General features: G+C 60.9%; 50 protein-coding genes (1 of these 50 running past the window's edge). 31 read left to right on the plus strand and 19 right to left on the minus strand.

Features of this window, described 5'->3' with window-relative positions:
* Positions 1 to 172 precede the first annotated feature (172 nt).
* On the minus strand, positions 173 to 1,900 hold the full coding sequence (locus FKG95_RS20800; protein WP_142898352.1) for a hypothetical protein: 1,728 nt from the start codon (positions 1,898 to 1,900) through the stop codon (positions 173 to 175).
* Positions 1,901 to 2,237: 337 nt separating this feature from the next.
* Here FKG95_RS20800 and FKG95_RS20805 point away from each other — a divergent pair, with 337 nt between their 5' ends.
* A complete protein-coding gene (locus FKG95_RS20805) occupies positions 2,238 to 3,635 on the plus strand; it encodes a tannase/feruloyl esterase family alpha/beta hydrolase (RefSeq protein WP_142898353.1) in 1,398 nt (465 codons plus the stop codon).
* A 47-nt stretch (positions 3,636 to 3,682) separates the two neighbouring features.
* Here the strand turns inward: FKG95_RS20805 and FKG95_RS20810 are convergent, their stop codons facing one another.
* The 4 genes from FKG95_RS20810 to FKG95_RS20825 all read right to left on the minus strand — a co-directional run bounded on the left by FKG95_RS20810 (position 3,683) and on the right by FKG95_RS20825 (position 8,362).
* The gene (locus FKG95_RS20810; protein WP_142898354.1) at positions 3,683 to 4,435 is read right to left on the minus strand and encodes a YopT-type cysteine protease domain-containing protein; all 753 of its coding nucleotides are present in this window, start codon (positions 4,433 to 4,435) and stop codon (positions 3,683 to 3,685) included.
* Between the two features lie 124 nt (positions 4,436 to 4,559).
* Positions 4,560 to 4,841 carry a hypothetical protein gene (locus tag FKG95_RS20815; RefSeq protein ID WP_142898355.1) on the minus strand — a complete coding sequence of 94 codons (282 nt, stop codon included), beginning with the start codon at positions 4,839 to 4,841 and terminating at the stop codon, positions 4,560 to 4,562.
* Between the two features lie 438 nt (positions 4,842 to 5,279).
* Positions 5,280 to 6,854, minus strand: coding sequence for a methyl-accepting chemotaxis protein (locus FKG95_RS20820; protein ID WP_179954199.1), 1,575 nt, complete (start codon positions 6,852 to 6,854; stop codon positions 5,280 to 5,282).
* A 326-nt stretch (positions 6,855 to 7,180) separates the two neighbouring features.
* Positions 7,181 to 8,362 (minus strand): MFS transporter, encoded by a 1,182-nt coding sequence (locus FKG95_RS20825; protein WP_142898357.1) that lies wholly within the window; start codon positions 8,360 to 8,362, stop codon positions 7,181 to 7,183.
* 167 nt (positions 8,363 to 8,529) lie between these two features.
* Here FKG95_RS20825 and FKG95_RS20830 point away from each other — a divergent pair, with 167 nt between their 5' ends.
* Complete coding sequence (locus FKG95_RS20830; RefSeq protein WP_142898358.1) at positions 8,530 to 9,306, plus strand: AraC family transcriptional regulator; 777 nt, start codon at positions 8,530 to 8,532, stop codon at positions 9,304 to 9,306.
* Positions 9,307 to 9,396: 90 nt separating this feature from the next.
* Here the strand turns inward: FKG95_RS20830 and FKG95_RS20835 are convergent, their stop codons facing one another.
* Together FKG95_RS20835 and FKG95_RS20840 are read right to left on the minus strand one after the other, a co-directional pair.
* Complete coding sequence (locus FKG95_RS20835; protein WP_142898359.1) at positions 9,397 to 10,419, minus strand: class I SAM-dependent methyltransferase; 1,023 nt, start codon at positions 10,417 to 10,419, stop codon at positions 9,397 to 9,399.
* A 168-nt stretch (positions 10,420 to 10,587) separates the two neighbouring features.
* On the minus strand, positions 10,588 to 11,532 hold the full coding sequence (locus FKG95_RS20840; protein WP_142898360.1) for an AraC family transcriptional regulator: 945 nt from the start codon (positions 11,530 to 11,532) through the stop codon (positions 10,588 to 10,590).
* A 101-nt stretch (positions 11,533 to 11,633) separates the two neighbouring features.
* On the opposite strand from FKG95_RS20840, the gene FKG95_RS20845 reads away from it, so the two are divergent.
* From FKG95_RS20845 to FKG95_RS20855, 3 genes are all read left to right on the plus strand, one after another.
* On the plus strand, positions 11,634 to 12,158 hold the full coding sequence (locus tag FKG95_RS20845; RefSeq protein ID WP_142898361.1) for a YHS domain-containing (seleno)protein: 525 nt from the start codon (positions 11,634 to 11,636) through the stop codon (positions 12,156 to 12,158).
* A 245-nt stretch (positions 12,159 to 12,403) separates the two neighbouring features.
* Positions 12,404 to 12,778: a hypothetical protein gene (locus FKG95_RS20850; protein WP_142898362.1), complete on the plus strand. Its 375-nt coding sequence runs from the start codon at positions 12,404 to 12,406 to the stop codon at positions 12,776 to 12,778.
* Positions 12,779 to 13,060: 282 nt separating this feature from the next.
* Positions 13,061 to 13,471 carry a RidA family protein gene (locus tag FKG95_RS20855; protein WP_179954200.1) on the plus strand — a complete coding sequence of 137 codons (411 nt, stop codon included), beginning with the start codon at positions 13,061 to 13,063 and terminating at the stop codon, positions 13,469 to 13,471.
* Between the two features lie 80 nt (positions 13,472 to 13,551).
* Here the strand turns inward: FKG95_RS20855 and FKG95_RS20860 are convergent, their stop codons facing one another.
* Both FKG95_RS20860 and FKG95_RS20865 read right to left on the minus strand, forming a co-directional pair.
* A complete protein-coding gene (locus FKG95_RS20860) occupies positions 13,552 to 14,022 on the minus strand; it encodes a PAS domain-containing protein (RefSeq protein ID WP_142898364.1) in 471 nt (156 codons plus the stop codon).
* A gap of 691 nt (positions 14,023 to 14,713) precedes the next feature.
* Positions 14,714 to 15,499, minus strand: coding sequence for a YopT-type cysteine protease domain-containing protein (locus tag FKG95_RS20865; RefSeq protein ID WP_142898365.1), 786 nt, complete (start codon positions 15,497 to 15,499; stop codon positions 14,714 to 14,716).
* Positions 15,500 to 16,128: 629 nt separating this feature from the next.
* Here FKG95_RS20865 and FKG95_RS20870 point away from each other — a divergent pair.
* The 3 genes from FKG95_RS20870 to FKG95_RS20880 all read left to right on the plus strand — a co-directional run bounded on the left by FKG95_RS20870 (position 16,129) and on the right by FKG95_RS20880 (position 18,091).
* Positions 16,129 to 16,614 (plus strand): YHS domain-containing (seleno)protein, encoded by a 486-nt coding sequence (locus tag FKG95_RS20870; protein WP_218940305.1) that lies wholly within the window; start codon positions 16,129 to 16,131, stop codon positions 16,612 to 16,614.
* 238 nt (positions 16,615 to 16,852) lie between these two features.
* The gene (locus FKG95_RS20875) at positions 16,853 to 17,344 is read left to right on the plus strand and encodes a hypothetical protein (protein ID WP_142898366.1); all 492 of its coding nucleotides are present in this window, start codon (positions 16,853 to 16,855) and stop codon (positions 17,342 to 17,344) included.
* Between the two features lie 219 nt (positions 17,345 to 17,563).
* Positions 17,564 to 18,091: a DUF2478 domain-containing protein gene (locus FKG95_RS20880; protein WP_142898367.1), complete on the plus strand. Its 528-nt coding sequence runs from the start codon at positions 17,564 to 17,566 to the stop codon at positions 18,089 to 18,091.
* A gap of 69 nt (positions 18,092 to 18,160) precedes the next feature.
* On the opposite strand, the gene FKG95_RS20885 is transcribed toward FKG95_RS20880, so the two are convergent.
* On the minus strand, positions 18,161 to 18,679 hold the full coding sequence (locus FKG95_RS20885) for a hypothetical protein (RefSeq protein ID WP_142898368.1): 519 nt from the start codon (positions 18,677 to 18,679) through the stop codon (positions 18,161 to 18,163).
* 328 nt (positions 18,680 to 19,007) lie between these two features.
* Between FKG95_RS20885 and FKG95_RS20890 the strand changes: the two genes are divergently transcribed.
* The 4 genes from FKG95_RS20890 (at position 19,008) to FKG95_RS20905 (ending at position 22,673) form a co-directional block, all read left to right on the plus strand.
* The gene (locus FKG95_RS20890) at positions 19,008 to 19,595 is read left to right on the plus strand and encodes a hypothetical protein (RefSeq protein WP_142898369.1); all 588 of its coding nucleotides are present in this window, start codon (positions 19,008 to 19,010) and stop codon (positions 19,593 to 19,595) included.
* 259 nt (positions 19,596 to 19,854) lie between these two features.
* Positions 19,855 to 20,433 (plus strand): hypothetical protein, encoded by a 579-nt coding sequence (locus tag FKG95_RS20895; RefSeq protein WP_142898370.1) that lies wholly within the window; start codon positions 19,855 to 19,857, stop codon positions 20,431 to 20,433.
* Between the two features lie 549 nt (positions 20,434 to 20,982).
* Positions 20,983 to 21,522 carry a PAS domain-containing protein gene (locus tag FKG95_RS20900; RefSeq protein WP_246116843.1) on the plus strand — a complete coding sequence of 180 codons (540 nt, stop codon included), beginning with the start codon at positions 20,983 to 20,985 and terminating at the stop codon, positions 21,520 to 21,522.
* Positions 21,522 to 22,673 (plus strand): methyl-accepting chemotaxis protein, encoded by a 1,152-nt coding sequence (locus tag FKG95_RS20905; protein WP_179954201.1) that lies wholly within the window; start codon positions 21,522 to 21,524, stop codon positions 22,671 to 22,673. Before FKG95_RS20900 ends, FKG95_RS20905 begins: the two co-directional genes overlap by 1 nt.
* A gap of 190 nt (positions 22,674 to 22,863) precedes the next feature.
* On the opposite strand, the gene FKG95_RS20910 is transcribed toward FKG95_RS20905, so the two are convergent.
* The gene (locus tag FKG95_RS20910; RefSeq protein WP_142898373.1) at positions 22,864 to 23,916 is read right to left on the minus strand and encodes a cytochrome-c peroxidase; all 1,053 of its coding nucleotides are present in this window, start codon (positions 23,914 to 23,916) and stop codon (positions 22,864 to 22,866) included.
* 367 nt (positions 23,917 to 24,283) lie between these two features.
* Here FKG95_RS20910 and FKG95_RS20915 point away from each other — a divergent pair, with 367 nt between their 5' ends.
* Positions 24,284 to 26,152 carry a glycoside hydrolase family 15 protein gene (locus FKG95_RS20915; protein ID WP_142898374.1) on the plus strand — a complete coding sequence of 623 codons (1,869 nt, stop codon included), beginning with the start codon at positions 24,284 to 24,286 and terminating at the stop codon, positions 26,150 to 26,152.
* Entirely contained in the window at positions 26,149 to 27,525 is a 1,377-nt protein-coding gene (gene otsA, locus FKG95_RS20920) for an alpha,alpha-trehalose-phosphate synthase (UDP-forming) (RefSeq protein WP_142898375.1), read from the plus strand. The genes FKG95_RS20915 and otsA overlap by 4 nt, the downstream gene beginning before the upstream one ends.
* Positions 27,526 to 27,637: 112 nt before the next feature.
* Here the strand turns inward: otsA and otsB are convergent, their stop codons facing one another.
* The 4 genes from otsB to FKG95_RS20940 all read right to left on the minus strand — a co-directional run bounded on the left by otsB (position 27,638) and on the right by FKG95_RS20940 (position 33,372).
* Complete coding sequence (gene otsB / locus FKG95_RS20925) at positions 27,638 to 28,402, minus strand: trehalose-phosphatase (RefSeq protein ID WP_142898376.1); 765 nt, start codon at positions 28,400 to 28,402, stop codon at positions 27,638 to 27,640.
* 169 nt (positions 28,403 to 28,571) lie between these two features.
* The gene (locus FKG95_RS20930) at positions 28,572 to 30,287 is read right to left on the minus strand and encodes a cation:proton antiporter (protein ID WP_142898377.1); all 1,716 of its coding nucleotides are present in this window, start codon (positions 30,285 to 30,287) and stop codon (positions 28,572 to 28,574) included.
* Complete coding sequence (locus tag FKG95_RS20935; RefSeq protein ID WP_218940306.1) at positions 30,287 to 33,103, minus strand: cation-transporting P-type ATPase; 2,817 nt, start codon at positions 33,101 to 33,103, stop codon at positions 30,287 to 30,289. Before FKG95_RS20935 ends, FKG95_RS20930 begins: the two co-directional genes overlap by 1 nt.
* A 71-nt stretch (positions 33,104 to 33,174) precedes the next feature.
* Entirely contained in the window at positions 33,175 to 33,372 is a 198-nt protein-coding gene (locus tag FKG95_RS20940; protein WP_142898378.1) for a helix-turn-helix domain-containing protein, read from the minus strand.
* 141 nt (positions 33,373 to 33,513) lie between these two features.
* Between FKG95_RS20940 and FKG95_RS20945 the strand changes: the two genes are divergently transcribed.
* The 7 genes from FKG95_RS20945 (at position 33,514) to FKG95_RS20975 (ending at position 39,325) form a co-directional block, all read left to right on the plus strand.
* A complete protein-coding gene (locus FKG95_RS20945; RefSeq protein ID WP_142898379.1) occupies positions 33,514 to 34,590 on the plus strand; it encodes an NAD(P)-dependent alcohol dehydrogenase in 1,077 nt (358 codons plus the stop codon).
* A gap of 69 nt (positions 34,591 to 34,659) precedes the next feature.
* Positions 34,660 to 35,508 carry a universal stress protein gene (locus FKG95_RS20950; RefSeq protein WP_142898380.1) on the plus strand — a complete coding sequence of 283 codons (849 nt, stop codon included), beginning with the start codon at positions 34,660 to 34,662 and terminating at the stop codon, positions 35,506 to 35,508.
* Positions 35,509 to 35,601: 93 nt separating this feature from the next.
* Positions 35,602 to 36,435, plus strand: coding sequence for a universal stress protein (locus FKG95_RS20955; RefSeq protein ID WP_142898381.1), 834 nt, complete (start codon positions 35,602 to 35,604; stop codon positions 36,433 to 36,435).
* Positions 36,436 to 36,852: 417 nt separating this feature from the next.
* Positions 36,853 to 37,890 carry a sulfotransferase gene (locus tag FKG95_RS20960; RefSeq protein WP_142898382.1) on the plus strand — a complete coding sequence of 346 codons (1,038 nt, stop codon included), beginning with the start codon at positions 36,853 to 36,855 and terminating at the stop codon, positions 37,888 to 37,890.
* Positions 37,891 to 38,193: 303 nt separating this feature from the next.
* The gene (locus tag FKG95_RS20965) at positions 38,194 to 38,649 is read left to right on the plus strand and encodes a MarR family winged helix-turn-helix transcriptional regulator (RefSeq protein ID WP_218940307.1); all 456 of its coding nucleotides are present in this window, start codon (positions 38,194 to 38,196) and stop codon (positions 38,647 to 38,649) included.
* 10 nt (positions 38,650 to 38,659) lie between these two features.
* On the plus strand, positions 38,660 to 39,067 hold the full coding sequence (locus FKG95_RS20970) for a DUF2000 family protein (RefSeq protein WP_142898383.1): 408 nt from the start codon (positions 38,660 to 38,662) through the stop codon (positions 39,065 to 39,067).
* A gap of 51 nt (positions 39,068 to 39,118) precedes the next feature.
* Positions 39,119 to 39,325 (plus strand): DUF1203 domain-containing protein, encoded by a 207-nt coding sequence (locus tag FKG95_RS20975; RefSeq protein WP_142898384.1) that lies wholly within the window; start codon positions 39,119 to 39,121, stop codon positions 39,323 to 39,325.
* A gap of 106 nt (positions 39,326 to 39,431) precedes the next feature.
* Here the strand turns inward: FKG95_RS20975 and FKG95_RS20980 are convergent, their stop codons facing one another.
* Together FKG95_RS20980 and FKG95_RS20985 are read right to left on the minus strand one after the other, a co-directional pair.
* The gene (locus FKG95_RS20980; RefSeq protein ID WP_218940308.1) at positions 39,432 to 39,944 is read right to left on the minus strand and encodes a cupin domain-containing protein; all 513 of its coding nucleotides are present in this window, start codon (positions 39,942 to 39,944) and stop codon (positions 39,432 to 39,434) included.
* 96 nt (positions 39,945 to 40,040) lie between these two features.
* On the minus strand, positions 40,041 to 41,255 hold the full coding sequence (locus FKG95_RS20985; protein WP_179954202.1) for an MFS transporter: 1,215 nt from the start codon (positions 41,253 to 41,255) through the stop codon (positions 40,041 to 40,043).
* A 193-nt stretch (positions 41,256 to 41,448) separates the two neighbouring features.
* Here FKG95_RS20985 and FKG95_RS20990 point away from each other — a divergent pair, with 193 nt between their 5' ends.
* The 10 genes from FKG95_RS20990 (at position 41,449) to FKG95_RS21035 (ending at position 54,618) form a co-directional block, all read left to right on the plus strand.
* Positions 41,449 to 43,320, plus strand: a complete 1,872-nt coding sequence (locus FKG95_RS20990) for an IucA/IucC family protein (RefSeq protein WP_179954203.1) — start codon at positions 41,449 to 41,451, stop codon at positions 43,318 to 43,320.
* A gap of 5 nt (positions 43,321 to 43,325) precedes the next feature.
* Positions 43,326 to 44,372: a GNAT family N-acetyltransferase gene (locus FKG95_RS20995; protein ID WP_218940309.1), complete on the plus strand. Its 1,047-nt coding sequence runs from the start codon at positions 43,326 to 43,328 to the stop codon at positions 44,370 to 44,372.
* Positions 44,369 to 46,225: an IucA/IucC family protein gene (locus tag FKG95_RS21000; protein WP_142898388.1), complete on the plus strand. Its 1,857-nt coding sequence runs from the start codon at positions 44,369 to 44,371 to the stop codon at positions 46,223 to 46,225. The genes FKG95_RS20995 and FKG95_RS21000 overlap by 4 nt, the downstream gene beginning before the upstream one ends.
* Positions 46,222 to 47,559: a lysine N(6)-hydroxylase/L-ornithine N(5)-oxygenase family protein gene (locus FKG95_RS21005; RefSeq protein WP_142898389.1), complete on the plus strand. Its 1,338-nt coding sequence runs from the start codon at positions 46,222 to 46,224 to the stop codon at positions 47,557 to 47,559. The genes FKG95_RS21000 and FKG95_RS21005 overlap by 4 nt, the downstream gene beginning before the upstream one ends.
* A 237-nt stretch (positions 47,560 to 47,796) precedes the next feature.
* Positions 47,797 to 49,947 carry a TonB-dependent receptor gene (locus tag FKG95_RS21010; RefSeq protein WP_142898390.1) on the plus strand — a complete coding sequence of 717 codons (2,151 nt, stop codon included), beginning with the start codon at positions 47,797 to 47,799 and terminating at the stop codon, positions 49,945 to 49,947.
* A gap of 29 nt (positions 49,948 to 49,976) precedes the next feature.
* Positions 49,977 to 50,375, plus strand: coding sequence for a hypothetical protein (locus tag FKG95_RS21015; RefSeq protein WP_142898391.1), 399 nt, complete (start codon positions 49,977 to 49,979; stop codon positions 50,373 to 50,375).
* On the plus strand, positions 50,372 to 51,652 hold the full coding sequence (locus tag FKG95_RS21020; RefSeq protein ID WP_142898392.1) for an MFS transporter: 1,281 nt from the start codon (positions 50,372 to 50,374) through the stop codon (positions 51,650 to 51,652). The genes FKG95_RS21015 and FKG95_RS21020 overlap by 4 nt, the downstream gene beginning before the upstream one ends.
* Positions 51,653 to 51,789: 137 nt before the next feature.
* On the plus strand, positions 51,790 to 52,449 hold the full coding sequence (locus FKG95_RS21025; protein WP_142898393.1) for an aspartyl/asparaginyl beta-hydroxylase domain-containing protein: 660 nt from the start codon (positions 51,790 to 51,792) through the stop codon (positions 52,447 to 52,449).
* A 49-nt stretch (positions 52,450 to 52,498) separates the two neighbouring features.
* Positions 52,499 to 53,605, plus strand: coding sequence for a low-specificity L-threonine aldolase (gene ltaE, locus FKG95_RS21030; protein ID WP_218940310.1), 1,107 nt, complete (start codon positions 52,499 to 52,501; stop codon positions 53,603 to 53,605).
* 107 nt (positions 53,606 to 53,712) lie between these two features.
* On the plus strand, positions 53,713 to 54,618 hold the full coding sequence (locus tag FKG95_RS21035) for an HAD-IIA family hydrolase (protein WP_142898394.1): 906 nt from the start codon (positions 53,713 to 53,715) through the stop codon (positions 54,616 to 54,618).
* A gap of 14 nt (positions 54,619 to 54,632) precedes the next feature.
* On the opposite strand, the gene FKG95_RS21040 is transcribed toward FKG95_RS21035, so the two are convergent.
* Positions 54,633 to 55,805, minus strand: coding sequence for an amidohydrolase family protein (locus tag FKG95_RS21040; RefSeq protein ID WP_142898395.1), 1,173 nt, complete (start codon positions 55,803 to 55,805; stop codon positions 54,633 to 54,635).
* Positions 55,806 to 56,053: 248 nt separating this feature from the next.
* Positions 56,054 to 57,671: the 3' portion of a methyl-accepting chemotaxis protein gene (locus FKG95_RS21045; RefSeq protein ID WP_142898396.1), read on the minus strand. It continues 743 nt past the right edge of the window; 1,618 of the gene's 2,361 nt are visible here — the last part of the coding sequence; the start codon falls outside the window, past its right edge — the gene reads right to left on this strand; it ends in the stop codon at positions 56,054 to 56,056.

The following is a 57,671-nucleotide window of genomic DNA, read 5'->3' on the forward strand; positions in this document are numbered from 1 at the left end:
AAGACGGTCTTGCCGATATCGATGCCAAGGGTTTTGATATCCATGGGATGGTCCTTCCTTGCGTTGCTGATGTGGGCACATCAAGCATCGCACACCGAAAGCCCGGTGGGGCGGGCCATCCCATTAGACCTGAGCCCGATCACACTTTCAGAATAAGACTTGCTCCCGATATTTATGATAGACCGCAAAACTTTTGATATTTATCTTCATACAGCTTTTTGACGCGAATTGCGTTTAAGACCCGTTCCCAACGTTCTGTTTCTTCATACTCGCGTTTCAACTCTTCCACCGCGCCCATGTTTACCAAGGCTTTAATGATCGGATAGGAAATCTGTGCGCTTTCAGTGTCCCTTAGTATCTCCAGCAGATCGTCTTTGACACTAAATGCCCTTTCTTCCATCAAACAGATTCCTATCAAAGCTCCTCTTGGAAGATCTTCGCGGCTCAGGTTCTGCTTGGTTTTGTTACGGCCATACCATGCCCGGAACGCGGAAACGTAATACACGGCGGCATCCGGTTCACCGTCGCCGAGTCTTGCAACAGCCTCCCAGGCGATAGACCTAAGTTCGTCGTTCTGAAAAATTTCCAGGATTTGATCCGAAATAATAGCGCCTTGTCCGGCGGGTAGAGCGCCAATGGCTGTCGAGAGACTCCGAACAACGTTTGTCTGGTCCGGCGTGTTCAGGATTCTATCGGCCATGGCCGCAATCAACTCGTCGGGGACGGGGCTCAGTTTCTCATTAAAGCGCCTTAGCCCAAAGCCTGGTGTTATCCGTTCATCCTTTAGAGCCAGCAGCACTAGATCGACATCGTCTTGCGTCGGCGTAAGATCCTGACCCGGTGTGCTGTCCAGATTGCGATCCCTGAAGGACGCCAGATAGTGAGGAAAGAAATCGTGTCCGGCCTGCCTTGCTGCTCCCCGGCTCAACACCGCTCTTCGCACAAACTCACGTGCCTCAGATCGTGCTCCAATAAAGGGAGCTTTAACCGGATCAGTGACAGCACCGAAAATTCGCGGTTCCTCGTGATACGCAAAAGCTTGTAGATCGTTCTGCACAAACTCACTGCGTAAGAACCCAAGAGACATTTGCAGACTGCCACCACCGTGTCCAATACCTGTCAGTATCAGTGGATGCGACAACGGCTCGGCTTTCGTCTCGGTTGTCTGGAAAAGCGTTCTGTAACCGTTATCAGTCCTCTCAATGACACGCTTCCGTCTCGCTGAAACGGCGACTGCGCCGAGATTAAATCGAGCGGAGAGCTTAAACCTCCGCCGCTCGGTTACTGGCTCCGTCACATAAATGATCTCTGCGTCCGACAGCCGCCCTCCCTCACTCACGATGCACTCGCCGAGTAAAATACGCTGGGTAACTGCGCTCTCGGTATCAGGGTTAAGCGGACAGGTCTCCCGCTTTTCAATAAAGTAGACCGTCGTGAGCGTATCATCGGTCGTACTGGTGCCGACGAAATCGTCATCGCTCTGTTTCCGATGAACACCAACCATCACCCGATCTACTGCGCCGTTGTAAAGCAAACGCTGACAAAGCCTGTTGCAGTTGTTTTCATCGGATCGGCGAAATGTTGCGGTCCTACTCGTGATTAAAGCTAAAGTGCCACTAAGTTTTATCGGAGTCTCAACATCAACATCGTCTCGCGTTAGCTGCTCGACCCGTTTGTAGGTCTCCTGGTTATTGCTAAAGGGGATGTAGAAAGACACAAACGCCAACAGCGCTGGCGCCAAGCCCCATCGCAGTTTGCCCACAGGGCGCAGAACGAGCACCAAAAGTGTGAGAGCAAGCGAATAAAAGAATACGGATGGCGCCGCGTAGAGAATCAGACCTGGAATAACGAACAAAAACAAACCCACAACGATAAGGGTCGGACTCAACAATACGATCACTGTCAAGATTCCAGTGACGAAGAGAAACCAACCCCAGGCCTTTAGATCTCTAGACAAACCGATATCTCTTGAATTGCTCTCAAGGAAAAACTCGCTCTCTCACCAAAACGATATATGGAAAACCTTAACGGTTTTATACACTCTGGATTGTATTCCTTAACAATGTGCGCGCCTTAGCGGCTGTGGTATCTTTAGACGGTCCGGATCTGCCAAGAGCGCTGATCCCTTTGCCCAACTCCGCAAACCACTCGCCCCAACAAGCCCCCTTCAGAAACCTTGACCACACCCCAACGGCGCTGAATAGTTGTCGCAAAACATGTCCAAACGGAGCGCGGCAATGAAGAAAATCCTCACGGCCCTGGCGTTGATCTTTGTCGGCATCCCGGCGTCGGCGCAGCAAAGCGCAGAAGCTTGCGCGGCGCTTCGGGACAGCGTCTTTCCCGGCGGGCATGTGACCTCGGCGCGGGTCGTGGCGGCTGCGGACGCGAACCCGGCCTATTGCGAAGTGCGCGCCACGGCGCTGCCCGCGATCTCGATCGAGGTGCGGCTGCCACTGGAGGGTTGGAACGGCAAATTCTACCAGGCGGGCTGCGGCGGCTTTTGCGGCGTTCTCGGGCGGGCCGATGCGGGTAAGAGCTGGATCAACGCCATGCGCCCCGGGCTGGAACGGGGCTATGCCACCGCGACGTCGGACAGCGGGCACCACGGCCTGTCGGTGGTCGATGCCGGATGGGCTTATAACAACCCGCAGGCCGAGCGGGATTGGGGATGGCGGTCGATTGGCGAGACCAACCGCATCGCAAATCTGATGATCGAAGCCTTCTACGGCAACGCCTCGACGCAGGCGATCTTTCAGGGCTGCTCCACCGGCGGGCGCATGGCCCAGGTCGCGGCGCTGCGCCATCCCGAAATGTTCGACGGCATCATCTCGGGCGCGCCGGCCATGGACTACCCGGGCCTGGTCGGGACCAAGATGTCGTGGCTGGTCCAGGCCAACACCGCGCCCGACGGCAGCCAGATTCTCGGCCCCTCCGAGGCTGCCGTGATCGGTGACGCCGTGCTTGCTCAGTGCGACGGGGTGGATGGCGCCGAGGACGGCGTGATCGCCGATCCGCGCCAGTGCGAGGTCGACTACAGCGGCCTCGGGCTCTCCAATCAGCAGCTCGACGCGCTGGCAAAGTGGCGGGAAGGTCCGCGGAATGCGGCCGGCGAACAGCTCTATCCCGGCGGCATTCCCGAGGGGTCCGAGCCCTTCTGGTGGCTCTGGCTCACGGGCAATGGCGAGGGCGGCGGCAAGCTCGTTCCCGCCTTCGCGACCAACTTCGGCCGCTATATGGCCTTCGATGAAGATCCCGGCGCCAACTGGACGCCGATGGACTTCGATTTCGAGAGCGATCCGGCCCGCATGAGCCTCTCCACCGCCGCCTATAACGGCGACGACCCGGATATCTCGGCCTTTCGCGAAGCCGGCGGCAAGATGATCGTCTTCCACGGCTGGGCCGACGCGATCGTGACCCCCTACAAGACCGTGGAGTGGTACGAAAAGGCCGCCGAACTGGCGGGTGGAGAAGAGGCGCTGAAGGAAGACGTCGCCCTCTTCATGGTCCCCGGTCTGGATCACTGCGGCATCCTGCCCGGCCCGAACGGCATCAACGCCGCCGCGCTCGATCCCCTGACGCCGCTGGAAGCCTGGCTGAACGAGGGTGAAGCTCCGACCTCGATCGCCGCGGAATAGGATCGGGCAGGTCACGCGAGGGGAGCAACTGGCCCCGGTTTCCCCGATCAAATGCCCTTGGCGTAGGACTTGATCACATAGTCGTTGCCCAGTTCCTTGACGTAGCCGGACTCCCAGTAAAAGCCGCCGGGGGCACCGAACCATTTTTCGAAGTCGGCGGCTTTCTCGAAGTAGAAGATGCCGTAGTTGGGGTCGAAGAACATGGCGTCGGCGCCGACGAAGGCGGCGAGCGCATGCCCGCCCGCCGAACCATGCAGGGAGATGAGCTTGTAGGACCAGTAGCCGGCGCTGTGCTTGCCGACGATGGCCTTGGCCAGGCGCCAGGCGAAGGCGGTGTCCACGGCGCGGTTGTTGCGGCCGGGCTTGAGACCCGGATTGACCAGGTTCCGCGCCGGGTTGCTGATCTTCATCTGGCGCAGGATTCCCCGTTTGCGCAGGAACTCATCGGTGAAGGCGTCCTTGATACGGGCGGCCTCCGCCCAAGTCCTGGCGTTGTCGAGCGCCTTGCCGTAAGCGAGCTGGTTGAGGGCCATGGCCACGCCGGAGTAGTTGCCGCCGCTGCGCGGATTGGCCTCGGAGGCCATGGCCTTCGCCGCCTCAGCGAAAGAGGTGGGGACGTCATTGGCGTGATGGGCGATCCAGTTCATGCAGAGGGATTTGCAGATGCCGTCGCTGGTCTCGGGAAGCGCCAGCATGATGTTGCCGAGGCCTTCCACCCGGTCGCCCTGGTTGAAAGCTTCGATCAGGTATCCGTTAAAAATACGCGCGGTCCCGCGCACGACTGCCGGTGTGCCGAACATGTCAGCCTCCTTTTCGTATCTGCCCCCCCGGTTTCAAGTCCTGGGGTCTTAAGTCCTGGGAGGGGCGAAGTGTGATGATGTGGTTGGGCGGTTCGCCTGAGCGGCTAAACCGATCGGATGAACGCTAAGCCGCCGATTGCTGTGCCGGGGCGGGCGGCATCTCTTCAAAGCTAATCTCTTTAAGCCCGCTGGCCACGGCGAGATCGCCGGGAATAAGCGGCAGCGACCAGCCGGAGGAGATCGGCCTCATCGGCGCGCCCCATGGCGATTGCACCGTCGGGGAGCACTCCAGGCTCCCGACCATTGCAGGCACGGGCCCGACTGCTGCAGGAAACCCGAAAGCCTTGCGCCGATCCGCTCCGTTACCGGTTGTCACCGGCCGCAGTTGAGCAATAAATCCAGGCATCCGACTCTCCTCGCTTTGGCGGGCCTGCCGCGACGACCGCGGCCGATGCGCCCTTGTTACCGCGACAACAATCTGTCCCCCGGCTTTATTCCAATTTTTTTTCGAGTGGCCGCAGTTTAGAAAAAACGCGTCTCCCCGCCTGATGTAAGACCCCACGCGGACCAGTCGCCCGGCCCTGCCTTTAACATGCCGCGCAGGCGGAGACTCCCCGATCGCGAAGCAGGGAAGTGCGGACGCGGAGACATCCTGGCGCAGGACCTGGAATTGGGCGCACCGCGGCCAATGCCGAACCTACGGCGCCAGACCCAAACAGGGCCGGACCCGCAGTGCCCGAACCGCTGTCCCCAAGGCGGAGCGCGAAACGCTGCCCCCGATCATAGCATCCGGGTCACAGCAGTAGACCCCGCTCCGCCGACGGCCGGACTGAAACGGTAGCCGTTACGCGGCGCGGACGCGGTCCAGGAAGCTGGTCACCTGTTCTGACAGCCGCTCGGACTGCCGCGCGAGTTCCGCGGAGGCCGAGAGGACATTGCCCGCACTCTCTCCGGTCTGATCCGAGGCGCTTCTGACCCCGGCAATCGACGAGGTGACCTCCTGGGTGCCGGCGGAGGCCTGCTGGGTGTTGCGGCCGATCTCGTTGGCCGCCGCGTTCTGTTCTTCGATCGCGGCCGCGACCGAGGTGGAGATCTCGCGGATCCGGTCGATCCGCACGTTGATATCCGCAATGGCCGAAACCGCCCGGCCGGTCTGATCCTGAACGCTCTGAATCTGACTGGCGATCTCTTCGGTCGCCTTGCCGGTCTGGTTCGCCAGGCTCTTGACCTCACTGGCAACGACCGCGAAACCCTTACCGGCATCGCCGGCCCGCGCGGCCTCGATCGTCGCGTTCAAAGCCAGAAGGTTCGTCTGTTCCGCAATGTTCGTGATCAGGCTGACGACGTCGCCGATGGACTCGACCCGGTCCGCCAGGCCCTTGATTTCAGTATCGCTAAGGGCCGCCGCGTTGACCGCCTCTTCCGCAGCGCCGGTCTGAACCGTCATCTGGCGGCTGATCTCGCCGATCGAATTGCCAAGCTCTTCAGAGGCCGCGGCAACCGTGGCGACGTTGGAGGAGGCATCCGTTGCGGCGCTCGAGACGATATTCGCCTGGTTGCTTGCTTCGGAGGCAATGTCGGACATGCTTTGCGACGTGGATTGCATCTCCGTCGCCGCGGAGGACACGGACTGAACGATCTCGCCCACCTCGGCCTGGAACTCGTCAGCCAAGGTCAGCATGGCGGCTTTCTTCTCGGCTTCCGCACGCGCGCTGGCCTCCCTCTGCTGCTGCTCGAGCGCAATCTTCTCGACCGCATTTACGCGGAACACCTCGACCGCGCGCGCCATCTCCCCGATCTCGTTGCGCAGATCCTGGAAGGGAACCTCCAGCTCGGTCTCTCCTTTCGCGAGGCTGCGCATGGTCGCGGTTGTCGTGGCAACCCCTTGAGAGATCGCCCGGGCGGACATCAGCACAATACCGGCCGTGACGGTCAGTATGATGGCGACGATGGTCATGGCTTTGGTCAGGCTGGCCCAGAAGAGAGCATCCAGATCGTCGACATAGACGCCCGTTCCGACCATCCATCCCCAAGGCTCGAAGGGAGCTCCGTAACCGATCTTCGCAACCGGAATATCGGACCCGGCTCTCGGCCAGTCATAGTTCACAACGCCGCCGCCAGTCTTGGCGGCTTCAATGAGATCCCGAATCAGGAAGACGCCGTTGGGATCCTTCACGCCGATCATATCCGTGCCTTCACGCGCCGGCGCCGGACCCAAGACCTGGTTGGTTCCCTTGTAGTCGTATACATAATAGTAGTCGTCATTCCCGAAACGAACGTCGCGCAGAGCGTCGCGCGCCAAGGTCTGCGCAGCCTCCAGGGTCAGGTCGCCGCTCTCGTACCGGGCGTGATGATAAGCGAGGATATCAACCGCCGCTTCGGAGAGTGTCGCAATCGCGGCAACACGCGCATCGTACATGGACTCTTTCTCCGACAGGAGCATCAAGCCACTAAGAACGGGGAAGCCGACAACGCTTACAATCATAATCAAGATCAGCCGAGCCTTGATCGACATGTGACGCAACATAGTAAATCCAAGAGTTAAGTGAAGACTCCCTCTGTAGTAGCAAAAAATTGTGATTTTTCAGTTAATTGCAGAGTATTCGGTCAAGGTAAACATCGAAATTACGCTTTTTCGACCTTGCGTTGTTTCCTCTTCTCTTTATGGATCGAATCGAGTCCCCAGGTGGTAAGCAGTCCGCGCGCATTGGCTTAAAGCGCGACCCATAATGTAAGAAATGGAAGCTACGACCTGACGCGCGCGCTGGAGACCGCAAGGCCGCCGAAGACCGTGACGAGGCCGAGCGCCGCGGCGCCGAGGGAGAAGCCGGCGGCGAGACCGAACATGGCGGGCCAGGCAAAGCCCGCCGCGATGCCCGCAAGGACCGCGCCCAGCGCGCCGATGCCGTCCATCAGCGCGAAGGCGAAACCCAGGGTCGAACCCTCGCTGTGGCCGACGTGATCGATGGCGCCGGCGAGGATGGCGGCGCGGATCGCGGTGAGCGCGGCGACCGCAAGCATCATGGCCGGGATCATGATCCAGAGCGAGGGCTGGAAGATCATCAGCAGGGCCGCAAGCGCCGCCGCGAGATTGCCGAAGACCACGACCGGCCGGCGGCCGGCGATGTCGGAGAGCTTGCCGACCCAGGGCTGCGCCAGCGCGCCGACGATCAGCATGGCGGAGAAGGCGATGCCCGCCGCCCCCGGGCCGAAGCCGTGACGGTCCGCGAGATAGAGCGGGATCATGCTGAGCAACGCCATCAGCGCCATGTTGTAGAGACAGATCATCGCCACCAAACGCGGGCCGCTGCCCCGCCGCCAGATGTTCAGCAGGTTGAGCAGGGTCCGTTTGCTGACCGACTTCTTTTCGACCCGCGGGACCGCCCGCGCGACCCAGAAGAAGCAGATCCCCATGAGCGCGGTGGGCAGCGCCGAGATCACCAGGGCCTCGCGCCAGTCGACGAAGGCCAGCAGGAAGCCGACGGCGAGCGGCGACAGCACCTCGGCGAGCGAGCCGCCGATGGCGTGAATGCCCAGCACATGCGCGCGGCGGTGCTTGTTGTCGCGGGTGAGCACGCCCGTGGCGATCGGGTGCCAGGCCGCATCGCCCAGGCCGGCGACGGCGAGCAGCAGCGCGAGACTCCAGAAGCCCGGCGCCATGGCGGCCAGCAGATAGCCGACGGCAACCCACCAAAAGGTCGCTGCCAGCAGCCGGCCCCGGTTCGAGACGTGATCGGCGAGAATACCGGCGGGCAGATAAGCCAGCGCACCGCCGAAATTGCAGATCGTGAAGAGCAGGCCGACCTCGGCCGGCGACAACCCCATGGCGAGGCCGGCGGTGGGCACGATCAGCCACAGCGAAGTGACCGGCCAGTCGTTGGCGAAATGGCCCAGCGCGAACCAGGTCAGGAAGCTGCGGTTGGTCATGGCGGCGGCACGCTCTGCTTGGGGAATGGAGACGCTCTCTTAACAAGACCCTAAACCAGAACAACCTGTCTTTCGTTCGACAGAGAGACGAATTATATCTAGAATTCGTCAGACAGCTGACGGAATTGATCCCATGCCCGAACTGGCCCGATAACCGGACTGGCCCCATGACTGAATTAAAAGACCACCCCCTCAGCGGTTCCGGCGAAGCGAACATGCCGCGCTATCTGGGGGAGACGGTGAAATCGATCGCCAGCGAGAGTTACGGCTGGCACAGCCACGGCTGGGGGCAGCTCATCTCGGCGGCCTCGGGCTCCATGTACGTCGGCACGCCGGACCTGGTCCTCCTGCTCAGCCCGGCGATGGTTCTTTGGATTCCGCCGGATGTGGAGCACTGGATGCGCTACGGACCGGACAACGAAATGCGCTACGTCGACGTGCGCCGGGACGAAGCCGGGAAGATCGGCGCGGACTGCCGGATCATCGCCATGACGCCGCTGCTGGGCGCCCTGATGTCCGAGACGGTTCCGCGCAAGGGACGCGGCCGCGCGGACGGTCATAAGGCCGCGCTGCACGACCTGCTGCGTCACGAACTGGCCGCGGCGCCGGATGTGCCGCTCTCGATCACCCTGCCACGGGATTCCCGCATCCGCCGCTTCGCGGAGTCTGCGCTCGACGATCCCGGCGTCATCGACTCCGTCGAGACCTGGCTCGCCGACGCCCCCGCCAGCCGCAAGACGGTCGAACGCCTCTTTACCGCGGAAACCGGCATGCCGCCGTCACGCTGGCTGCGGCACGCGCGCCTTTTTCATGCCATCTCCAGGCTCTCCGCCGGCGAGAAAGTCAGTTCCGTCGCCTTCGACATGGGTTATGCCTCTTCCAGCGCCTTCAGCTATATGTTCCGCCAAAGCCTGGGGCGCAGCCCGAGCGACTTCTGCAGCTGAGTCTCCGGAGGTGCGTTGACCGGGCTCATCCCTTGTTTTCTGAACTGCGCGTCAGCTTGCAAAGGCAGAGCGGCAGGAAAAGCCAGGCGGTCACCCGGCCGTGGTGAGACGGAGAAGCCGGTCACGCAGCTGCTTGACGATCGACAGAAGATTCTGCCGGGTCGTTCCCGGAAAACCTGCCGCTGTGAAAAGCTCCGGGTAGCTGAAGTAGTGGTGCGATGTGCTCAAGCGCTTAATGTTCCGCCGCTGAAAGTCGGTCATGGGCAGGGCTTTGATCGCATCCAGGGCCTCTTGCCGTGCGCCCACATCATAGAGGTGCAAGGCCCGGCCCGGTTCCAGGCGCTCACGGGACTGGCCGGTCAGGGGCGCAAGAATCTCATCCCAGGCCGCCTGCACCTTCGCGACACTCCAATGCCGAATGTCCCAGTCCCCGGGTTTGATCTTCTTGAAGTCGAGTGGCCCGTTCACATGAAAAGCGACCGTCGAACCTCCATCCACCACCTGCTGCAGGGATAAGTGATCCGCCAGCTGATGACAGCAAACAGCCAGGGAGTAAGCCGGAAAATAGAGATAGTCCTGCATTGCGATGGTTGCGGAGCCGGGCACCAGGGAAGAGCCGAAAACCTCCAGGCAATGGGTCAGGTCCGGTTGTTTTTTCGGCGCATCGAGGAACAGAAATTCGATCGGCTTCCCGGTCCATTCGATATCTTTGATTTTTGTCCGCTGACTCGTGATACGGTCGGCGAAGGCAGACACATTTTTCAGGAAATACTCTTCAAAGCTATCGCCCTTTTTCAGCGGAAGATCGACGACGTTGCTGTCACCCCATGCCCAGGTGAAGCCATCGAAGCAATAGAGATGGGTTTGCTTGCCGCTGGCCGCCAATCCAGCGGCAATATGGATGCTGCTTCGGCCGAGCCAAGAGCCGACCTCCACAACATCGCCGGTGCCGCGCAGCTGGCTCGAGCTTTTCCAGAAGAGGTACCGGCATTCGGGTTCCGACGTCATGCCCGGGAGTGTCGGGAGTTCTGGCAGCACAACCTTGGCGAAATCCGACGCAAGCGGGGGGACATCAGCCCCCGGTGAATGACCCGAAATACTATGTTCTGTCATTTCGACGTCTTTCTATCTTGAAGCTTGCACATCGCCTGTCGTCAGCCTGAGCGTGAAGAGGATCCGCCATGGATATTCGGTCTTGAACTCCATACCTGCAAGCTCCTCGCCTTACAACTTTAAACAGGTCATGTCCGCCCTTGCGCTCTCGGGAGGCACTTGACCCGGCTAATCCTCGGCCCGCTGTCGGGTCAGCCACGCGCGCGGGGCGCAGCCGAAGCGGCGTTGGAAGGCACGGGCCAGGGCGGTGGCGCTTTGATAGCCGGTCGCCGGGGCGACGGCCTTTAAGGGCCGGCCCCGCAGGAGGAGCTGCTTTGCGAGCTCCAGGCGCAGGGCGGTCAGATAGTCGCCAGGCGACGCCCCGACCCGCTGCTTGAATGCCGCCGCGAAGTTGGAACGGGACATGCCGGCGATCCCCGCCAGGGCCTCGATGTTCAGCTCCGCCGCCGGGTCGGCGTGCATGGCGGCAAGGGACCTGGCGAGCTTGGGATCCGCCAGGCCGGCCAGCAGGCCCCGTTCGACCAGGCCCCGCGCAATACAGTGGCGCAGCAGCATGACGATCAGCAGCTCGAGGATCAGATCGACCGCGGCCCGCTGTCCGAACCCGGGCGTGAAGGCTTCATCGAAAAGACGCTCGAGCACGGGACCCAGGCCCGCCAGGGCATCGAGCGGCACGATCAGTGGGTCCGGCAGTCCGAGCATCAGAAATTCGGCCTCGGGACCGTTATAGCTCAGGCGGGCGCAAACCAGTTCGCTGCCCGGTTCGCTTCCGGATTCACCACCCGATCCGCGCACTGGTTCACTCCCCCGTTTATTGGCCGGTTCACTCTCCTGTTTGCTGGCCGCTTGCCCCTCGGCTTCCAGGCGGTGGCCGCGGGGCTTTGAGAAGAGGATGAGACTTGGCTGCTCGATATGCCGGACCGCTTCGCCCTTGCTATGCAGCCGCAGCGGGCCCCGGCGCAGCAGATGCAGATGACCCTGCGCGCCGACGTCGCCGACGTCGGAGGTGCCGCAGAGGGACCCGGAAAAAAAGACGCTGGCAGTCAGGCTGCGGCCGCTGAGCCAGGGAAAGAGATCGGGGTCTTCGGACGAACGGCGTGTTTCTTCGGACAAAATATCAGACCTGATGGCTTACCTCTGTTCCAGGGACCGGACCGCGGCCTCGCCCGCAAGCCTGCGCCCCTTCGAACAATGAACCCACTGGAGGTATCCCAATGTCGCTCGTTTTCAAAGCTTTTCGTAACGCGCTCTTCTCCGTCGGCCTTGCGCTGGCGGTCGTCCCGGCCACAGCCCAGCTCGCGCAGGCCGAAACCGAGGTCAATATCGTCGAGGGCTACGCCGTGCACGGCTACGACGTCGTCGCTTACTTTACGCAGGACAAGCCGGTCGTCGGTGACGACCGCTTCACCGCAAGTCACGAAGGCGCAAACTATCGCTTCGCAAGCGCGGAAAACCGCGATCTCTTCACCGCCGATCCGGCCAAGTACGCCCCTAAGTACGGCGGGTACTGCGCCTTCGGTGCCGCCATGGGCCGTAAATTCGACGGTGATCCCAACGCCTGGGCGATCGTTGACGGCGAGCTCTACCTGAACCTCAACAAGAAGGTTCAGGCCCGCTGGAAAGAGAACATCCCCGGTTTCATCAAGGGTTCCGAGAATAACTGGCCCCTGATCCGCAGCATCGCCGATGCCTCTCTCGAAGCCTCCACGCCGGAAGGTGTGACGATCGGCGCTCAGTAAGTCCGCCACTGAACCGTTCGCCCGGAGCCATCTGCGCTCCGGGCTTTCTGGAGCAAGATCATCCGTCATGCGGTCCCGGGTGGTGCCGCAAGACGGAACCGCTGCGCGGCGGCCACAGCATAAAGATGACCCTGAATAGATAGACTCAGATCTTTTTTGTGTATTTCTAAGCGAGCTCAGATAACATCTAATGCCTTAGTTTGGACCACATACTCGGTCCACTGGACTTGGCGCAGAACAGTTGTATGACAGCAGAGCAGGGCACGTTGGCCGGTGTGAACGAAGAATCCAGAGCTCTTCGGGTGGCAGTAATTGAGGAGATTCGGGTGCTCGCCAGTGCCTCGCTGCAATCGAAATATGAGATTGATGTTCCCATTGCAGATGTTCCGGCCGAACTTATTTGCGGCTTTTGCGATGATCTCTATCATCCAAAAAGCAAAACCTTCCTGGACGCATTCACGGAAGACGAAATCAAACAATTAGCAGTGCTGTACGGACTGCTGTATCTCGTCAGCGAGACGGTGAACCGGTCACATCCTCTGAAAATAGCCGATCTCCAGAAACTGCCTGAATGGCGTGCGGTCATGTCATATGCGAAAGACTTGGAGTCCGATCTCTAACGTAGAGAAGAGCCGGGTTTAATGGGAGGGTCCGCCCCACGGTTTTTTGGTATGCGATGATCGATGTGCCCGCATCACCAACACGAGGACATTATCTCATTCCACTCGCCTCCAAATGCTCTGCGCTTGCAGATTTCAGGTTGCAGCCGGGAAATTGAACCTAAATAGCAAACAGGTTCATCACATATCGGCCTCTGCGCCGGAGATGGCCGCGCGCCGCGTGCCATGCCGGGGTTCGCACGCCCGGCTCTACGCATCACAGTATTTCGAGGTTTACCAAGAATGAGCATGACCAGAGGCAATCCCGGGGCGCTCTTCAACAGCACCCAGTATGGTTTCTCCCAGGCCGTATCGGCGAAAGGGAGCAGAATCGTCATGACGTCCGGTCAAGTGGCCTGGGACGCAGACGAAACCCTGACGGGCGCGGGCGATTTGTATGCCGAGGCGTCCAAGTCCCTGGAGAACGTAAAGATCGCCCTGTCCTCGCTTGACGCCCGGCTCGCGGACGTCGTTTCCCTGCGCATTTACATCGTCGATTACAAGCTCGAGGAATCCGATCTGATCAGCCGCGCCCTCAAGGAATCCTTTCCCGAAGGAGAAGAACCCGCCGCGACCTGGATCGGGGTCAACTGCCTTGCCAACCCGGATTTCCGTATCGAGATCGAGGCCATGGCCGTTGTTCCGGAGGCGTAAAAGCCCTTAACAAATAGTGCAGTCGGTACCCTTGTGGCAGGTAGGACAGCGCCTTCGATACACCGCAGTCCTCCTGACGCTCAATCGAATTCGATCAGCACCAGGATGAAATCGACGCACTCGCCTTGGATCGAGAAAGGGAGAAAAATCTCCCAGGATTTTTTGATTCCGTCCATGGGCCCGATGTAGTTCAGGGAAAGGAGTTTGGGCGTCCCGCTGGCTTCCACCTCGCTGTAGGCGTTCCAGACTTCCGAACCCGGGCCCTTGCCCTCGATCTCCGACAGTCTCTTTCCGGTGTAGCTGTCCTTCACGCGGTCGTCGATGTAGGTCCCGACAAGACGGAACCTGAAGTCCTTAAAGGGCTGGTCTTGGCCATCGCGCACCACCTCAACCATCAAAAGGTGCGGCAGGAGCGACGGCACATCGAGGGGATCGAAGGCCGAGCGCAGGGGAAGTGCGCGCGCACCCTTCAGGCGTTTCCAGTGCTCTAGGGCTTGCCGCAGCCTATCCGGCAGATCACCAGGATCGTACGTCTTTGGAGTGTCGCCCATGTCATCGTGCCCCGATAGCGTGACCGCCCCGCGGCCAGGGCCCTCTGAAATTCAGCATACCGTTAGAGTTGTGCAGACTACCGGCTTAGCTGTCAATTTGTAACGGTGCCGCGCCCTGATTTTTACAACTTTGATTGAGCTTAACCGGCAAGTGCGACACACCCTGGCTCCGCTAAAAGCCGCCTGGTCCGCGACCCAACTGCAATTGCAGCGTCGCTGCGCCGATTGACGGCGGACTGCCCGACTACACCGGCTTGCGTAACATGTGCAAGAACGCTGACCGCTGCCAACCTGTTACCCAAATGATGCATTGCTTTGAAGTCTCGTTTCCTGAGCGCAGAATTTATGCCTCGGTGGAGCTGTGCAAGGGTCTCGGGCAAGTTCTTCTCGATAGAGGAAGAGCCTCTCACCATGCCGAAAACGGATGAGGACAGACAGGTACCCAGGTACTGCAAAGCCAGGAAATCACGATCTTTGTACGCCTGGTTGATGCTGTCCACGAGATCGGCGCAGACCATCGATTCCACCCGGACTCTTACGGCCGGATACCTCGCTTCGGTATGTGCCTGTGCGAACCGCCATGAAACGAACATTGTCTTATCCCCTTACTTAAATTGCGTGATATCCGCGCTTAGTCCAGACGCTGCAGTTTTGTGTGTTTTAGTTCCGGACGCTTGCAGGCGCGCTTTGGTCAAATCCCCTTCGCGTAGGACTTGATGACAAAGTCGTCGCCCAAATGCCGGACGTAGTTCGAGGCCCAGTAGAAACCGCCGGGTTCGCCAACCCAGCGCTGGAAGTCGGCCGCGTTCTCGAAGTAGAAGATGCCGTAATTGGGATCGAAGAACATGGCGTCGTCACCAACGAAGGCTGCCACAGCGTGCCCCCCCACCGGCCCATGGATGGAGATGATCTTGTAGGACCAATAGCGGCCCGAGTGATTGCCCACGATGGACTCGCCCAACCGCCGGCCGAACGCGATTTGCACCATCGGACTGTTAGCGGGGTCCCTGAACCCCGGAGGCGGCCTGAGCCCTGGAGGCGCTTTGGACGCGGAAGGCGACAGGTTCAGCGCCGGGTTGGAGATGTTCATCTGCCGCAGGATTTTGTGCCTGCGCAGGAAATTGTCGGTGAACTGGTCCTTGGTACGATTGTAATCGGTGCGGTTCGTGCAGGTCCTCAGAGCGTCGGCGTATTTCAACTGGTTCAAGGCAATAGCCACACCGGTGAAATAGCCGCCGCTGCGCTGCGTGCCCGAACCCATGGCCCTTGCCGCCTCCGCAAAACTCTTCGGTACGTCATTGGCGTGATGGGCGACCCAGTGCATGCAGAGGGATTTGCAGACCCCCTGACTTGTTCCTGGTATTTGGCGCATAATGGTGCCGAGGCCTTCCATTCGGTCGCCCTGATCGAAAGCTTCAATCAGATATCCGCCGAAATTCCGTACCGTGCCACGCACGATCGCTTTTGAGCCGAACATGTCAGTCTCCTCCTCTGGCTGCCCGTCAGGGCCCAGGTGTCATGATGTGAATGATGGGGTGCTGTTTGCGGCGACGCCGTGTATCAGTATTATGGGGACGCTTTATCTTTTCCGCAATCGTCAGAATCAAGAACGTAGAAGGTCTCCGCCGGAACCGACGTTGCCTTGTTCCCGCCAGCCGAAGAGGCACCTCTTGGTATAAGCGGCAGTGGCTGCGGGCAGGATATTTTCCGCATGCTTGCCCCCCATGGGGACGATGCCGGATGCTCGCTCGTCGCCGACCTGTGCCAAACCGCCGGACGAAGCGAGATAACATCGCAGGGTGTCGCTGTCCTGTCGTATTCCACCGGACGCTTAGGAGAAATCTGTACAAGCATTCGACTGTCCTCGGTTTGGCCCGTTTGTCGCGATGACCGCGATCTGCGAGCGGGTGTTGCAGCTACAACAATCCGGCCATTTGTTTTATTCCGATTTTTTTTGACCTGCATATCCAGGCGCGCAAGAAGGCCCGCCGTGCCCCCGGTAAAAACGATCCAACCCGCCGCTCACGGCCCGATAACATCTGCGTAAGGAGGGTGGCGCCGACGCTGTTTCGCACCATATCGGTGTCAGGAATTCAGAGACCACCAATGGAGTTTCCCATGGCCTTCACCCGACGTAGTCTTTTGTCGTTTGCCGTTGCCGTGCCCGCAGCGGCTGCTCTCGCCCCGCTCGCTTTCTCCCCGGCTGCGCGTGCCGCGAAGCCGGCGGTCTATGCCAATGACGGGATCGCCATCGACGGCTCCGATGCCGTCGCCTATTTCACCGAAGGCCGGCCCGTCGCGGGCAAAGCCGATCTGACCCATGACTGGATGGGCGTGACCTGGCGGTTTGCATCGGAAGAGAACCGCGCCGCTTTTGCGGCCAGGCCCGAGGATTACGCGCCGCAATACGGCGGCTACTGCGCCTATGCCGTGAGCGAAGGCTACACCGCGTCGACCGTGCCGGAGGCCTGGAAGATTGTGGACGGCAAGCTCTACCTGAACTACTCGCGTGGCATTCAGCGGCGATGGGAGCGCGATATTCCCGGCCGCATCGCCGCCGCGGACGCGAACTGGCCGTCCGTGCTGTCCTGAGCGCCCAGGGCTGTCGTCAGCTCCGCCGCGATTTTGGAAGAGAAGCGGTGCTCATTGAAGTAGTGAGACCGACCAAGGTACTCGCCAGTTAACTTGGGATTCATGCATTAGTTGTATTAACCCATGAGCTGAAATACTGCGCATTTCACAGATGGGAACTAGATGCAACGGCATGGCTTACAAGTGGGTTGCTGCAGGAGTTGGCTGACTGTCGCCGAGCTACCCGGAAGAGCGAGCTTTGATCAAACTTCATGAGATGACAGTCGCAGATCTGTTGTCACTGCATACGCAGATCGGCGAGGAATTCAGGTTACGCGGTATTAGCCGCAGCGCAAACGCCCTGACGGGCGACCTGGCAGAGTACTTGTTCTGCAACGCCTTTGACTGGGAACAAGCAGCAAACTCCGCAAAGGGCTACGACGCCATAGGAAAAGATCAAACCCGTTACCAGATCAAAGGCCGACGGGTACACCGACGCAACAAGTCGCGCCAGCTTTCCGCCATAAGGGAGATAGAGGCCGGACACTTCGACGTTCTGGCTGGCGTCTTATTCGACGATGACTTCAAAGTGCGCTGCGCAGCCCTGATTCCCCGAGCCATCGTCCAGGGTCATTCCAAGTACAACCGCCATACCAACAGCAACAGATTCATGTTGAGTGACAACATTTGGTCTCTGAACGGCGTGCAAGACGTTACCAATCGCATTCGCGCACTGCTCGACGAGGGATAGTCGGTACACGCCAGCCTCGTCGAGGACGCATCCCACCGCATCCAAAGCATTATCTGCAGAACCTGCAAAACGTTCCAACGGCACCCGCCGTTGCTGCGACATTTCACCCTCTGGCTGTTGCATTGGGTTCCGCCTACACTCAGGCTTTACTGATCTCCGGTCCGCCTGGGGATGCCCCTGATGGCGGTCCTGAGACAAACTTGCGTGCGGTAGGTTGATATGAGTTCTGTGCTTCTTGCGGCGGTCCGCTGTGACCATGGCGATGTCGATGCCCTCTTGAATGAGGTCGGTCAAACACTCTGCGGACAGGGAAAGCGCGTCCAGGGCGCACTGCAGACCCGAGGCCTCGATAACGGAGAATGTCACTGTGCGGACATGGATCTGCAGATCATCGGCTCCGACCGCAGCTACCGGATCTCGCAGTCCCTGGGGCCGCAATCCCGCGGATGCCGGTTGAATTCCGGCGCGCTGGCGGAATGCGCCGCCTATCTGGAGCAGAATCTCTCTTCCGACGTCGATCTTTTGATCCTGAACCGCTTCGGTCGGGGCGAGAGTGAAGGCAAGGGCTTCCGCGATCTGATCGGCGCGGCGATTGCATCCGATGTGCCGGTCTTGACGGCATTGCGCCCGGCCTATGTCGAGGCCTGGGCTGCGTTCGGTGCGGAGATGGCCTGCGAACTGCCGACCGAGCGGAGCGCCGTGCTCGACTGGTTTCAGGACGTTCAGGACGCACGCGCCTGCGCTTGACAACACAGGGGAAGACAGCCGCAGACTTTATGCCCCGGCGGAACCGGAGCGATAGCGGTCACTACAACGTCATGCGCTCACTTTCAATATCTCCAGCGTAGTCTCCTCGGTCTTCAATCGATAGGACCAGCGCAGTTCCCTGCCTGAGGCAAGCCTCAGAATGGCCAGGTCGGCCTTGTCCTCCGGATCTTCCTGAACTGTGAAGGATAGGATCTTCTCACCTGTCAATTCATGCCGTGCCGCGAGGTCGGTCACAGGATACCTAAAATGTTCATCTCCGAGGGCAGGGTCGAAGGGCACCTGCCCGGGCTCGGGGAATTCACCGGTTTCCTCAAGTTCCCACCACTCGGGATCGTCGTTCCAGGACAGACGGCAGATGCCTTTGCCGGTTTTGACAAAGACCACGCAGAAGGCATCGACCAGTTCCTCGCCGAGCCAGAACTCCGTTGCGACAAGGCCTTGAAGCTGCTCCCCGGCGCAGCAATCCGCGGTGGACTTGGGGTTTTCACGCCTGATTTCTCTCGCGTCCTTGACCGGAATCTCAGGCCGGAGTTTCAGAAACGCCGCAATGTAATCCAGAACCCGCAATTGTAATCACCTGACCGTCACGTCGTGGCACCCGGAACAGACAATCAATGCCGTCTCGCACCGCGTCGTGTGGGAAAAATACCCGTGACTCGAATGAGTCGGTGCAATCCTACTCTCGGACTGGCCGCTTGCCGAGCCTTTCCGGCAGTGGCATCGTATAATCCAGGGTCCGTTGAGTTTCAGGTTGCCGTCAGGGTGAAATTGCCGAAGGCCAACTGGCGCAGACATGAGTCTGATCTACCTATTGAATATGGTCTGACCACAGGATTGAAAACGGGTCCGGCCTCGCGCAGGCGGCGCCGTCGGACAAAGGAAGAGAGAAGCAGCAATGACAAGCCCTCACCCTTCGGTCATCCGCATCTGTCTGGTCATCCGCAGCTGCGCGCTGGTGTTTTTCATGGCGGGCGTGGTCTTCATGGCGGACGCGGGCACTGCCGCCCAGGCGCAGGTACAGGTGATCTTTCAGGAAAGCGCGCCCAAGGACCGCTTTGAGATTCGCAACAGCGGGGGCTGTGCGCTCGGCGCCATGACCTTCACCCTGGACCTGGCCGGGTCCTCGGGCGGCCTCATCTTCGACACTTCGGCCGAGGGGCCGGGGGTGGAAGTCTATCAGCCCTTCGAACTGCTTGAAGGCGCGGGGCGGGTTCTTCAGCTGCCCGTGGTGCGCGACGGCGGCCGTTCGATCGAACTGGCCATGAGCGGTCTGGCGCCGCGCGAGATCGTCTCCTTCACCATCGACGTCGACGACACTCTGACAAGCAACCCCCAGGGCCAGACCAGGGTGGCCGGATCGGAGATCATGGGTGCGCGGGCCGCCATAGTTCTTGAAAGCGACAACGCCGTGCTGCCCCCGGTCACGGCGCGTTTCGAGAGCGATGCGATGGCCGAACTGCCGGTCTCGAATTGCGTCTCGTGACCAGCCGGCGACGCGCGGAGCAGGTCGGCAGGCGGCATTGAGAGCCGGCACTTTCGAAACCGGAAGTGCTGATCGCACCGCAGCGGGAAGCGGAGAGCTTGTTCGGAGATTGGGCGGCGCACCGCTTTGATGGGATCATTGACTGCGCGCTGATAAAAGAGAGGGCAGAAGAGTCTTCTTAACGAATTCCCCCTAGATTTGAAGGGAGTATCATCGCACAGGCTGTCTGCACGTGGTTTTCCGTTGCTTTTTCAGCGTCTTGAAGTTTGACCGACCTTCCCCCGTTCTCGCCGTCGCACTTGCCATCACGGGCCTGGGGCTCGCCGGGGTCGGCGCGGCAAGCCCGGGCAAAACAGCTTCGGCCACCCCCGACCCGGTTCAGGCTAACCCCAAAACCTCGGTGAGCTCGCGCCAGATCTCTATCGCGGAGGCGGCCTTCGTCGTCACCCTGGACAACGACCCCGGCACCAGGAAGCCCTACAGCTATCAGTCGAACCAGGTTCCCTTCCTGCCCGGGCAGAGCTGCTACGGCTGGCGGCTTCGTCTGTCGGACGCGGGCAAGGTGGTCAGCTTCAGGGAAATTCTGACCCTGCCCTCAGATCCTGCCTACTGGCCCCATGCGCCAAGCGAGTTCGATACGACAGCAAGATTTACAGACCGCACCACGACGATTACCGAACGCTATGTCGCACCGGAGGAAGGCTGGATCGGCAACGGCTGGTGCGTTCTGGAGGGCGATCCCAAAGGCGCCTACTCGGTGGAGGTCTCCATCAACGGAGTCTTCGCGCAGCGCTTCGACTTCGAGGTGGGTGATCCGCCTGCTTCGCAAGAGCCTTAAACCAGCTCCCGTGGACCGCCGGGTGTATCCCGGACCAACCATCGGAAGCCGGTCATTTCTCACTCAAATGATGAACCGGACACTCTCGGCGGCCGGACGCGGTATCTTTCGCGTTGTCACAGCCTGACCGGTGTCGGCGCGTTCATCGCCTGGGCGGGACTCAGTCATGGTCTGAACCGGGGCCTTCAGATACCAGATCCCGCCTTAATAGAGATAAGGCGCAGAGACGAAGATTCTGCGCAGGGGTGAGACGCGAAAGACTTCTTCATCCTCGGTCTCCGTGGCGGCGAGGCAGCGCGTGTCTTCGAGCGGCAATCCCCCCGGCGATGAAGTTCCCAACCTCTCGAACCGAACAAGAACTCGCGCGCCGAATTACCGTTTAAACAAAATAACTCCAAGTAACTAATGTTTAAACATTATAATACGTTTTATTTTCTTTAACACTGTTTTCGTATGCTGCATTTCCACTTGGGCAAAGACTTGTTCATTCAGCAGGCACGCGAGCCTCCGGGCCTGCTCTGTCTTCTCGAAGTTACGGAGGGAAATCGGGTGAGTTTGTATGGAAACGCGTCGCTTACAGGCACGGAAACGACCTTTGAGCGCGACGAAATCATTGTTTCGAAAACGGATGTCACGGGAAAGCTCATCTACGGGAACCGCTTGTTCTTCAAGATGGCCGAACTCAGCGAGAAAGAGTGTATCGGACAGCAGCACAATATCGTGCGGCACCCCGAAATGCCGCGAACTGTATTCGACCTGCTTTGGGAGACGATCAAGAGCGGAAAAGAGATCTTCGCCTATGTGAACAATAGATCCAAGACCGGGAACAACTATTGGGTCTATGCCCATGTTACGCCCAGTTTCGATAGAGACGGGACAATCACCGGCTATCACTCCAACCGCCGCAAGCCCGAACGAAAGATCGTCGATGAACGCATCATTCCGCTATATCGGGATCTGCTGAAAACCGAACAGGCGGCCGCGAGCCCGAAACAGGCTCTCCGGGACGGCCGCAAAGTCATTCAAGACATCCTGAGCGACAGCAGAATGGGCTTTAACCAGCTCATGTTTTCCCTGGGAGGAGGATGATGGCCTGGTCAAACACTGCGGATGAGATCAAGAGGTCCCGCGAACTTCTGGCGCGCGTTGCGGCCGGCGATTTCGAAGTGCGCCTGACCGGCATCAAGGCGACCGGTGAGCTGGGAGAACTGCTTTATACGATCAACGATCTGATCGACCGCTGCGACGCCTACGTGCGCGAGTCGGCGGCCTGCATGAGCCACGTCAGCCAGAATATGTACTTCCGCAAGATCGAAACCACGGGGATGCAGGGCACTTTTCAGCATTCCGCGCAACTCTGCAACGCCGCCCTCGAGTCCATGGAACACAAGGTCGCGGATTTTGGTGCGATCGCGGACAATTTCGAGCAGTCCATCGCCGGAGTGGTCGAAACGGTCTCCAGCGCGGCCACCGAGTTGAGCAGTTCGTCCGAATCTCTTTTGAGCGCCGCGGAAGGCACCAGCCAACGGGCCACGACGGTCGCCGCCGCGGCCGAGGAAGCTTCGGTCAACGTCCAGACCGTGGCGTCAGCCTCCAGCCAACTCTCTTCCGCGAGCGGGGAGATCGGCACAGAGGTTTCCGCCGCCTCGACCCTGGCCAACCAGGCCGCGGAAATATCCAGCGCCGCCGCCGGACAGGTCAATGCGCTCAAGGACGCCGCCGCGCAGATCACCGCAGCGGTGAATCTGATCAACGACATCGCGGCGCAGACCAATCTGCTGGCGCTGAACGCGACGATCGAAGCGGCCCGTGCCGGCGAGGCCGGAAAGGGCTTCGCCGTGGTCGCGGGAGAGGTCAAGAACCTGGCACAGCAAACCGCCAGCGCAACGGAAGAGATCGGCCGTTACGTCCAGAACATCCAGGATGCGACCAACAGCACCGTCGGCTCGATCACCGATGTTTCAGCAAAGGTGACGGAGATCAACGAAGCCAACGCCTCGATCTCTTCCGCTGTCAACGAGCAAGCCAAGGCAACGGTCGAAATAGCCAACAACATCGAGCAGGCCGCGGCAGGCACGAAGGATATTACCGCGAACATCACCAGCGTCACCGAATCGGCTCAGGAGACAAGTAATTCGTCGAACGACGTGAATAGCGCCGCGAGTGAACTTTCGAAGCAGGCGGAAATGCTGCGCAGCGAGGTCGATCAGTTTCTGATTTCAGCGCGAAAGGTCGTGTAGGCCCGGTTTCGCGTGAGGGGTGGCAGGACGGGCGGCGATGGCAAGACGGGCGGCGGTCGCAAGACGGGCGCCGCCCTCATCCTCTGAAGTTATGTCCCGGTCATGGAACGGAAGCCCGATAGAGGCTCCGCGGGACGTCCCCTTGCGCTGAGACGGCCCGCGGTTTGCGCCCCGGACTTCGCGAGCTACCTCAGCGGATAATCTCCGCGGTCGGACGCGGTGTCGTCGCCGTTTCCGCAGGCAGCACCGGCACCGTCACCTCAGGCAGAGTTCCGGTCAGGCTGTCCAGGAAAGCCACGAGAGAGTCCGCCTCGGCGTCGCTCAGCTCTTCACCCAATTGGGACTCGGCCATGATCTGGACCGCGACCTTCAGGTCCCAGACCTTGCCGGAATGGAAGTAGGGTGCGGTCACGGAGACGTTACGCAGAGGCGAGGCACGGAAGACATACTCGTCGTCCACGGTCTCGGTGACGGCAAAGCGGCCTTTGTCGTCCGGCGGCAGAACCTCGGCGCCCGGCTTCTCGATCAGGCCGAAGGGGTAGTAGCCGTGGCCGCCGACGTTGACGCCGCTGTGACAGGCCACGCAGCCCTTGTCGACGAAGAGCTGGAGACCCTCCTGCGCCTCGGCACTGAGGGCATCGTCGTTGCCGTTCAGGAAAGCGTCGAAGGGCGCGGGGGTAATCAGCGTCGCCTGGTAGGCTTCCAACGCCTTGGCCATATTGTCGAAGGTCACCGGCGCGGATTCTTCGGGAAAGGCGGCGGTGAACCATTCGCCGTATTGCGGCATGCTGTTCAGGGTCTCGATCACGGTCTCGGGCGTGTTCGCCATCTCGACCCCGGCCTGGATCGGCCCCTTGGCCTGGGCCTTCAGATCCTCGGCCCGGCCGTCCCAGAACTGGGCCTCGTTGAGCACCGCATTGAGAACCGTCGGCGAGTTGCGCGGGCCCTTCTGCCAGCCGTGACCGATCGAGGTTTCGAGATTGTCGTCCCCGCCCGTTGTCAGGTTATGACAGGAGTAGCAACTGAATACCCCGGACGCCGAAAGCCGGGGATCGAAGAAAAGCGCTTTCCCCAGATCAATTTTTTCCGGGGTGATGGGATTGTCTTTGACGCTGGGGATGGTCGAAGGCAAGGGCTCGAAATATTCCCTGGCCATATCCCGCAGGTCGTTGGCGGCTGCCATGCCGGCCAGACTTGTGGCCAGACTTGTAGAGAGTAAAAGGGTCGTTATCGGGTGTTTCATCCAATCCTCCTTTTATGAATGGAAGAAACCCTGTCATTTCAACGGGAAAAAACTTTGAGTTATATCAATTCTAAACTGCGGCATGACGCCGCAATGTAGATTTTGCCCTTCGAATCGGCAGAAGTGCCCGTCTCCATCAGGATCAAGAACGCGCGGTGTTGCCCGATCCGGCACGACGGAGGAAGCAGCGGCAGCCCCCTCTCAAGGTCGTCCCTTGCCATTAAAATTTCACCCATGAGAAAGCACTGTGGCTTTATAATGGGAGCGGTGTTGCGTCCCGCCTGCGTCATCGCACCGCAAACACGCTGTCAAAGGCGGGGAAATCTGCTTAGCTTAAGAACCGTAATTTGTTTAAGGGCCCTCTGGTTTGGACACGTCTCCTTCCGCAAAATCGAAAAAGACCCCGGCTGAACTCTCCCAGGCCGGTGATTCCCCGACAAACACTTCTCAGACAGATCTCGAACTCTGGCCCATCGGCAACTGCCAGGTCAGCGGGCTCATCGATACGCGCGGCGGTCTGGTCTGGGGTTCCGTACCCCGGGTAGACGGTGATCCGGTCTTTTGTGCCTTGCTGCGGGGCGAGGAAGCCAGGGACGATCAGGGGGTCTGGCGCCTGGAGCTGGAAAATCAGATCAGCGCGACACAACGCTACCTGCGCAACACGCCGATCCTCGTCACCCGCCTGGAAGACGAGCGCGGCGGCGCGGTCGAGATCATCGACTTTTGCCCGCGCTTCGAGAGCTCCGGCAGGATGTACCGCCCAGTGGCCTATATCCGCATCGTCAAAGTGATCACGGGCGCGCCCCGGCTCTGTGTACGCCTGGCTCCGATGAAGAACTACGGAACCGAAGCGGCGGCCCACACCAATGGCAGCAACCACATCCGCTACCTGGCCGGCGGACAGGTCCTGCGCCTGACCACCAATGCCTCGGTCGGCTATGTTCTGGAGCAACGGCCCTTTCGCGTGGAAAAGACGCTGCACTTTTTCCTCGGTCCCGACGAGCCCTTTCTGGGCAAGGTCGGACGGGAAGTCGACTCCATGCTGGAGCAAACGGTTTCCTATTGGCGCGAGTGGGTCCGTGGGCTGGCCACCCCGCTGGAGTGGCAGGACGCGGTGATCCGCGCCGCCATCACCCTGAAGCTCTGTCAGCACGAAGAAACCGGCGCGATTGTCGCCGCCCTGACCACCTCGATCCCGGAGGCGGCAAGTTCCGAGCGGAACTGGGATTACCGCTATTGCTGGATCCGCGATGCCTATTACACCGTCCAGGCGCTGAACCGCCTGGGCGCACTCGACGTTCTGGAAAAGTATCTCAGTTATCTGCGCAACCTGGTCGATGACGCGAAGGTCGGCCAGATCCAGCCACTCTACTCGGTCAGCGGCAAGCGCGAACTGGAGGAACGTATCGTCGAGGGGCTGCAGGGATACCGGGGCATGGGCCCGGTGCGGGCGGGCAACGCAGCCTATACGCAGGTTCAGCACGATGTTTACGGACAGATCATCCTGCCGAACATCCAGGCCTTTTTCGACCGCCGCTTTCTGAGGATGGCCGATGTCAGCGATTTCGAAAAACTTGAGAGCGTGGGCGAGGCCGCGTGGGAAAGCCACAGCGAACCTGATGCCGGTCTCTGGGAACTCAGAACCCGTTCGGCAGTTCATACTTACAGTGTGGTGATGAGCTGGGCAGCGTGCGACCGGCTCGGAAATGCCGCGGCCCTGTTGGGCCTGGACGACCGGGAAGCGATCTGGACCGAGCGGGCGCATGCGATCAGAGCCAAGATCGAAGCCCAGGCCTGGTCGGAAGAAGGCGGGCACTATGCGGCGACCTTCGGCGGCCGGGAGCTGGATGCCAGCCTGCTGCAACTGGTGGACTTGCGCTACATCAGTGCGGAGGACTCGCGCTTTCTGGCAACCTTGGAAGCGGTCGAAAAAAGCCTGAGACGCGGAGAACATATGTTGCGCTACGATACGGAGGACGATTTCGGACAACCGGAGACGGCCTTCAATATCTGCACCTTCTGGCTGATCGAGGCCCTGCATTATGCCGACCGGAATGAAGAGGCACGCGAGCTTTTCGAGACTATGCTGGAACACCGCACCCAATCCGGCCTTCTCTCGGAGGACATGGATTTTGTAACAGGTGAGCTCTGGGGGAACTTTCCCCAAACTTACTCTCTGGTCGGGATCATCAACTGCGCCGTTCTGTTATCCGAACCCTGGAGCACCGTCCGATGAGCCGGCTGATTGTCATTTCCAACCGCGTCAGCGTCCCTGACAAGAAAAAGAAGGACGGGGCGCAGGGCGGGCTCGCCGTGGCTCTGGGGGCGGCACTGAAAGAACACCGCGGGATCTGGTTCGGCTGGTCCGGTAAGGAGACCGAGGTCTTTACCGGAGACCTCAACATGCAGAGGACCGACGGCATCACCACGGCCACGATCGACCTGGAACCCCAGGACATCGACGAATACTACAACGGGTACGCAAACCGGACGCTCTGGCCGCTGTTTCATTTCCGTATCGATCTGGCGGAGTACGAGCGGCAGTTCGGCAGCGGATACGAACGCGTGAACGAGCGCTTTGCGACCAGCGTCGCGCCATTGATCGAGCCGGACGACCTGGTTTGGGTGCACGATTATCACCTGCTGCCACTCGGTAAGATGCTGCGCGACCGGGGGATCAAAAACCGCATCGGCTTCTTTCTGCATATCCCCTGGCCGCCGACCCGTCTGCTGGTCTCCCTGCCGTTCCACGAGCGCCTGGTCCTGACCATGCTGGAATACGACATCATCGGTTTTCAGACCCGGGAGTGGCTGGAGTCCTTCTGTCATTACGTAGAGAAGGAACTCGGGGGCACTGTCGATGCGGATGGCGTGATCCGCTTCGAAGACCGGGTCGTGAAGGCCCAGGCCTTTCCGATCGGCATCGACTACGAAGAGTTTTCCCGCGCGGCCGTCGGAGACACCGCACGTTCGGCCTACGAGCGCCTGGTGCAAAGCGCGGAAGGCAAGAAAGTACTTATCGGCGTCGACCGCTTGGATTACTCCAAGGGCCTGCCGGACCGCTTTGAGGCCTACGACCGCTTTTTGACGCAAAACGCCGAAAGCGCGAAGGATGTGGTTCTGCTGCAGATCGCGCCGCCGTCCCGTGAGGCCGTCGTCACCTATCAGGAGATCCGTGAGACCCTGGAAGGCTTGACCGGAAGCATCAACGGCGCCCACGCCGACATCGACTGGGTGCCGATCCGCTACGTGAACCGCGGCTATCCCCGTGCGGAACTTGCGGGCTTCTACCGCGCGTCCCGGATTGCGCTGGTCACGCCGCTGCGCGATGGGATGAACCTGGTCGCCAAGGAATATGTGGCCGCCCAGGACCCCGAAGATCCGGGAGTCCTGATCCTCTCCCGCTTCGCAGGAGCCGCCTTACAGCTGACCGATGCGCTGATGGTCAATCCGCACAGCGGCGACGAGGTCAGTGAAGCGATCCGCACAGCGCTTGCCATGCCGAAGGAAGAGCGGATCCGGCGCTGGCAGGGCATGATCGAGACCGTAAAGAACGAAGATGTGAAGAAATGGCAGAAAGACTTTGTCGCTGCCCTGAAGGGGTCTTGAGGCGTACGGCCTGAGAAAGGCTCCGGTCTAAGTCTTATGGCTGCATCAACTTCACAAGCAGGATAGATCGCCGCCGGCGATTGCACCTCAACCTGATCTGATCCGCGTCGAATCAGGTTGCAAACGCCCGGAGCCAGTCGTGGACGTCAGCGACCGCCGGAAGCCGTGCCGTCGCCTTGGTCTCGCGCGCGTCCCCCACCAGGATACCGAGCCCGCCTTGCGCCGACACAACTTCAAAGCCGTGCTCGTCCGTAACGTCATCGCCAAGGAAGACGGGCGTCGACCCCTCGAAAGAGGGTTGCGTCATGAACCACGCGACGGCACGGCCCTTGTCAAAGCCATCAGGCATGAATTCGACAACCATCTTTCCGCGCTGCGACGCGAGCTGGTGGGTTTCTGTCAACCTCTCTGCGAACGCGGCGACGGCGGCTTCCAGGCCGGGTGCCGCCCGATAGTGCAGAGCGAACCCCAGCCGCTTCTGCTCGATCATCAGTCCCGGGTTCTGCTCCATAAAAACCTGCGCAGCCGCTTGCGCCCCGGGCGGGATGGATTGCGCCAGCACCTCGATTGCGTCTTGCCCTGCCGAACGCAGCTCTCCGCCATGAGACCCGGCAACCGCGATCGGCAAACGGCCCATGTGCCGGTCGATATCGGCAACCGTGCGGCCGCTCACAAGGGCGACACGACCGTCCAGCCGGTCCGACAGGCGTAACAGCAGATCGGCAAGACGATGGTCCGGCCGGATCTCATTGGGGTGCCCGGCCAGCTCGACCAGCGTTCCGTCGAAGTCCAGGAAAAGTGCAGCCTTCTGAAATGCAGCCAGCGCCGGGGGAGCCGGCATAAGAGGCTTGGAGCCTTCGGTCGGATCGATGGTCACGGATTCGCTCTACTTCGCCGGTTTAATGCAGCTCGAATCCGTCACAATATTGATCGTGCAGAGAAGGTCAACGACCTCCGCCATGACGCAAGGCCCCGCTGTCCAAGCGATGAACTCATAAGGTGCGTGCGTCACGACATGAGAGACGGTGGGGACTGGAAAGACCGCCTCACCCCGCTTCGGCTCTGTCTCCCTCGCGGGAGGACAGGCCCTTCGCCTCATCCGACAAAAGCAACTGGGCGGCCTGGTCGGCTGCGTCGCGGAAGGGCTGCAGGATCAGGTCGGCGCCACCGGCCGCGAAACGGTCTGCGTCAGAACCGCGATGGGCGGCGATGGCCACACGCCCGGTGAAGCCCGCGCTCCGCAAGGCATCGACCAAGGCGAGCCGTGCATCCTCGTGAGTCACGCCGGTCTGGTGCTCGGGAATACCGGAGACCACCCACTTCACGCCGGCAAGCGGCAGGCTCGCGACCAATTCCGGATCGGTGGCGTCGCCGTAGGCGATATCCAGTCCCTCCTGTTGCCATTCACGAACCACCGCAGGGTTGAAGTCGACGCCAAGCACCGAACAGTCATGCTGCAAGAGACGCTCTGTGATCGCACTGCCGTAACGGCCGAGACCGAAGAGGATAATGTCATAGCGTTTTTCCACGTGATCCGACTGACCGACCACTTCGCGGGATGTGTTGCGGCGTTCGAAGGGTCCCAAAAAGGGTTCGAGCCAGGCATAGAGATGGTGGGAATAGGTGATCATGTAGGTGGAGAGCGAGATCGTGATCAGGCCGACCAGCGTGACCAGCCCGAGAGTCTCTGCGCCGATATGGCCGAGCGAGACACCGACCGCCGCGAAAATCAGGGAGAATTCACTGATCTGAGCGACCGTCAGTCCGGCCAGAAACCCGGTACGCTTGCGGTAACCCATCGCCCCCATGATCACCAGGACGATCAGCGGATTGCCGATCAGAACGAAGAGCGAGAGAGTGAGCGCCGCGGGAATCTGCTGTCCCAGGAGCGAGAGATCGAGACTGGCGCCGAGCGCGATAAAAAAGAACAGCAGAAGGAAGTCGCGCAGCGGTGCCAGGCGCGCCGCCATGGCCTCGCGGAACTGCGTCGAGGCCAGCGAGACACCGGCAAGCAGCCCGCCCAGTTCCTTACTGAAGCCGAGATAGTCGCCGGTCGCCGCCAGCAGGGCCGCCCAGCCGATGGCGAAACACATCAGCAGCTCGGGGGCCCGGGCCAGCCGCTCGACAAGGCGGTCGGCGATGAACCGGATGAAGACGGCGACCGCCAGAAGCATGAGCAAGCCGTAACCGAACACCAGCGCGATGTCCGCAAGCGCCGACCCCTCGCTCTGCGCCCCGGCGCCGATGCCCGACATCACCAGCATGGCCAGCACGACGACCAGATCCTGCACGATCAGAAAACCGAGGGCGACCCGTCCGTGAAGAGAATCGATCTCGCGCTTATCGGACAGCAGCTTGACGATGATAATGGTGCTGGAGAAGGTCAATGCGACGGCCACATAGAGGCTCGTCACCATATCCAAGCCCAGCGCCAGGCCGAGCATGAAGCCGATGATCGAGGTAAAGGCGACCTGCCCCAGACCGGTGGTCAGGGCGACCGGTCCCAGTGTCCGCACCAGTTTGACGTCAAGCTTCAGCCCGACCAGGAAGAGCAGAACCGCGATTCCCAGTTCGGCCAGCAAGTTGATCTGTGCGTCGGAGCGGGCGATATCGAGGAGCGAGGGACCCGCCAGGATGCCCACCGCGATGAAGCTGACGATCAGCGGCTGCCTGAGCAGCACGCCGACCAGGCCAACGGCGGCCGCCAGGACCAGGAGAGCCGCAACTTCGTAAAAGACCGAAACAGAAACGATTTCCAGCATTAATGACCACGCCAGCGTGCCGGCGCTCCCTTTCTTTTCACTGCCGGCGACGCGCCGCCGGATTCATCACGTGGGCCGGCCATCCGAATCCGCAACCACTTCTCGACTTCGAGAACAAAAAACAGAGCGACACCCACCGCGATGATTTCCACGCCGTGAATGAAATCCACGGGCCGGGTGTCGAAAAAAGCCGCCATAAAGGGCGCATAGGTAAAAACGAGCTGCAGGGAAACCACCGCCGCCACCGCGACCAGGACCGCGCGGGTGCCCAGGATCCCTCTCAGAGTCAGGGACGGTGCACGCAGATAGCGCACACTGAAAAGATAGAAAACCTCCATGACCACGAGCGTGTTGACGGCATAGGTGCGCGCCTCTTCAAGGCTGGCGCCATGGCTGCGCGTCCAGGAGAAAATGCCGAAAATGCCGGCGACAAAAAGTGCCGAGACGAACAGAATGCGCCAGATGAGAAATGCCGACAGCATCGGCGCGCCAGCGGGGCGCGGCGGGCGTTTCATGACGTCGGCTTCGGTCGGCTCGAAGGCCAGGGCGATCGCCAGCCCGACGGAACTGACCATATTGACCCAGAGAATCTGCAAGGGTGTGATCGGCAGGGTGTAGCCGAGCAGAATGGCCATGATGATCGCGAAGGACTCGCCCCCGTTCACGGGCAGCAGGAAGACGATCGCCTTTTTGAGATTGTCGTAGACCGTGCGGCCCTCGCGCACGGCGGCGGCGATGGAGGCGAAGTTGTCGTCCGCGAGAACCATCTCGGCGGCCTCCTTCGCGGCCTCGGTGCCGTTGCCGCCCATGGCAACCCCGACATCCGCGCGCTTAAGTGCCGGGGCATCGTTCACCCCGTCTCCGGTCATGGCGACGACGTGCTTGCCTGCCTGCAGGGCCTGGACCAGGCGCAACTTGTGTTCGGGGCTGGTGCGCGCAAAGACGTCGACTTCAGAGGCGCGGGTCATCAGCTCCGCATCGGTGAGGCCATCGAGATCGGGGCCGGTCAGGACATCGCGCGGGTTGGCAAGCCCGAGTTGCCCGGCAATGGCCCGCGCCGTGCCGCCGTGATCGCCGGTGATCATCTTGATCCGGATGCCCGCGGCCTGACATTCGGCGACCGCCGCAATGGCTTCTTCGCGCGGCGGATCGATCAGGCCGAGCAGTCCAAGCAGAGTGAGATCGCTGTCGACATCGTCGAAGGTGAGGGTCCGCTGATCCTGCGCCGCCGGTTTGAAAGCCAGGGCGAGCACACGCTGCCCTTGCGCGGCCGCATCCTCGATGCGCTTCAGCCAGCCGTCCCGGTCCAGGGGCTCGTCGATGAACTGCTCGCCGTCGGCGCCGCGCTGCCGGCTGCACATCTCGAGCACACGTTCGGGGGCTCCCTTCAGATAGATAAAGCCTTCACCGCTATGGCCGTGATGCAGGCTGGCCATAAAGCGGTGTTCGGAATCGAAGGGAATGATATCGGTCCGAGGAAAGGACTTGCTCTCGAAAACCGGGTCCAGGCCGGCCTTCAGGCCAAGGGTCAGCAAGGCCCCCTCCATGGGATCGCCTTCAACCCTCCACTGGCCGTCGATCTCACGCAGAGCGGAATCGTTGCAGAGCACAGCGGCGCGGATGACCTCCGAGAGGAGGGTCCGGTGGTCAGGCAGAATTTCATTGCCGTCCAGACTGAAGCCGCCCCGGGGTTCGTAGCCGACCCCGCCGACATCGAAAACATGGGCCGCCGTGGCGATCGAACGCACCGTCATCTCGTTGCGGGTCAGCGTCCCGGTTTTATCGGAGCAGATAATGGAGACCGAGCCGAGGGTTTCGACGGCGGGCAAGCGGCGGATAATGGCGTTTCGCGCCACCATGCGCTGAACGCCGATCGCCAGGGTGACCGTCAGGATCGCAGGCAGTCCCTCGGGGATGGCAGCCACGGCAAGACCGACCACCACCATGAACATCTCGACGGGCGCGAAGTCGCGCAGCGTGACCCCGAACGCGAAAACGAAGCCCGCCAGCACCAGGATCGCAAGCGTCAGCCAGCGGGCGAAGATGTCCATCTGGCGCAGGAGCGGCGTCGAAAGCTGCCGGACCTCGGTCAGCAGTCCGCTGATGCGGCCGATCTCCGTATGAACGGCGGTTTCGACGACAACACCCATGCCCTGTCCCGCCGCCACCAGCGTCCCCGCATAAGCCATGGACGTTCGATCGCCGAGCGGCGCGTCAGCGGGCACGGGATCACGCGACTTGTCGACCGGGATCGACTCACCGGTTAAGGCCGCTTCTTGAAGCCTCAAGCCCTTGACGTTCGTCAGCCGGATATCCGCCGGCACCTTGTCGCCGGGCTCCAGAATGACGAGATCGCCGGGCACGAGGTCCTCCGCCGGCACCGACATTCTCGGTGCGTTCCGCAGAACCGTGGCATGCGGCGAGAGCATCTGCCGGATCGCCTGCAGTGCCCTCTCCGCCTTGCCCTCCTGCAGAAAGCCGATGGTGGCGTTGACGAAGGCGACCGCGAAGATAACGGCGGTATCGATCCAGTGACCCAGCGCGGCGGTCAGAGCCGCTGCCCCCATAAGGACGTAAATCAGAAGATTGTTGAAGTGGGCCAGAAACCGGACGACGCCGCTGCGGCCCTTCTGTGCCGGCAGGCGATTGGGACCATGTTCCGCCAGCCGCGCCAGAGCTTCACGGTCATCCAGACCCGAGGCTTGAACAGCACGTTCCGTCATGGCCGCATCGGCCGTCATGGCGTGCCAGTTTCGTTTCTTTTCCTGAGGGGCCGCCTGTTTGGCTGACAGGCGCCTGCGTTCAATAGCTGCCATAGCATCGCACCCTTGCGAGTTTGCGATTTGAGTGTCGGCTCGCGCGCCGGCCCCCGGTTATGTCAGCTCGATCAGTCTTTTTGTTCTGGCGATGGCTGCATCACGTGCGCATCCACGAACGCTTCAAGGTCCTTGGCGGCCACGCGGAATTCCCGGCCGAACCTCGCAGCCCGCAGTTCGCCATCATGAACCCAGCTCCGAACGGTCGCTTCGCTGACCTTCAGAAGCTCGGCGATTTCATGAATCGTGAAAAACGGTCTGCTTAGCATTTCTAAGCGCCTTTGGTTTCAATCTGACACCATTGAAGATGTCTGAAGTCTGTTGAAGCAGCATTGACCTAAATCAATGCCATTAAGTGCGGTTCAATGCAAGCTGGTATGATTGGATCCACATAAGGGAGTGAGCCGGCCATGGCTGAAATGATGCGCGCAGCCCTCTTCGTTGAACCGGGTAGAATTGTCCTGGACGACAAAGTCATCCCCGACGTCGGGCCGGGCGACGCCCTGCTCCGGATCACCACCACCACCATCTGCGGAACCGATGTCCACATTCTCAAGGGCGAGTATCCCGTCGCCCAAGGCCTTACGGTCGGCCACGAGCCGGTCGGCGTGATCGAAAAGCTGGGCCGGAATGTGGAGGGCTACAGGGAAGGACAGCGCGTGATCGCGGGCGCGATCTGCCCAAGCGGATACTCCAATGCCTGCCTGGACGGTCTCTGTGCCCAGGACGGCCAGAGCGGCGCCCACGGCCTGAAGCCTCTGGGCGGCTGGCGTTTCGGCAACACGATCGACGGGTCGCAGGCCGAGTATCTGCTGGTGCCCGATGCCATGGCGAACCTGGCGCCGGTCCCAGACGGACTGAGCGACGAGGAGGTTCTGATGTGCCCGGACATTATGTCGACCGGGTTTGCCGGGGCGGAATCCGGCAACATCAAGATCGGCGACACGGTGGCCGTCTTCGCCCAGGGACCGATCGGCCTCTGCGCCACCGCCGGCGCCAAACTGCGCGGTGCCACCACGATCATCGCGGTCGAAGCGGTGCCGGAGCGCATCGAAATGGCAAAGCAAGTGGGCGCCGATGTCGTCGTCGACTTCAACAAGACGGATCCGGTCGAGGAGATCCTGCGCCTCACCAAGGGACGCGGTGTCGATGTGGCGATCGAAGCCCTGGGGCTGCAGTCGACCTTTCAGCAATGCCTCCAGGTTTTGAAGCCGGGCGGCACCCTCTCCAGCCTCGGGGTTTACTCTGAGGATCTCACGATCCCTCTCTCGGGATTTCACGCCGGGCTGGGCGACCACAAGATCGTCACCTCGCTCTGCCCCGGCGGCAAGGAGCGGATGCGCCGGCTGATGAACGCGATCGCGTCGGGACGGGTCGACCTCAAGCCGATGATCACCCATCGCTACAGCCTGGACCAGATCGAAGAGGCCTATCTGCTCTTCGCGAACCAGCAGGACGGCGTGCTGAAGATCGCCATCACACCCTGACCGCACGCCCCGCGGAGACAAAGCCCGCGTCCCCTAAAGCAGGAAGCAATCAGGATTGGAGCGAACGAGATGAAAAAAATCGTGATGGCGACAGATCTCTCGGCGCGCTCCGACCGCGCCCTGGACCGGGCCGTCATGCTCGCGTGCGATCACGGCGCGGAACTGACGGTCGTTCATGTGATCGACGAAGGCCTGCCGGCCTCCTTCGCCGACGCCCAGAGAGATACGGCCATGGGCATCATCCGGGAGCAGATTCACAGAATTCTCCTGGACAGCGGACTGAACATTGCGATCGAAATCGTTTTCGGCCGCGCCTACGTGGATATCCTCGAGGTTTCAGAAAGGCTCGAGGCGGACTTGCTTGTGCTGGGCGTGCACAGGGAAGATGCCTTTAAGGACATGTTCCGCGGCACCACGGCCGAGCGTGTCATCCGTGCCGGCAACACCCCGATCCTTCTGGTGAAGGACCGCGTGAACGCAGCCTATGACAAGATTATCGTGGGCGTGGACTTTTCGGTCTACTCCCGGCGCGCCATCGAGTTCGCGGTGCAGTTCTCGCCCGAGAGCGCGTTTCATCTGGTGCATGCCTACGACATTCCCTTCAAGGGTTTTTTATACGGCCCCGACACAGGGCGGGAAGTCACCAAGCAGCACCAGATCGAATTCGAAGCGATGATCGACCAGGAGATGGCGACGTTCGTGGCAAGCCTGGACTCCAAGGCGCCGACCCTTCACTACGCCATGCAGGAAGGCACGGTGCGCGAGGTTATCGACCGGGAGGTTCAGCGGCTCAAGCCGGGGTTGCTGGTCATTGGCACCCACGGCCGCACGGGCGTTGCCCATGCCCTCCTGGGCAGTGTCGCCGAGGATCTGCTGCGGACCCCGCCCTGCGACGTCCTGGCTGTAAAAGCCTGGTGAGGACATCCGGTCCGCAATCGGCCGCCCGCAATCGGCCGCTCCGGCGATGACGGCTCACCCCGCACTGAAAGCAATGACCCGAAAGGAAGAGAGATGGTTAAAAGACTTCTTGTTGGTGTCGCAGGCACCCCGGCGATGGCGGCGAAAATCAAACACACGATCGATCTGGCGAAACTGCACGATGCGGAAATCTCTATCCTCTCGGTGGTTGACGTGGCACGGCTGTCGGCACTCGGCCCGGTTCCGCTCGGCGCCGGAAAGTACGCGCAGGACCTGCGCGAAGGGCGTATCGCCAAGAGCCACAAACTGGACGAAAACGCGATTGCGGGCTTTGAAGCCGCCTGTGGCGAAGCGGGCATTCCGGTCCAGGTGATCCGGCAGGAAGAGGACCCCATGGAAGCGGTGACCTCGACCTGGCGCTATCACGATCTGTGCATCCTCGGCGCGCGCGGATGGTTTGACCACGGTGTGGTCGCCGACCCGCAGAATGCCCTTTTGAAACTGATCACCGGCGGCGTGCGGCCTGTCTTTGCCGTGACCAATGAGATCCGGCCCATGCGAAAGGCCCTGATCGCCTACAACGGCTCACTGGAATCCGCCAAAACCATGAAGCAGTTCGTTCAGATGGGCCTCTGGCCGGACATTGAACTGCACATCGTTTGCGCCGGGAAATCCAAGAGCGGCGAGGAACCCGCAGTTCTGCTGGAGCAGGCCGCCGCCTATTGCCGCGCCTACGGTCACGCGCCGGTGGTGGACCATATCGAAGGGGCGGCTCAGGACGTGCTGCTCAGCTATGCGAAAGCCATGGAAGCGGATATCATCGTGATGGGCAGCAGCTACCGCAAAATGCTGCTACAGAAGCGCTTCGGCAAGAATGCGCTCGGCATGATCAAGGCCTCGGAAATTCCGCTGTTCCTCTCACACTGAACTGACGAAGCCAAGTTACCGGGTTAGGTTGAGAATCCACATTTATGAGGTCTCATCCTGGAGGGAGCCCCTTCGCGGTTTCGCCAATACGCGTGAGTCGGCTTGAGATTGTATAGCTGGATCAGATTCTCAAGCGCGAGAGATCGCCGCTAGAGCAGATCCGGTTTAGATGGAATCGCCTTCGGCGATCCGTCGTACCGGTGAATCTGCTCTTATTATATGATGTAGAGTGGGTTCACATGTTTTAGCGAACCCATCCAACCTTGACCTGATCTGGGAGACGTTATCAGGCTGTCGTGGTGCAGTTAATCACCTAGCTCTCAAGTGGAAAATATACTAGAGTACATACAGCGTTAAGTTGTTTGTGATCAAATAGACACGAACAATTTCGAGTTGTATTGGTCAGGAGTATCCGCTTTGAGTTCTTTGGAAGTCGTTGAAAATGACATGCCGCCCATCTCCTCTACTCAAGTTAATCAAGAGTATCAGCAGGCATCGCGCCAGTTCTCTGAAATGGGAGCCGAGGATTTCATCCAAGGAGTTGCCTCGAATGCAATAAAACCGAGCGTCGGCGCCCACCTGTTTTTAGGCTCGGTTCTAGCAGGGCCGGGTAGTAACAAAGCCAACAATACAACGGGCTTTCGTTTTCTCGCCATGGCCTTTGCAGAATCAAGCCACATTGATGGGGTCGCTGGCTGTATTCGATCTGCGTTTGGGGCTCTGGCGAGCAATCCTGTAGATCGCGATGAAGCAGAACTTGCATTCAACGAACACCTGCAGAAGTGCAACGCATCGGAGCAGGTGTTCCACCGCTTCTCCGCTCTGTTGCACGGGAGTCTGCACAACAAGGTCTTTGCTGTCGGGTTTAACAAGACCGGAACGACTTCAGTTTTGATGGCGCTTGCGGAGCTGGGAATTCTAACCGCGCCGCAGCAGGAAGCGGAACGCATGTTCAGAGACTGGGCGGCGCGCCGCTTTGACAGGATCATCGACTTTGCCAGCCGCTACGAGGCCTTTCAGGACATTCCTTTTTCCCTGCCCTACACATACCAGGCCCTGGACCAGGCTTTTCCCGACGCACGGTTCGTTTTAACGGTCCGGACCTCCCCGGACGAGTGGTACGACTCGCTTCTGAGGTTCTGTAAACAAGTCTTTCATAAAGGGGGCGAACCCAATTGGCCTGAAACGGCCGCCTGCGGGTACAACTATCCCGGCTTCGTGAACGAGGTCGCGCACCTGTTTTGGCGCTGGAATGATTTCGGGTTGTATGATCGCAACCGCGCTCTCGCGCTCTACCAGACGCATAATCTTCAAGTGCAAGAGTACTTTTCTTCGCGGCCGGAGAAACTTCTGACGATTAATGTCGCGGACACAGATTCCTACAAGGCACTGTGCGGTTTTATCGGTCGAGAACCGAGGCGCGAAGTGTTCGAGAAATTGAACGCAAGCCAGTAGCCTCGAACATAGCCACCTTCATAGATCTCACCGGTTACTTGCGCTTGAGCGCCGGGCCGGGCACATCCGTGCTGCGTCCCATGGATCCTGCTTGACCGGGCCTCGCGATCTTGCGCCTGACCCCAGCCTGCGCCACCGCAAGCCAGGTGCCCGGTACGGCGGAAGAACTGTCTCAGCAATCGGAAACATTCCGCAGTCAGGGTCACCGCTTGCCTCATTGAAGCTTTTAAACTCCGCTCCCAGCTTCACCCACTCTTGCAGTTGCTATTTATCTTGTATACAAAATATACGTATGCAAGATAAATGATGAAAAAGGAAAACGCAGTGGAGCAGATCGAAGACTGCATCAGCTTCCTGATCGGAAAAGCGGGACAGCAGGTCACCCGCCGCGCGCGGGAACTCCTGGCGCCGCACGGGGTCACGCCGGTGCAGTATGCGGTGCTGAAGATCCTGGCCGAGGACGACGGGATCAGCGGGTCGGACCTGGGATCACGCATGAAACTGGACAGCGCCAGCATTACCGGCGTGGTCGACCGCATGGAGAGTCTCGGTCTGGTCGAGCGCCTGTCAGATGCCGAAGACCGCCGGGTGCAACGGATTTACGCCACCGGAAAGGGCTGCTCGCTGCAGGGGCCGCTCGATGCCGCGATGGACCGTCTCAACGCGGAAGCCGCCGCCGTCCTGGGCGGCGAGGCTGCCGGCCTGCCCCGGCACCTCAGGCTCCTGGGCGAGAGGAAAAACTGGATGCACCTTATCTGAGGCCGGACCTATGTTTGACACCAAGATTGCCATCGTCGTGCGCGAGGACCTTGCGGTCTGGCAGAAACTGAACGTCACCGCCTTCCTGACCAGCGGGGTGCTGGGTGCCGACCAGAGTCTGCTGGGCGAAGCCTATCGGGATGCCGATGGCCAAACCTACAGCCCGTTGATCATCCAGCCGGTGATCGTGCTCTCCACGGACGGGCCCGGCCTGACCAAAATCCACAACCGCGCGCTCAATCGCGGCGCCAGGCTATCGCTCTATATCGAAGAAATGTTCGCAACCGGCCATGACGCCGCGAACCGGGCCGCTGTCCGCGCAGTCAAGACCGAAGACCTCAAGATCGTCGGCCTGGCCCTGCGCGAGGAGCGCAAGCTGGTCGACAAAGTCACCAAGGGCGCAAAGATGCATGCCTGAAGTGAGCCTGCGATTTTCACCCGCGAGGGCGCCAAGCAAACCTAAGATGCGATTGATCGGGTTCCCGAACTTCTGCGCGCCCGAGCTCTGTCGCTGCGGGGCTTTGACACAAGCGGCATGACGCGAGAGACCGAGGTCATCGACGGCACCCGGGTCGAAGAGATGATCGCGCGTATTTTTTCAAACCCTGAGGTCTCCTACATCCATATCCACAATGCCGCCGCGGGCTGTTACCACGGTAGGGTCGAGCGCGTTTAGAGATCGGGAAAGAATAGCGGCTAACCGTAAGCGGCTGCGTCGGAGATACTCGGCCAAAAGGCAGCAGGACAGTCAAAGACTCAATCGGACAGTCTTTTCGAGGTTCTTATCGCTCAACCGGCGTTCCGTTTCGATCAGTCCAAAAACACTCGCCATTGGTCTTTGTAAGCACCAAATCGCGATCACTGTAATGCACGACGTCGTCTTGAGACCTGGTTCCAACCAGCAGGTAAGTGGCATCCCTGTCGCTGGTATTTTCAAGAAAGTGACCGGAGTCGACGCCAGCTTTGAACGTCGCCGCATCGCCTGCGGTCATTTCGTTTCTGCTTCCGCCTTCATGAAGAACAAGGGCGCCATCCAGGATATAGACGAACTCGTCCTCCCTCTCATGCCAATGCTTCATGGAAGACTTTGAACCTGGCGGCAGCGTCTCCAGGCAGGCGCCAAACTGCGTCAAGCCGCCAGCGTCACTGAGCAGCAAAGCTTTGTAGGGTCCAAGTTCGAGATCATTGCCATCAAGTGTTGCCTGCGAAACCGGTGCATCCTGCGGCTTGATAATAGGCATCGACAAGGATCCTTTTTTGGCGCTGCGGAACAAAAAGAGACGAGCGGATTTCAATCCAGGTTGCACGGCACAATGACACGATGCAAGGCAAAGCCGTCTTTTAGCAGGCGCATGGCCAAACGGAAAATTCCGGACTCCTTCATTGTGACGTCAGCGCCCGGCTGGCTTCATTTGCGGACTTCTCAGTGCCGGAGAAACTGAGGCCAGAACAACTGCGGCCAGCGGCGCGCAGAAGGAGACTCCGAAAGAGACCGCGGGGGCGATTTCATAGAGGCCGCCCAACGCGGCGCCAAGGGCGTAGCCGATGGTCTGCGCGGAACCGAACGCACCCATGGCGCTGCCGAAATGGCCGGGCTCCCGGGAGGCTGCAAGCAGTGCCGCACAGGCGGGAAACGCCATGGCCAGCGATGCGCCGACGAAGACACCGGCCAGTGCGAAACTTCCCCAATTCCAACCCCAATAGACGAGGGCGACAGCGCTGCTTGCCAGGAGACCGGAAACGGCGAGGGCCAGGAAGGTCCGCTCGTTGAGGCGTCTCAACACAAAGACCTGAACCAGGATCGCGGCAACCGCGGCCAAGCTCATCAAGAGGCCCACGAACTGACTGGCCTGCACAGCGTCCAGGGTGAGACGGGTCTGTGCATGCAGCCCAATGGAAAACTGGAGCTGTCCATTCATGAGCGCCAGCAGCACCACGACGCTCAGCAGGAGCGGAAAGGCGCGGACTGCGGAACGGGCGCGCGGCTTCGGTGCAATTTCGTCCAAGTGCTCCTGCGGCGTCCCGGCAGGTTCCGGACAAAGCGACATGGCCAGGAAGGCGAGCAGCGCGAACACAACAAGAGCATGGATCGGCGCCAAGGCTGCCAGAAGCGTCAGGCCGGCAGCGAGCGCAGGGCCGGCAAGGCGTCCGATTGTCATGGCCAGGCGCAAGGCGCCGAACTTCGAAAGGCGTTCCGACTCATCGTAGACGCCCGCGACCCAGGCCTGCGCGACAGGGAAAAGCGCGGCGGCGGCCGCCCCGTGAATCACGCGGAAAAGAATCATCGCGGTGAGGGTGCCGTCCGGTCCGGCATAGCCCCTTGCCGCCAGTTCAATCGCCAGCGCGAAGCCGGCCTGACCGAGGATCACACCGCCACAGCCCATCAGCATGACCCTGCGTGGTCCCAATTCGTCGCTGGCCCGGCCCCAGAGCGGTGCCGCCACGACGAAAGCCAGAATTCCCAGTGCGACAACCAGACTCAGGCCACGCAAGTCAATGTTTGTGGTTTCGCCAATTACGGGAACCATCGTAAAGAGAACCGCCTGCCCGACGGCAGTGACGGCCAAAGTCAGGCACAACCCCGGCAATGGCCCGCTCTTTGACACGGATAGGCTCCGAAACAGCTGCCCAAATCTGTGAAACTCTGTAGAGATTTTCATTTTTCTGCAATATTTCAATATTTTAGATAAAGGTTTCTCGCTTCAGGAAATCACTCTAAAAAATAAAAATGATATTTGCAATTAAGAATCAATTGCATTATGAGTCCCAACATCGGCGATGGAAACCTCAGGGCGAACGATGCAAACCCTCAAAACACTCGACCCCTCTCCGACGTCTTTTCTCAACGCATTGTTGCGCGAATATAGCGGCTGGACGATATGCCGGGAAGCCGCGCCGGGTGCGCTGACTTCGTGTCAAGCAGAGGAGCACGCTGCGTCGGGAGCAACTGCGCAAAAGAAACTCCTGGTCCTCCCGCTGCGCGCGTCAGGCCTGAGCGCGTACATCGGCCTGAAGCATCGTTCGGCCGCGGGACGGCATTGCTTTTACGACCCGGTCCTGCTGGGCCGGGAGCCCCGGAGCGCGCGACCGATCGATCTGACGGCCCTGGCCAGTCTGATCCTGCATGAGCCTGAAATCGTAGGCGAGGTCTCTGCCGCCGGACGCGCAACTTTTTTAGGCCGGCTGCTCGACAGCCAGGAGAGTCTTGCGGATGCGCTGGATTACCGGCGTGGCGAATTGGATGCGCTCTTCACCCGGCCGCTTTCTTTCATCGAAGCTGAGCAGGCACTCCTGCTGGGTCATCCGGTTCACCCAACGCCCAAGAGCCACGATGAACTTTCACAGGAGGAGGTGCGGGCCCTGGCACCGGAGTTCGCGGCAGCTTTTCCGCTGCGCTGGATGCTGGTGCATCGGGAGCGGCTGGATGCCGGCGGCACCGAAGACCTTCCCTTGCGGCAGGCGCTCACGGACCTGATCGCATCGGATGACGCCTTTCCCGCGCACAGCCTGACACTGATCGAGAATGCGCCCACACACCTGCCCATGCCGATGCACCCCTGGCAGGCCGAGCACCTGCTGGCGCAATCCGGGATCAAGGCGATGCTGGCGAACGGCGATCTGATCGACCTGGGCACGCCGGGTTCGTCTTTTCACCCGACGTCGTCGGTCCGGACCCTCTATGCCGAGCATGCCGATTACATGCTGAAATTTTCTCTGAGCGTACGCCTGACCAACTCGGTCCGGGTGCTGCTGCCCAAGGAGTGGGAACGAGGCAAACAGATTCATCAGCTTTTCGCGACGCCCCTCTGGCAGGAAATCTCGAAACGCTTCCCGAGTTTCCGGATCCTGAGCGAGCCGGTCCATATGGCGCTCAAGGACAGCCAGGGGGCGACCATTCGCGAGAGCGCCGTGCTCTTCCGCCAGAACCCTTTCAAGCGGGACGCGGCCCTCCACACCGAAGTTCTGGCGACCCTCTGCCAGGACCATCCCGAGGGCGGGTGCAGCAGGATAACGGCGCTGATCCGGCGCATTGCCCTGCGCGAAGGACGCAGCGAAGCGGCGGCAAGCCTGCTCTGGTTCGACCGATTCCTTAAGGTCGTGCTCGCACCCTTTCTGCAGATCCACGCCGACTACGGCCTGCTGTTCGGCGCCCATCAGCAGAATACCGTCCTGAGCCTTCAGGAAGACTATCCGCTGCGGGTTTACTACCGGGACTGTCAGGGCACCGGCCACAGCGACAGCGCCCACGAGGTGCTGAAGTCTTACCTGCCGGGCATCGGCGGCGAGGCGCAAAACACGGTGTCCGATGAGTTGGGTGACCGGCTCTACGGCTACTACCTGATCGTCAACAACCTCTTCAATGTCATCGCCTCCATCGCCCAGGGCGGGAGCACGGACGAGGCTTCCCTTTTTGCAAGCCTGCGGGAATTCCTGTTGAAGCTGCGCGAAGAGGGTCTGCGCGATCCGCGTTTCGTCACCAAGCTGCTCGAGGAAGAGACCCTTTGGTCAAAGGGCAACTTCCTGACCTGCCTGCGCGATATCAACGAGAGTCATGAGGGCCAGGACCAACTGGCCGTTTACGTGCCCATGGCAAACCCGATTTACGCACCTTCGAACGCCGAAACTTCAACGCCAAGGATGCCGGAAGCACGCTTGGCCAAAACAGGGTAATGAGCATGCAACTGTCACAAAATGAGCTTCAAGACCAGCCGCCACCCCATGCGGCGGCACAGGGAGTCGACGACCTGGACCAGGAGAACGCGGCGATGGATCCCGTGGGCATGATGCTCGTGCGGAGTTTTCGCGACGCCGATCAGCCCGGCCGGGTCACGCTTTCCCTGCCTGCGGGGGTTGAGTCCGGTGCGACACCCTTCCCGGCGCCGCATCTGCTGCGCATGATTGAACGTACTTTTATCGATCTGCCCGAGAGCGATGCAATTGAGCTGGCACCCGGTCTGCTCGAACGCACGCTGCACAGCGACCATGATCTGGCTCTGGTTTCGGTGAGCGCGGCAGGCAAAACCGTCTCCTTTGAGAGAAAAGCTTTCTTCCAGAGCGCCGCGCCCTGGCTGCACTGCCGCCCCTCCAGCTGCATGCCGCTGACCAGCGTCACCGAGATGGGCAAGATCCGACACCCGCAACGCCCGCCCGAACCACGCGGCCTGGTCTATGAGCGTTACGATCCTGTGATCGACATGACGATCTCCTTCCGGGCCATCGACCCGGCCAGGGATCTGGAGACATTTTACAGCTGGATGAACGACGGACGCGTTGCCTTCTTCTGGGAGCTTGCACAGAGCGAGGAAGAGCTGGCGGCTTATCTGGAGACCCTGCGGAAGGATCCTCATGCCTTCGGGCTGATCGGGTCTTTCGACGGCGACCCCTTCGGATACTTCGAAGTCTATTGGGCGAAGGAAGACCGCCTGGGATCCTATTACGACGCCGACGACTACGACCGGGGCTGGCACGGGCTGGTCGGCAACCGCCGCCACCTGGGCCATGCCAAGACTCTCGCCTGGCTGCGCGCGCTGACCCACTATCTTTTCATCGACGATCTGCGCAGCCGTAAAGTGGTGGGCGAGCCCCGGGCGTCCCACACGAAGCTTCTGCGCTATGCCGATGACGTTGCCTATTACAAGGTCAAGGAATTCGATTTCCCGCACAAGCGCTCGGCCCTGATGCAGTGCGACCGGGAGACCTTTTTCGAGACGGTGCGGTTGTGAGCGCCGTCGCGGCGCAGCTTGCCGCAGCCCGCGGGCCCGAGTTCGAAACCGCGCAAAAGCCCGGATGCAGGTACTGGGCCAGGGCGCAGCGCAACCTGCTTGCCAAGGCGATCAGCGAGCTGGCCTATGAGCAGGTCATTCATCCGGCCTGGTCCGAGGAAAAGAGCGCGTGGCTGCTCTCCCTCGCGTCCGGGGAAAGCTACCGCTTTCAGGGCGTGACAAGGGCCTGGGGCAATCTCTCGATCGATCCGGAGACGTTGACGCGCGTCGTCGACGGCACCGGCCCCCAGGAGCTCAGTATCTTTCAGTTCGTCGCAGATGCGCGCGTCGAAATCGGCATGGTCCCGGCCGATATGGCCTGGTACCTGCGCGACCTTCAGAATACCTTGATCGCGGATGCGCAGCTGGCACGCCTGAACGCCGAAACAACCGCAAGCACGCTCGCGGAGTTGCCGGAAACCGGATTGCTGGCGCGCCTGGAAGGCCATCCCAAAGCGATCACCAGCAAGGGCCGCCTGGGTTGGGGACAGGATGACTTCGAGGCTTATGCGCCCGAGTTCGGCAGCTCTTTCCAACTGGTCTGGCTGGCGGTCGCCCGCAAGGGCATCACGGCGGCACAGGCAAACGATTGCTCCGAACAGGCGCTATTGCAGGCGGCCATGGACTCGCAAGATGCACTGCGCCTGCAGGAGATCCTGGACAGCAAGGGTTTGACCGGCGATGACTTTGCCCTGGTGCCGGTGCATCCCTGGCAGTGGCAGAATGTCATCACCCAGTGGTTCGCTGAGGATCTTGCAGCCGGGCGCATCGTATTTCTGGGCAGCCTCGGCGACCGGTTTCGGGCACAACCCTCGCTGCGCACGCTAAGCAACATCGATCGGGCCAAGGGCTTCGACATCAAGCTGTCGCTCTCGATCCTCAACACCTCCTGCTACCGGGGCATTCCCGGCCGCTACATTCCCATCGGCCCGCGGCTCTCCGACTGGCTGGTCGAACTGGTGGAGAGGGATCCTTTTCTCAGCCGAACCCATCGCACGCTGATCCTGCGTGAGGTTGCGGGTTTGCAGGTTCCCAACTCCACCTTCGATCTGATCGAGGGCGTTCCCTACCGCTACCACGAAGGGCTCGGTGCGATCTGGCGGGAGAGACTGGACGGCAAGCTGGAGGCCGGCGAACGCGGTGTGATGCTCTCGGCGCTCCATCACCGCGATTGCAACGGGCGGCCCTTGCTTGCTGAGTATATCGCGCGCTCCGGCCTGTCGCCCGAAGACTGGTTCGCCCGCCTGTTCGACGAAATCACCGTGCCGCTCTATCACTTCCTCTGCCGCCATGGCGTTGCCTTCATTGCCCACGGCCAGAACATCTCCGTCGTTCTGCGCGACTGGGCACCGGCAGCCTTGGTGGTCAAGGACTTCCAGGGCGATCTGGATCTGGTCGACCGGCCCTTCGAGGAACTCGAAAGCCTGGACCAGGAGATTCGCGACATCCTGCCGAGGAAGCACCCCGAGGTGATCGTCCACAACATTCAGACCGGTCACTTCGTGACGGTCTTGCGCTTTATCTCGGAAGCTGCCGCGGATTGCGGGTTGCTGGAAGAAGCGGACTTCTACGGCCTGCTTGCCGGAAAACTCCGCGACTATGAGCGGCAGCATCCTGAGCTGGCGGAGCGCTTCCGGCTTTTCGAGCTCTTCGCACCCAAGATCCCGCGGGTCTGCCTCAACAAGGCCCGCTTCGAAATCGGCTACGCGGATTCCGACCAGCGGCCCAGCCCGGCGGTCGGCAAGGAGATCGAGAATCCGCTCTATAGATTTGACGCCCCCTTTCACGCAAACAAGGAAGAGACCTGTCCATGAGTCAGTCTGCCATGACCCAACCTTCCACAACTGCGCCTTCTCACGATCTGGTCGGTGTCGGCCTCGGCCCCTCCAATCTGAGCCTGGCAGCTCTGCTGGAGCCTGTGACCGATTTCCACGCGCGCTTTTTCGATCAGCGGCCGAAGTTCGACTGGCACCCGGGCCTGATGCTGCCGGACGCACGTCTGCAGACCTCATTCCTGAAGGACCTCGTGACCGCCGCCGATCCCACCAGTCGCCACAGCTTTCTGGCCTATCTGGTGCACAAGAAGCGGTTTTATGACTTCGTCAATGCCTCCTTCGAGAACATCAGCCGGAGTGAATTTGCCGATTACCTGGGCTGGGTCGCATCGCGGGTCCGCAATGCCAGCTTCAACACGCCGGTACGGGAAGTCGCGTTCGACGGCGCGCGGTTTCAGGTGCGCCGGAACCGGGATACAGACGCGGCCAAAAACCTCTGTATCGCGACCGGCCACAGACCGAACCTTCCCGACTGGGCACCGGCGCAGCTGGACGCGCGCTGCTTCCACGCCAGCGAGATTCTGCATCGTACGCCGGATGTCACCGGCAAGCGCGTGGCCATCGTCGGGGGCGGCCAGACCGGTGCCGAGGTCTTTCTGACCCTCGCGCGGGAGGCATTCGGGCGGCCCGCGTCGGTCAACTGGATCAGCAGGCGGCCGAACTTCGACCAGCTCGACGACTCGCACTTCGCCGACGAATGCTTCACGCCCGATTACCTGCGGCTTTTCTTCCGGCTTCCGGAAGGCCGCAAGGCGGGCATCGTGGAGAGTCAGAAACTCAAGAGCGACGGTATCTCGCCCTCTACCCTGCGCGAAATCTATCATCTGCTCTATCAGCACCGGCATCTCTCGGACGATGATCGCCGCCTCACGCTCTCGCCGGGCCGCGAGGTTACCGGACTGCGGGAGGGCGAAGAGGTCTTCAGCCTGAACCTGCACAACCTCATGATCGGTGAGGGAGAGGCAGTACAGGCGGATGTCGTCATCCTCTGCACCGGGTACCGGACTCGCCTGCCCGAGATCCTTCAGCCGATCATAGGGCGCATGGAGTTCGACAACCAAGGCCGCCCGCGCCTGGACGAGTCCTTCAAAGTTCTGTGGGAAGGTCCGTCAGACCGGCGGATCTACATGCAGAACACAGCACGCCACAGCCACGGTATCGCCGATCCCCAGCTGAGCCTCATGGCCTGGCGCAGCGCGGCCATCGTGAACGATCTGCTCGGACGGCAGGTCTATGACATCGAGCAGTGCCCGCCGGCCATTAACTGGATCTCGGAAAGCCGGACCGAAGACGCGGGGACGGTCGCCGCCTGAGGCCGACAGCGTAACTCTAATCTCCCCATGAAGGACCGGATGCAGACCCGCTTGAACGCCCAAGAGCATAGGTATTTACGGTTGATTTCAATTTTGCGATTGATTCTTATTTGCATATCTGAAATAAGCACTCAGTCATTGAATAGGACACGGCGCGGGGTCGTATGAAGCTCGTGTGACCCCTGCGCGTCCGTACGCCTGAGCAACGGCGTTTTCAGGAAATTTCTGGGGGATTACATGAACATACGCTTTGCGTATCAAGCGTCGGTACTTGGTTTGGCGGTAAGTCTTGCCGCGGGTGCGGGACAGAGCCGGGCCCAGGACACGACCAGCAGCGAAAACACTACACCTCCGGTTGAACTGGAGCCCGTCATCAATACCGCGACCCGGGCCCCGCGCCCGGTTTCCGCCATCCCTGGTTCCGTCGTGATCATCGACAGCGAGCAGATCGAACAGCAGCTCTCGATTTCCAGCGACCCGGCAGACATCCTGTCGAAGTTCGTCCCCGGCTATTCTTCCAGCAACCAGACCGTTTCCGGCTCAGCGGAGACCTTCCGCGGACGCGGCGTGCAGGTGCTGGTCGACGGCGTATCGCGCAACACGCCCCTGCGCAACGTGTCCCGGATTATCTCCCTGATCGATCTCAACCAGATCGAGCGGATCGAGGTGGTCAACGGCGCCAGCAGCATCTACGGCAACGGCGCGACCGGCGGCATCATCAACTTCATCACCAAGAAGTCCACGGACGGCAAACCCTCGTTCGGAGTCAGCGCGGGCCTGCGCGCCTTCACCGCGGACGTCGAGGACTCCCTGGCGCCGGAAGCCTCGCTCCGGCTCTCGGGCGACAACAGTCATTTCGACTACCTGGCAGTGGTCACGGGCGAGATGACCCGCGACACTTTCGACGGCGACGGCGACCGCCTGCCCGATGATCCCCTGCTCGGACAGGGTGCCTTCGCGAACGGCGATTCCTACAACGGCCTGGTCAAGCTCGGCCGGGATTTCGATAACGACAGCAAGCGCATCGAACTGACCGCGGAGCTGACCCGCTTCGACCAGGAGCCCGAGTTTTACACCGACTACGACACCGATCCGGTCAGCGTCGACTTCGCGGACCCCTATGACGCAAAGAGCATCACTGAAGACTCCAACTATCAGGCGCTGAAGTTCGACGACAAGGAATTCGTCCTGGGCAGCCTCTCGATCCAGGCCTTCCGCAACGATATCGAGAAGCGCTTTGCGGATGCCCGGCAATCGGTCGCCAACCCGGCGGTTTATATCAACCGTGACGAGGGACAGACGACCTTGCTTGCAGACCAGCTCGGCCTGCGCACCACGGTCGATACCAAACTGGACAGCATATACGACAGCTTGGGCGTGACCTGGGGTTTCGACTACACCCATGACGAAACCACGCAGCATTTTCAGGACGGCGTTGAAGCCATTGCGCCGATGGAGCAAGACAGCTACGCCGGGTTTGCGCAGCTGGAGGTGGCACCCGTGGATTGGCTGCAGCTGCGCGGCGGCTTGCGCTATGAGCGCTTCAAGCTTGAGCTCGAAGACTTCAACCGGCCAAGTTATAATTTCTCCGGCTTTGACCTCCCCGCTGTCGATGTCACCGGTGGCACGGCGACCTATAGCGAGACGGTTTTCAACATCGGGGCCGTTGTTTATCTGAACGACGAAATCGAAGTCTTTGGCGCCTTTTCACAGGGCTATTCCCTGCCTGATGTGGGCGGGTTTACCCGTCGCGCCGGATTGGGGACCGCCGGTCCCGTAGACTTTTCCGACATCGCGCCGGAAGCGCAGCTGGTGGACAACTACGAAGTGGGCATGCGCGGCGAATGGGAGTCTTACCGGGGCAACCTCAGCGCCTATATCAGCGAGTCGGACCTGGGCACGACCTTCGACGTCTCAACCAACGAAGTCAGCCAACAGAAGGAACGGGTCTACGGCTTCGAGGCCGTGGGCGAGGTCGACGTCGATGATCAACTGACCCTCGGCAGCGTCTTTTCCTGGAGCGAAGGCAAGCGCGACACGGAGGGCGACGGCGACCTGGACTCCTATCTGCCGAACAACCGCATCGGACCGCCGATGCGCATCACGGGTTACGCCACCTATGCGACGGACTTCGATCTGAACCTGCGCTTCGAGGCGCTCTACACCGGCTCGCGCGACCGGGACGACGGCGTACAGCAGGTCAAGATCGACAATGCCCTGACCTTTAACCTCGCCGCCGATTATCCGCTCCTCGACGGCAAACTCAGCCTGGGCGTCGAGAACATCCTGGATGTGGAGTACGAAAACCCGACGGCGAGTGCCTCGCGCAACCGCCCCGTCAATGGCTTCGGACGCGTGGTCTCCCTGCGCTACAGCCGCACGTTCTGAGCCAGTCATTCCCAGGAAGACAAAAGCCGATGTTCACTTTCGACACGACCTCGGATCCCTTTCTCAGGATGAGCCTGACCGGCACGGTCACCGAGGATGACGAGCGCAGCTACCTTGAGGCTTTGAAGCAGCTCTCGGAACGTCAGTCTCCCTTCGGCCTGATTTCGATCATCGATATCGAAAGCGGTGAGGTCACCCACGAAACCCGCCGGGCGCAGAACATGTGGTTCAAAGAGAACCGCGCACATCTCGCGGAGGTCTGTTTCGGTCTGGTTCGCGTGCGCCCGAAGATCGACCCGGAAGAAAGTGACGAGGCCTTTATCCGCGCCATGCCCTTTCCCACCCGGCGCGTCGCGCGCGAGGAAGACGTGCTGCCGATCCTGCGGGACTGGCTGGAACTCTACGACAACAAGCGGGGCCAGGCATGACCGACTCCTCACCTGCCCCATCATCCGACGGCCTCGGAGCAGCGCCGGACGTCAAACGCATGCCGCCGGGCCGGGTCCTGGCGGTCCTGACCGGTCTCTACATCGCGCAGGCCATTCCGATTTACCTCTTCATTGCCGCCCTGCCTGCGATCTTCCGCGAGCAGGGTGTCTCGCGCACCATGATCGGCGCCATCGGGGTTCTGCTGATCCCCTGGATCCTGAAGTTCCTCTGGGCCCCCATTGTCGATCGTTACCAACTCTCGCGCCTGGGCCGCAGGCGCTCCTGGATCCTGCCTATGCAGGCGACGATTATCGGCCTGATCCTGGTCATGTCGCAGCTCTCGCCGCTGGACGACTTTTTCATCATCTTCGGGATTGCCTGCCTGGTTGCGCTGGCTGCCTCGACTCAGGACATCGCCACCGACGGCTACGCGGTCGAGGTCCTGACCCCCGCCCAGCGCGCCTATGGCAACGCCATTCAGGGCGGCAGCATCGCAGCCGGCGTTCTGATCGGCAGCGCCTTCGCGCTGATCCTCTACGACAACTTCGGCTGGCAGGTCACGATGTTCTCGATCGCGGCCCTGGCCGGGCTCGCCGCCCTGCCGATCTGTCTGATGCAGGAAAAGAGTGCGCCCGAGGAAAGCGATACGGCGGGAAAGGAACGGCCCTCCCTGATGGCCTTCCTGCGCCGTCCCGATTCCCTTCAGGTCCTGGCCTTCGCCCTGCTTTATCGCTGCAGCGAGGGCTTCGTGAAGCCCATGGAGCAACCCTTTCTGGTCGATCAGGGCCTCTCTCTGAGCCTTGTCGGCCTGACCAGCGGCGCCTCCGCCGCGACCGTGGGGCTGGGAGGATCGCTCCTGGCGGCCTTCGTCATCCGCAAATACGGCCTCTTCACCTGCCTCTACGGATTGGGGCTCGCGCGCACGCTCTGCTTCGCCGGCTTTGCACTGGCCGCCGCGAGCCAGACCACAGCCGCGGCGGTGCTGATCGGACTGGCTTTTTTCAACACGGTGATCCGCTACATGGAAGTGGTCGGCCTCTACAGCCTCTACATGGGTGCCAGTTCGCGGAACCAGCCGGCGACGGACTTTACCATCCTGTCCTGCGCCCAGCTGATCATCTATATGCTGGCCTCGATGGTCAGCGGCGTTCTGGCGGACTGGGTGGGCTATGCCCCCCTCTTTACCTTCGCGACGGTCCTGTCCCTGGTCGGCCTGATCTGGTGCATGCGGCAGATCCCGCAGAACCATCCGGCTTATGCGGGCACATCGTCATAAGTGGAAAGAATTGACACCGCATCCACGTGAGCCTGCAGGTGAGCCGGGCGGATAAGAAAGAGTCGCTTTTCAGACTTGCGGTCGTTCGCGCGATGGGGATCAATCGGGAGGTTTAAAACGCCCGGAGAGATCTCGCTATGAAGATCAGCAGCAACAGCATCGAGCGGGACGCCGCCGTCATGAAAGACTGGCTGGCGCAGCCTCCCGATACCCGGTCCGTGGCCAATTTCCTGCCCGGACCCGGCATTCAGAAGCTGGATCTGCGCTTTGACATCGCAAAGCTGCGCGCGGCACTAAATGAGGCGCTGCAGCGGACCGCCTTCAAAGGCGATCTCGACAAGGGCTTCGGCGCCTTCTCCCTGACCCGACGGCCGGGAGTCGAGGTGGAGACATCAAACGATCTCTCGGGGCGCTTCTACACCCGCGTCGACGAAAGCTACGAAGAGGTTTCGCGCGAAGATATCGTGGACGAGCATGCCTTCAGCGAGTTCGTACCTGCCTTCAAGGGCAGCTATTTCGAATTTCTGCATCAGGAACTGGTCAAGCGCTTTCCCATCGGCCGGATGAGGGTGCTTTCCAAGGGCACTTACAACTGCAATTCCTGGCACCGGGACCCGGAGCCTCGGCTGCACATCCCGATCATCACCAATCCGGGTGCGCTTTTTATCGTCAATCACCATGTCACGCACCTGCCCGCGGACGGATCGGTGTATTTTACCGACACACGGGGTTATCATACCGCGCTGAATGGCGGCGAAAGCCAACGCGTGCACGTGGTCGCCGCCCTTCCCACCTGAGATCACCCGAGCTGAGATCAATCGGAAATCAAAGAGGAAAAAGCGGCAGATGGCGATGTACGAGGGCATGAAGACAGCGCAGACTGAGGGGGCGGGCAGCAACCGCCGCCGGATGATCGACCTGCGCAGCGATACGGTCACCAAACCCTCCGCCGGAATGCGCCGGGCCATGGCCGAAGCCGAGGTGGGCGACGATGTCTACGGCGAGGACCCGACCGTCGAAGCTTTGCAATCCAAAGCCGCCACGTTGCTGGGCAAGGAAGCGGGGCTTTTCCTGCCGACCGGAACGCAGAGCAATCTGGTCGCGCTCATGACCCACTGCCAGCGCGGCGAGGAATACATCGCCGGCGCCGGCAGCCACATCTTTCACGACGAAGCCGCCGGCGCGGCGGTGCTGGGCAGCATTTCGCCCGTGGGACTGCCTCTGGACGGCAAGGGCGCGCTGACCCTCGAAGCCGTGGCAGGTGCGATCAAAGCCGATGATCCCCACTACGCGGTTTCACGCCTGGTATGCCTGGAAAACACCTGCGGCGGCCGGGTTCAGGATCAGGACAACCTCGATGCCATCGCGGATCTGGCGCACGCCCGCGGCCTGAGCGTACACATGGACGGCGCGCGCCTGATGAACGCCGCGGTCGCCTCGGACTGCCCTCCGGCGGATCTGGTCCGCAAGGCCGACACCGTCTCGCTCTGCCTCTCCAAGGGCCTGGGCACGCCGGTGGGCTCGGTCCTCTGCGGTCCGCGCGATTTCATCAAGCGAGCGCTCAGGGCGCGCAAAATCCTGGGCGGCGGCATGCGGCAGGCCGGGGTGCTGGCAGCCTGCGGGCTCTACGCGCTGGAGCACAACATCGCGCGCATGGCCGAAGACCACCGGCGCGCGACCCGCATGGCGGAAGGCCTGGCACAATTCCCCGCGCTTAAGGTCATCCACGACCCCGACCACACCAACATGCTGTTCGTGGCTCCGCGCGAGGAGGATCACGACGCGCTGCTGACCCATCTGGCGAAGGAAGGCATCGTGTTTGGAAGCCAAAAGCCCTCGATCCGTCTGGTGACGCATCTGGATATCACCGACGAAGATGTGGAAACGATCATCTCGACGGTTGGCGACTACTACGCCAGATCCAGGCAGAATTTGGCGGCGGCGGGTAGCTAACCCGGGTTTCGGGTGATATGAAGCGTCTGGATTTCTGAATTCGCCGAGCAGTTCGGCAGACGGCATCCTTCCAAAGAAAGACCATTATCGTGTTCGACGGTCCGCAGATGAGTACGGACAGAGCCTTTGCGCGCTATGAAGCGGTCCGCAAGAGTTTGCCAAAGGCTCAGTTTCCATCCAACTCGATCGAGGCCGAAAACCTCGGGGCGTTAGCGAAGGAGTTCGATGTCTTCGTGCTGGATGCCTTCGGGGTGATCAACGTGGGCAATACGGCGATTCCCGGCGCGCCCGAACGCATCGCGGCCCTGCAGGCGATGGAGAAGGAAACCTATGTCCTGACCAACGGTGCGAGCTTCAATGCCGCGGCCGCGCGCGCCAAATACACCCGCCTGGGCTACAGCTTCGACGCCTCGCGGATCGTCGCAAGCCGCGACGTCTTGGCCAGCCATATGAGCGACTTCGCCCCCGATTTCAAATGGGGCTTCATGGCCTTTACCGAGTCAAAGATCGAAGAGCTCTGCGCCAACCCGCATCTCCTGGAAGACGACCCCGCCCTTTATGACAGGGTGGAAGGTTTCATCCTGCTCTCGAGCATCGGCTGGAGCCGGCCCCGTCAAGAGCTTTTGGTCAGGTCCTTGCAGAAGAACAAACGTCCGGTCCTGGTGGGCAATCCGGATCTCGTCGCGCCCCTGGAGGCCTCTCTCTCCTTCGAGCCTGGTTTTTTTGCCCACGACATCGCGGACCGCACGGGCATCGAGCCGCGCTTCTTCGGCAAACCCTTCGCGAATGCCTTCGAAGAGGTCGCCCGCCGCATCGAGCGCGACCGCCCCGGCATGCCGGGCCATCGCATTGCCATGGTGGGCGATACGCTGCACACCGATATCCTGGGCGGTGCCGCAGCCGGTTTCCGCACGGTCCTGGTGACCGATCATGGCCTCTTCAAGGGACACGAGATCGCGCCCTACATCGCGGAATCCCAGATCGTCCCGGACTTTATCGTACGGACGACCTGATCTGAAATCAGGCTTCAGACAATCTCAGGCAAAGTCGTGGCAGGCGGCGTGTTGCGGCTGCGCTGGCTGCGCACGACGCCATCGATGACGGTCATGCCGATGCCCGGCAGATTGCCCTGCTCGACGGATTCCAGGATGGTCTTGCCCGGCGCGTGCTGGGCCCGGTCCATGATGACGAAATCCGCCGACTTGCCGATTTCGATCAGGCCGCAGTCGAGTTCGCGCATGCGCGCGGTGTTGCCGGTGGCAAAGCAGAAGGCGGTTTCGGCAGGGACATCGCCCAGACTTGAAAGCATCGCAATCATGCGCAGGATCCCGAGCGGCTGCACACCCGATCCGGCAGGCGCGTCCGTGCCCAGGATCACCCGCTCGACCTGCTCCAGCTCCCGCGCCGTGCGCATGGCCAGCAGGGCCGAGCGCTCGTTGCCGTTATGGACCAGCTCGATGCCGCGCGAACACTGTTCACAAAGACAGACAATCTGATCGTCGGGCAAAGCGGTGTGGCCGCCGTTGATATGGCCGATGATGTCGGCATCCGCCTCCAGGACCACATCCTTATCGATCAGGCCGGAGCCGGGGATGGAAGGACCGCCGGTGTGGATCGTGCTCTGGATGCCGTACTTGCGCGCCCAGGCGACCATTTCCTTGGCGCGGTCGCCCGCTTTTACGCTGCCAAGGCCAACCTCACCGAGCAGCTTTACGCCGGCTTCGGCAAGCTGTTTGAAATCCTCTTCCTCCATGCCCTCTTCGATCACCGGAGCCCCGGCATGGACCTTGACGCCGGAGGGGCGGAAATTCTCGTACCAGCGCTGGGACGCGATCGCCATGGCCTTCAGGCCGACGATGTCCTTGGGGCGGCCGGGCAGATGCACTTCACCCGCCGAAATCATGGAGGTCACCCCACCGTGCAGACAGCTGTCAATCCAATTGATCTGCTGCTGGCGCGGGGTGTAGTCGCCGATGACCGGATGCACGTGACTGTCGATCAAACCGGGAGAAAGTGTCGTGCCCTTGGCGTCCACCACCACATCGGCTTGATCGCAGTCGACATCGGCTTCCTTGCCGAAGGCCGTGATCCTGCCGTCGACAGCAACGACTGTATCCGCGTCCAGGATCGGTTTCTCGAGCGCGCCGCTCAAGAGCAGGCCGATGTTTTTGATGACAAGCTTGTTCCCGGTCTCCACCACGTGCTTTTCCCCGTATTGCTCTTTTTCGTCGACTTCGTATTTGCGAGCAGGGTGATAGACGCAGAAAGAAAGCGCAAGCGGAATAGCGGCTTGAAGCCGATGGGCAGATTGCCCGGCCAGGCCCTGAAACAGGCCGCCCGGGGCTCTTACATTGGCCTAGATCAGATCACATTCAGGTGAAACCGCCGAAGGCGATCTATCGACCTCGCGAAGCCGATCTAACCATAAGATCCAGAACGTGACCCGGTCTAAGCGGCTCTGGCGCCGGACAAACCAAGAAAGCGGCGGACTGTGTCTTTTGCGGTGTCATCAAGCTCGAAGCGCAGATGGACGCCTGTCGGCGATGCCGTGACGACCGATGCAGGCAATTCAGCACTCAGGCCTTCGACAAAGACCTTCACGCGGGCATCGACCTCGACACCGTCCAGGCCTTCCAGGCGCGCGCCGCCAACGGACATATTGACGATCTTGCAGTTCTGCGCGGCGCCGTTCGAGGCCACCTGACAGTGCCAGTCGCCGTCAACCCGCTCGTCCTTGCGGCGGTTCCCGGAGCTGCGCAGCTCGGCCATGATGGCGTCCATGCGTTGATCCAGATGCTCAACGTTGGTCGAGGTGGTTTCCGCGTTCTCCATCACGCTGCCGGAGTGACTGCGCACCTGATCGGTCTCGCTGGCGACATCCGCGATCTGGGTCGAGACCTCGCTCATATGCTGCACCGAGGATTGAACGCTCGCGCTGATCTCCTGGGTGGCCAGGCTCTGCTGTCCAATGCCTTCGTTGATCGCTTCGGAAATCTCGTTGATCTGCTTGATGGTGCCGCTGATCGAACGGATCGCCCCGACCGCCCCTTCGGTCTCGTTGCGGATACTGCCGATCTGCGTGGAGATTTCCTCGGTCGCCTTGGCAGTCTGGTTGGCCAGGTTCTTGACCTCCGCCGCCACAACCGCAAAGCCCTTGCCCATCTCGCCCGCCCGCGCCGCCTCGATGGTGGCATTGAGCGCCAGCAGATTGGTCTGCTCGGCGATGTCCTGGATCATGCTGATCACATCGCCGATCTTCTCGGCCGCTTCGGCCAGACCGCCGACCGTCTGATCGGTGCGCTCGGCTTCCTCTGCGGCAGACTGCGCAATGCTGGAGGACTGCTCGACCTGGCGTGTGATCTCGCTGATCGAAGCGGAAAGCTCCTCGGCGGCGGAGGCAACGGTCTGGATCGACCCGCTGACCTGATCCGCGCCGGCGGCAACGGTTGCGGTGCGGTCACCCAGCCGGCTGATCACGCCGTTCATGTCCGTGGTGCTGCCCTTCATGCTGTCGGCCTGGACGTTGATATCCGTGACCGCCGCCTTGACTTCCTTGTTCAGCTCGTCGGCAATCTCGTTGAGCTTCTCCTTCAGCTCTTCTTCCTGCCGAAGCTGCCGCTCTTCTTCCTCGATTTTCAAACGCTCGACCTCGTTCGCGTTCTGTTGAAACACTGTCAAAGCGCGCGCCATTAAACCGATTTCGTCTTTTTGTTCGGTTCCGGAAATCTGAACCTTCAGGTCTCCCTCCGCCAGACTGGACATGGCGGCGGTCATGCGCGTGATAGGGCCGGTGATGCTGCGCACCGTCGCGGTTACAAGAATGGCCGTCGCAAGCAGCATAACCAGAGTCACGCCAAGCGCCAGCAAGAAACCGCTTTGCGCTTCTTCGCCATACTTCGCCGCCATAGCCCGGAGATCTTGCGCAACCCTGTCTTCAACGCGCTTCAGCAGCTCGATTTTTTCGGTGATCCGGTCGAACCAGTAGCCGGCCTCGATCCCCTGGAGATCGCCGCCGTGGGGATTGGCAATGGCGATCCTGCGCATGCGTTCGACGTCTTCGACAGCC

Origin of the sequence: Denitrobaculum tricleocarpae (assembly GCF_007004665.1) — a bacterium.
Taxonomy (GTDB): Bacteria; Pseudomonadota; Alphaproteobacteria; order Kiloniellales; family Kiloniellaceae; genus Denitrobaculum; species Denitrobaculum tricleocarpae.

Coding starts and splice junctions, on each gene's coding strand:
- FKG95_RS20805 (WP_142898353.1), top strand. CDS start 2,238: ATGAAGAAAATCCTCACGGCCCTGGCGTTGATCTTTGTCGGCATCCCG.
- FKG95_RS20970 (WP_142898383.1), top strand. CDS start 38,660: ATGTTTGACACCAAGATTGCCATCGTCGTGCGCGAGGACCTTGCGGTC.
- otsA (WP_142898375.1), top strand. CDS start 26,149: ATGAGCCGGCTGATTGTCATTTCCAACCGCGTCAGCGTCCCTGACAAG.
- FKG95_RS20820 (WP_179954199.1), bottom strand. CDS start 6,854: ATGTACGATGCGCGTGTTGCCGCGATTGCGACACTCTCCGAAGCGGCG.
- FKG95_RS20965 (WP_218940307.1), top strand. CDS start 38,194: ATGATGAAAAAGGAAAACGCAGTGGAGCAGATCGAAGACTGCATCAGC.
- FKG95_RS20955 (WP_142898381.1), top strand. CDS start 35,602: ATGGTTAAAAGACTTCTTGTTGGTGTCGCAGGCACCCCGGCGATGGCG.
- FKG95_RS20890 (WP_142898369.1), top strand. CDS start 19,008: ATGACAAGCCCTCACCCTTCGGTCATCCGCATCTGTCTGGTCATCCGC.
- FKG95_RS20995 (WP_218940309.1), top strand. CDS start 43,326: ATGCAACTGTCACAAAATGAGCTTCAAGACCAGCCGCCACCCCATGCG.
- FKG95_RS20945 (WP_142898379.1), top strand. CDS start 33,514: ATGGCTGAAATGATGCGCGCAGCCCTCTTCGTTGAACCGGGTAGAATT.
- FKG95_RS20990 (WP_179954203.1), top strand. CDS start 41,449: ATGCAAACCCTCAAAACACTCGACCCCTCTCCGACGTCTTTTCTCAAC.
- FKG95_RS20870 (WP_218940305.1), top strand. CDS start 16,129: ATGGAGTTTCCCATGGCCTTCACCCGACGTAGTCTTTTGTCGTTTGCC.
- FKG95_RS20850 (WP_142898362.1), top strand. CDS start 12,404: ATGACAGCAGAGCAGGGCACGTTGGCCGGTGTGAACGAAGAATCCAGA.
- FKG95_RS20825 (WP_142898357.1), bottom strand. CDS start 8,362: ATGACCAACCGCAGCTTCCTGACCTGGTTCGCGCTGGGCCATTTCGCC.
- FKG95_RS20860 (WP_142898364.1), bottom strand. CDS start 14,022: ATGGGCGACACTCCAAAGACGTACGATCCTGGTGATCTGCCGGATAGG.
- FKG95_RS20855 (WP_179954200.1), top strand. CDS start 13,061: ATGAGCATGACCAGAGGCAATCCCGGGGCGCTCTTCAACAGCACCCAG.
- FKG95_RS20935 (WP_218940306.1), bottom strand. CDS start 33,103: ATGGCAGCTATTGAACGCAGGCGCCTGTCAGCCAAACAGGCGGCCCCT.
- FKG95_RS21015 (WP_142898391.1), top strand. CDS start 49,977: ATGTTCACTTTCGACACGACCTCGGATCCCTTTCTCAGGATGAGCCTG.
- ltaE (WP_218940310.1), top strand. CDS start 52,499: ATGGCGATGTACGAGGGCATGAAGACAGCGCAGACTGAGGGGGCGGGC.
- FKG95_RS20835 (WP_142898359.1), bottom strand. CDS start 10,419: ATGACAGAACATAGTATTTCGGGTCATTCACCGGGGGCTGATGTCCCC.
- FKG95_RS20950 (WP_142898380.1), top strand. CDS start 34,660: ATGAAAAAAATCGTGATGGCGACAGATCTCTCGGCGCGCTCCGACCGC.
- FKG95_RS20910 (WP_142898373.1), bottom strand. CDS start 23,916: ATGAAACACCCGATAACGACCCTTTTACTCTCTACAAGTCTGGCCACA.
- FKG95_RS20865 (WP_142898365.1), bottom strand. CDS start 15,499: ATGTTCGGCTCAAAAGCGATCGTGCGTGGCACGGTACGGAATTTCGGC.
- FKG95_RS20930 (WP_142898377.1), bottom strand. CDS start 30,287: ATGCTGGAAATCGTTTCTGTTTCGGTCTTTTACGAAGTTGCGGCTCTC.
- FKG95_RS21005 (WP_142898389.1), top strand. CDS start 46,222: ATGAGTCAGTCTGCCATGACCCAACCTTCCACAACTGCGCCTTCTCAC.
- FKG95_RS21025 (WP_142898393.1), top strand. CDS start 51,790: ATGAAGATCAGCAGCAACAGCATCGAGCGGGACGCCGCCGTCATGAAA.
- FKG95_RS20880 (WP_142898367.1), top strand. CDS start 17,564: ATGAGTTCTGTGCTTCTTGCGGCGGTCCGCTGTGACCATGGCGATGTC.
- FKG95_RS21010 (WP_142898390.1), top strand. CDS start 47,797: ATGAACATACGCTTTGCGTATCAAGCGTCGGTACTTGGTTTGGCGGTA.
- FKG95_RS21035 (WP_142898394.1), top strand. CDS start 53,713: ATGAGTACGGACAGAGCCTTTGCGCGCTATGAAGCGGTCCGCAAGAGT.
- FKG95_RS20845 (WP_142898361.1), top strand. CDS start 11,634: ATGTCGCTCGTTTTCAAAGCTTTTCGTAACGCGCTCTTCTCCGTCGGC.
- FKG95_RS20815 (WP_142898355.1), bottom strand. CDS start 4,841: ATGCCTGGATTTATTGCTCAACTGCGGCCGGTGACAACCGGTAACGGA.
- FKG95_RS21020 (WP_142898392.1), top strand. CDS start 50,372: ATGACCGACTCCTCACCTGCCCCATCATCCGACGGCCTCGGAGCAGCG.
- FKG95_RS20830 (WP_142898358.1), top strand. CDS start 8,530: ATGACTGAATTAAAAGACCACCCCCTCAGCGGTTCCGGCGAAGCGAAC.
- FKG95_RS20905 (WP_179954201.1), top strand. CDS start 21,522: ATGGCCTGGTCAAACACTGCGGATGAGATCAAGAGGTCCCGCGAACTT.
- FKG95_RS20940 (WP_142898378.1), bottom strand. CDS start 33,372: ATGCTAAGCAGACCGTTTTTCACGATTCATGAAATCGCCGAGCTTCTG.
- FKG95_RS20810 (WP_142898354.1), bottom strand. CDS start 4,435: ATGTTCGGCACACCGGCAGTCGTGCGCGGGACCGCGCGTATTTTTAAC.